This is a genomic window from Ohessyouella blattaphilus, from assembly GCF_024721265.1.
Classification (GTDB): Bacteria; Bacillota; Clostridia; order Lachnospirales; family Lachnospiraceae; genus Aequitasia; species Aequitasia blattaphilus_A.
The window spans coordinates 115,343-173,013 of record NZ_JAMXOC010000001.1 but is presented as its reverse complement, the minus strand read 5'-3'; the positions used below and the strand labels follow the sequence as shown (position 1 = coordinate 173,013).

The window sequence follows — 57,671 nt, the reverse complement described above, 5'->3', positions numbered from 1 at the left end:
GGTATGGCGGTCTTTACCATGATTATGGGAAATGCCTTTGCGGCGATTACGGTTATGACCGTTGGTATCGGGGCTCCATTTGTCTTGGCTTACGGCGCGGACCCGGTGGTTATTGGTATGCTAGCGTTAACCTGTGGTTACTGCGGTACCTTATGTACCCCGATGGCGGCAAACTTTAACATCGTTCCGGTAGCGATGTTGGATATGAAAGATAGAATGGGTGTTATTAAGAATCAAGTAGTGCTTGCCGGAATTTTCTTAGTCTTCCAAATCTGCTATATGATTATATTCAAGTAAAAGGTGAAGTATGAAGCAAAGTATGGAACGGATCAAAACAGGTGCAAACATCGTGATTAAGAGCTGGATGAGGCTAAAGCCCTGGGAGAATTTGCTGATTGTTACCAGTAATCAGTATATTAAAGAGGCCCAGTTACTGAAGCAATGCGCTGCGAAAAGAGGAGCCCGAGCAGACTTAATGATCGTGGAGCGCACGGGCAAACAAGTAGGTGTGTTCTTTGACGAGCAGGAAGATATCTTTCGCGGATATAAAGCGATTATCGGTGCGACGGACTACTCGATTGTGACAACAAAGGCAGCCAAGAAGGCAATTGAACGCGGTAGTAAGTTTTTGTCGTTGCCACTACTAACAGGCGACGGCCGTTCCCTGCTGGGGTATCGTTTTTTGCAGATGGATACGAAGAAAAGCAAGATGATGGCTCAGGTTATTATGAGTTATTTGGACGAGGGCTCGACGATTGACGTGCGCACTTCGGCGGGCACTAGTCTAAAGTTCTATACGAGAAATCGGTCCGCCGGTTTCTTTAACGGCGTGGTTAAAGATGGAGGTGGCTATTCTTCCGCCAGTATTGAAGCCTACGTCCCGATTGAGGAGACGATGACGAAGGGTACCATGGTTGTTGACGGCTCACTAGGCTATATCGGTGGGGTTAAGGAGGCGGTGCAAGTGGAGCTCGCCGCCGGACGCATTACTCAGATTGCCGACAATGAAGACGGACAGCGGTTGCAAGCCTATATCGAACAATACACCGATGAGGGAATGTACGTTGCTTCGGAGCTGGGAATAGGTCTTAATTCATATGCTAAGTGTCGCGGTAGCAGCTATATCGAAGACGAGTCAGCGTACGGAACGTTTCATATTGGCTTTGGCCGCAATCTAGCCCTAGGTGGTGTCCATCAGGCCAGTGGACATTTTGATATTGTGGGTCGTGACCCTGACATATACGTTGATAACCGGATGATTATGGAGCGAGGAAAGATTATCGTTCCCGAACCACAAGTATATTAGGAGGACGTAAGAAATGAAAATATTGATAACCGGATTTGACCCCTTTGGTGGCGCAGAGATAAACCCTGCTTTTGAAGCGGTGAAAAGATTACCAGATAGGCTTGGAGAAGCCCAGCTTATAAAGCTAGAGGTTCCCACTGTGTTTGAAAAGGATGGTGTGGTTTTAGAGCGAGCGATTGAGGCAGAAAAGCCAGATGTGGTTTTGTGTGTCGGGCAAGCAGGAGGACGTTCCGTTATTTCTGTCGAAAGAGTGGCGATAAATTTGATGGAAGCGCGCATTCCTGATAATGATGGGCAACAGCCGATGGATCAGAAGATTAAAGAGGATGGTGAAAATGCTTATTTTACGACATTACCAGTGAAAGCTATGGTTAAAAATGTGAAAGAGCATGGCATTCCCTCGAGTATTTCTTATACTGCAGGAACTTATGTATGTAATGATATTATGTATCGTTTACTTTATTTGATTGATCGTACTTATCCAAGTATTCGTGGCGGGTTCATTCACGTACCGTATTTACCAGAGCAGGTACGTGAGTTGCCAGATGGTACGCCGAGTATGTCTGCTGAATTAATAGCAGAAGGTTTACGGTGGGCTCTGGAGGCTATTATTAGCCAGAAGGATGAAGATATTAAAGAGGCGATGGGCACAATTATGTAAGAAGTGACAGTGAAAAACTTATACTTCGATAAAATTTTCACGTGAAAAACGAAAAAAATAAGGACAAAGACTCTACCTATTAATAATAGTAGAGTCTTTTTATGTTAAAAAACAAACAATACGCTAAATATTACGCATTAATCCGAATAGTATTGAAATAAATATCGTAAAATTGTATTATTCAGATATAAAATATAGTCATAGATGAAAACTATGACAAAAAGGAAATAGGAGGGTAATATGGCAGCAGTAGAGAAGTTTTTTGGAGCACTGAATGGCTTTCTGTGGGATTATATTTTAATCATCCTACTGGTAGGTACGGGGGTTTGGTTTACCTTAAATCTTAAGTTTATTCAAGTGCGCAAGTTTACAGAAGGTTTTAAAAGAACTTTTGGTAACATGTTTAAGAAACAGGGGGATGCGGGAAAAGACGGGATGAGTTCTTTTCAAGCGCTGGCAACCGCTATCGCCGCCCAGGTAGGAACGGGTAATATCGCTGGAGCCGCTACGGCAATCGCTGTAGGTGGAGCGGGAGCAATCTTTTGGATGTGGATATCCGCCTTCTTTGGAATGGCCACCATCTATGCGGAAGCAACGATGGCCCAAAAGTACAAGACTAAGGATGAAAATGGTCAAGTAACTGGAGGACCGGTGTATTATATTAAGGCGGCCTTTAAGGGGACCTTTGGTAAGATTTTGGCTGGTTGTTTTGCTGTGTTTATCATCTTTGCTCTTGGCTTTATGGGCAATGCTGTACAGTCTAACTCTATCGGGGCAGCGTTCCAACAAGCGTTTGGTATCAACCCTATTATCATCGGTGTGATTGTTGCCGTACTGGCATTTATTGTTTTTGCTGGTGGTATTAAAAGAATTGCTCAGGTAACTGAATTGCTTGTACCGATTATGGCGATTTTTTATATCTTAGGTACCTTAATCGTAATTATTATGAATATTGGTGAACTGCCAAGAGTACTTTCTGACATTGTTGTAGGAGGGTTTAATCCGCAAGCAGTCGCTGGTGGCGTAGCAGGAGCAACAATCAAGCTAGCCGTGCAAAAAGGTGTTGCTAGAGGTCTTTTCTCTAATGAAGCAGGTATGGGTTCTACACCTCATGCTCACGCAGTTGCTAAGGTAAAGCATCCTTCGGAGCAAGGTTATGTAGCAATGATGGGCGTCTTTATTGATACCTTTGTTATTCTTAACTTGACAGCATTTGTTATTTTGATTACGGGAGTACTTACTCCAGATGGTTCTTTAACGGGAACCGCTCTTTCACAAGCCGCTTTTTCCGCGACCTTCGGTAAGGCCGGCGAAATATTCCTCGCGGTTTGTCTGTTCTTCTTCGCTTTCTCTACCATTATTGGTTGGTATTTCTTCGGTGAAGCGAACGTAAAATACCTTTTCGGCGAAAAGGCTCTAAAGGTATATGCTGTACTCGTATGTGTATGCATTGTAATCGGTTCAGCTCTTAAGGTAGAGCTTGTTTGGACCATGGCGGACTGCTTTAACGGCCTGATGGTTATTCCTAACTTAATCGGTCTGTGGGCGTTAACAGGGGTGGTTAAGCAGATTGATAAAGAGTCCAATCAATTTGGTATTAAAACAAAATAAAGACTTTATGAAAAAGGGTGCATTTGCGCCCTTTTTCTTTTATACGCGGGATTCTGAAAAAAATGTGCTATACTACTTTAAGTAGAAAAAAATAAGGAGGCTTTCTTAAAGATGAAGAATGTAAATGCTTGGGAAAATTACAATGAAGCCGACATTGCCAAACTGCAGGCGCTAAACGATAAGTATAAGCATGCTCTCGATACTGGCAAGACGGAGAGAGAATGTGTAAAATACGCAGTGGCAATGGCGAAGGCAGCCGGCTATGAGGACTTGAGTGAAGCGATTAAGGCTGGGAAAAAGCTAAAGAGCGGCGACAAAGTCTATACCGTAATGATGGGCAAAAGCGTAGCCCTGTTTAATTTGGGAAAAGAGCCCTTATCCGCAGGAATGAATATACTTGGCGCTCATATTGATTCACCGCGTATCGATGTGAAGCAAAATCCTCTCTACGAAAGCGAGGAGATGGCTTATCTAGATACCCATTATTACGGGGGCATTAAGAAATACCAGTGGGTGACGATGCCCCTAGCAATTCACGGTGTAGTGGCGAAAAAGGATGGCACGGTGGTCGATATCGTAATCGGTGAAGAAGCCGATGATCCTGTCTTTGCGGTGACGGATTTGTTAATTCATTTAGCGGCCAAGCAGATGGAGAAAAAAGCCAGCGTGGTCATCGAAGGGGAAAAGCTGGATCTCTTAGTGGGCAGTATGCCACTTAGCAGCGAAGAGGAAGAGAAAAAAGAACAGGTAAAACACGGGATTTTAACCATTTTAAATGAGAAATACGGGATTGAAGAAGAAGACTTTGCCTCAGCAGAACTAGAGATTGTGCCGGCGGAGAAAGCGAGAGACTTAGGCTTTGATCGCAGTATGATTATGGCTTATGGTCAAGATGATAGAGTGTGCGCCTTTACCTCTCTCTTTGCGATGATGGCTGAGGAAGACTTAAGCCGCACCGGTTGTCTAATCTTAGTGGATAAAGAAGAAATCGGTAGTGTAGGCGCCACCGGAATGCAGTCCCGCTTCTTTGAAAACGCGGTCGCCGAGCTTCTAAGCTTAACGGAAGGGGAGTCGGAACTTTTAGTGCGTCGTACCTTAGCGAATTCAGCCATGCTTTCTTCTGATGTTAGTGCGGCTTATGATCCCCTCTTTGCGGATGCTTTTGAAAAGCGGAGTTCGGCGTTTTTAGGAAAAGGCTTGGTGTTTAATAAGTTTACTGGAGCTCGTGGTAAAAGTGGTTCTAATGATACCAACGCCGAGTTTATCGCTAAGCTGCGAAAGCTTTTCGATGAGGCACAAGTAGAGTATCAATTTGCAGAACTAGGTAAGGTGGACGTTGGCGGTGGCGGTACCATTGCTTACATTATGGCCAATCTCGGAATGAACGTTATTGACAGCGGGGTAGCGGTCCTGTGTATGCACGCCCCTTACGAGATTACCTCAAAGGCGGACGTCTATGAAGCTTATAAAGGGTACCGGGCTTTTTTACACTACGGAGAATAAACGGAGGAAAAACAGATGAAAGTATACGATAAAGTAAAAAAAGAAGAATTAGAAGTAACGGAAAAGGAACTGATTGAGCTCATGGCTCCTGGGGGACGCCAAGTAGATTTAATCTTAAAAGAGAAGAAAAGCGATGAAGACGGCTACCTAACTTGGGACGTGGAGCACTGGTCTAGTATTGACGGTAAACGCTTTATTCGCACCTACACTTTAGAGGGCCGGGTCTTAAGCGAATCCACAGGTCATAATATCTATGATTTGTACAATGATTTTAAGCCGGCCGAGGCTGCAAAAGTTGAGTTAAGTTAATCAGCTATTTTGCTTGACTAAAGTGGCTATTCTAGGTACAATATTATGTGCGACTTTAAAGAAAAAATAGTATTAGGAGGTCATACAGAAATGACGAAATGGGTTTATATGTTTTCTGAAGGCGATGCAACAATGAGAAACCTTCTTGGCGGTAAGGGATGTAACCTTGCTGAAATGACAAAACTTGGTTTACCAGTACCTCAAGGGTTCACGGTAACAACAGAAGCTTGTACACAATATTATGAAGATGGCAAGAAAATCAATGATGAGATTTTAGCTCAAATCATGGAATCTGTTACCAAGATGGAAGAAATCGCCGGCAAGAAATTTGGTGATAACGAAAATCCACTACTTGTATCTGTTCGTTCAGGTGCACGTGCTTCTATGCCAGGTATGATGGATACAATCCTTAACCTTGGTCTTAACGAAGAAGTAGTAAACGTAATTGCTGAAAAATCAGGAAATCCTCGTTGGGCATGGGATTGCTACAGAAGATTTATTCAAATGTACTCTGACGTAGTAATGGAAGTCGGTAAGAAGTACTTCGAAGAGCTCATCGATAAGATGAAAGAAGAAAAAGGGGTTACAGAAGATACTGACTTAACCGCGGATGATTTAAAAGAGTTATCTGCTCAATTTAAGGCAGAATATAAGAGTAAACTGGGAGAAGAATTCCCGGCTGATGCCAAAGAACAACTTCTTGGAGCTATCCAAGCGGTATTCCGTTCTTGGGATAACCCTCGTGCCAACGTATATCGTCGTGACAATGACATTCCTTATTCTTGGGGAACCGCTGTTAACGTACAGATGATGGCCTTCGGTAATATGGGTGATACTTCAGGAACCGGTGTTGCCTTTACCCGTGACCCAGCTACTGGCGAGAACAAATTGATGGGAGAATTCTTAATCAATGCTCAAGGTGAAGACGTTGTTGCCGGTGTTCGTACACCGCAACCAATTTCTGAGCTTGAAAAAATCATGCCAGAAGTATATAAAGAATTCGTAGACATTACAGAAAAATTAGAAAATCACTACCGTGATATGCAAGATATGGAGTTCACTATCGAAGATAAGAAGCTTTACATGCTGCAAACACGTAACGGTAAGAGAACAGCAAAAGCTGCTCTTAAAATCGCTTGTGATTTAGTAGATGAAGGAATGATTAAGGAAGAAAAAGCGGTAGAGATGATCGATCCTCGTAACTTAGACACCTTACTTCATCCTCAATTTGATCCTCAAGCAATCAAAGAAGCAAAAGAACTTGGCCGTGGCCTTGCTGCCTCACCAGGAGCTGCTTCAGGTAAAGTAGTATTTACTGCTGCTGATGCTAAGGAATGGGATGCTAAGGGCGAAAAGGTTGTCCTTGTTCGTCTTGAGACTTCACCAGAAGATATCGAAGGTATGAAGGCTGCTCAAGGTATCCTCACTGTTCGTGGTGGTATGACTTCTCACGCAGCTGTTGTTGCTAGAGGAATGGGTACTTGCTGTGTATCTGGTTTGTCTGAAATTAAGATGGACGAAGCCAATAAGAAATTCACGTTAGGTGATGTTGTCTTTGGCGAAGGCGATGCTATTTCTTTAGACGGTTCTACAGGAGCTGTATACGCTGGCGCAATTGCAACTATTCCTGCTGAGATTTCCGGAGACTTCGGTCGCATCATGGGCTGGGCAGATAGATTTAGAGTCTTAAAGGTGCGTACAAACGCAGATACTCCAGAAGATGCTAGACGTGCTCGCGAATTAGGAGCTGAAGGTATCGGTCTTTGCCGTACAGAGCATATGTTCTTCGAAGGCGACAGAATTGACGCTTTCCGTGAAATGATTTGTTCAGATACAGTCGAAGAAAGAGAAGCAGCTCTTGAGAAAATCTTACCTGTACAACAGGGAGATTTCGAGAAATTATACGAAGCGTTAGAAGGTAACCCAGTTACCATTCGTTTCCTCGATCCACCGCTACACGAGTTCGTACCAACAGAAGAAGCTGATATCAAGAAATTGGCAGACGCTCAAGGTAAGACAGTTGACCAAATCAAGGAAATCATCGAAGGATTACACGAGTTCAACCCAATGATGGGACACCGTGGATGCCGTCTAACGGTAACGTATCCTGAAATTGCGAAGATGCAAACACGAGCTATCATTCGTGCAGCTATCAACGTGAAGAAAAACACGAACTTAGACGTAAAACCAGAAATCATGATCCCACTTGTAGGGGAAGTAAAAGAATTTAAGTTTGTTAAAGATATCGTTATTGCTACAGCTGAAGAAGAAATTAATAAAGCGGAAGTGAAGCTTGATTATGAAGTAGGTACGATGATCGAGATTCCAAGAGCTTGTTTAACTGCTGATGCAATTGCTAAAGAAGCTGACTTCTTCTGCTTCGGTACCAATGACTTAACCCAAATGACTTATGGCTTCTCACGTGATGATGCTGGTAAGTTCTTAGATTCATACTATGACGCTAAGATCTTCGAGTATGACCCATTTGCTAAGCTAGATCAAGTTGGTGTTGGCTCACTGATGAAGATGGCTCTTGATAAAGGACGTCCGGTAAACGATGCTTTACACTTCGGTATTTGTGGAGAGCACGGTGGCGATCCATCTTCTGTAGAGTTCTGTCACGAAATCGGTCTTGACTACGTATCCGCATCTCCATTTAGAGTGCCGATCGCTAGACTTGCAGCCGCTCAAGCAGCTATTAAAGCAAGTAAATAATTACACACAAAACAGTAGGTTACCTTAGGGTTTACCTACTGTTTTTTTTCGCCATTATCCGACCGATTTCGCTAGTTCTATTGAATTTCTTTTTTAAAACCTTGAAAATAGAGATAGATATCGTGTGTGAATGAGTAAAGGGTGGTGGCAATTATGGATTCGTTAATAGTGAGTAAAGTATTTCTTATAGATGTTCAAGCGTTAATCTGTGTGATGTTTTGGGAGGGACTGGCGTCTTCCTTGATTATTTTCACATCCAAGGACCATGTGAAATTTTTTCGGGGTGAACAGTTGCTAGAAAAGGCCATAACCTTTCGCTTGATAAGATCACTTGGGTATTTTTTGCTTTTGTATCGAGGAATCTTTCCTGATCTGGTTTCGTCCACACTGGCAAATGTATTGCTACTTTTGGCCTTTTATCTGGATGCTCATGTGCTTTTGCAAACAATGAAGTTGAATTCCGAAAAGCTAAAGAGGTATGGAAGACTTGTTTTTGTTATGTTTTCCCTTTTGTATGTGGTAGCAGATCTTTTTTTTGCAAAAGCGAATATACGAGTTGTCATAGCTTCTTTGGGTATCCTGATGACATTTGCCCCAGTTGTCTTTCAATGTATGTTTGGCAAGAAAAGTAGGAATCTTTATCGTTCTTTTTTGTGGCCTTATTTGCTCCTGATAATTACCACAGTGCCAAGAGCCATTGTAGGTATCACAAATAAAGAATATACGTTGCTAGAAACGGACGTGCTGCAAAGTATGTTTTACGGTTTTCTTTTGCTAAAAGCGTTTTTTTGCACGTTGTTTCTTTTTGTCATATTCTTGTCAAAGTCAGCGAATGAAATCGAAGACTTAGCTCGTGATCCCCTTACAGGACTAAATAATCGGAAGTCTTTTAATGAACAAGCAACAGAAGTTTTCAAGAGGAGGCAACGAACACAAGGGTTGTTTGGTGTGTTTTTCCTAGATATTGATTTGTTTAAGAATATTAATGACCAGTGGGGTCATGATAAGGGAGATGAAATATTAGTTGCTGTTGCTGACGCCTTGCAGTGTAGTGTTGATGTTAAAGACATCTGTTGTCGGCACGGTGGCGACGAATTCATCATATGTACTACTATTGACAACGTTAAGATAGGCGAAAAAATTGGCAAACGACTTCAAGAGAAAATACATAATATAGACCTTGTCCCCGGTCATAGGATAACCAGCAGTATTGGCTTTGCCTATGGTGTACCTAAGGAAAGTGAATGTTTTGCCGACTACATAACAAAAGCAGATGAGGCCATGTACTTGTCCAAACGTAGCGGCAGGGATCGGCTTACAGTAATAAGGATGGAAGAGATTTTCTGAGATTAGAGTTTGCCAATAGGCGGTGTTGTCGTATATTATAAAAATAAAACACTTGGAAAGGATAGTTATGCTGAAGATTGCCATTTGTGACGACAACGCCGAGGATTCCCAAAATTTAAAAAAGAGACTAGAGTCAATATTGAATCTTGAAAATATTGACGCCAATCTGCTGGTTTTCTCCAGTGGTGAGCAACTCATTGCCTATATGCAAACAAGTGGCGTAATGCCTATTTGCTTTTTGGATATCTATATGAAGGAAGTGAGTGGCGTAGATGTGGCTCGTTGGATACGCCAACGCGACAACACCTGCACCATTGTGTTTACCACCACGAGCAGTGAGCATATGGCACAGGGGTGGGAGGTGGGAGCGAGTCACTATTTGCTTAAACCTTTTACAGAAAATGAGGTTAAAGAAGCCTTGACTCGTTGCTTGCGTTTAGTTGGATACCGCGGAAAATACATAGAGTTAATGGTTAATCGCCAGCCGCGAAAAATACTTCTCTCAGATATAACATATGTGGAATCCCAGAATAAGCATTGCCTTATCTATACCTCGCAAAATGAAGAATTGCGTGTCCTTATACGCTTGGGGAGTGTGGAGGAACTTTTGGATGATGCACGATTCATCCGTTGCCACCAAAGCTATATTGTTAATATGGATTTTGTGGAAAACGTCCAGGAAGGCGATTTCGTTCTACCAAATACGCTCGTTCCCATAAGACGAAAAAATCGTTGCGACATAATCCGCTATTACGAAGATTATTGTATCGAAGTGGTAAGGAGGAGGGTATAGTATGCTACAGGCTATTCAGTTTGGGATAATGAACGTGTTTATCAATACGCCGTGGTATTTCGTAGGTGGGATGGCATTTGAGGACAATCTGCGAATCAGAAAGCGGTCGTTTTATTTATGTATCGTTATTATAGCGTTACTGGATGGCGTGGGGAATTTCTGGCTGTTAGCTTTTGCAAGGGACTTTAATACGGCTCGAAGTGTTTTTAAAATCGCTTATTACAGCGTGATTGTTTTATTGTTTTTGCTGAGCTTCCGGGTGTTTGTTGGAAAGTTGTTGTATGTGTTTCTTATTATTCAGGCGCTGGCCACCACCATCAATTATGTGGCATATCTGCTGAATATGCTATTTTTACCTACGGGTACAGCGATTGGTTATGGTGATGTTATTACCTATCCCCTAACGATTATTGTCGGTATAGCGGTGACGCTTCCATTGCTGTGGCGCTTTTTCAAAAAAAGATTACGTCCCGCATTTGAGGAAATGTCTAATAAGAGCGTCCTTTTCTTGTGTGTCACCCCCATTCTTTTTTTTATCATTCAGATATTTATGAGTAATATTAATTTCCGATATGTCCTTTCTAATAAGGGTGCAGAGGCGGTATACAACAAAGTGTTTACGATTGTTGTATACCTTTTGGTGGTGGTCACAGGACTAATCACCTACTACATCAATATTCAGATGATGTTAGAAAGCGCCCATAGAGCGCGCTTAGAGGCAGAAAACCACGCCCAAGAACGGCAATTACGACTACAAGTTCAGAGCTATGAACAGCTTATGGAGAATATCGATCAAGGAAAGGCCGTTCGGCATGATGTGCGCCATCACCTATCGGTTATTAGAGGCCATGCACAAGCCTCGGACATAGAGGCAGTGTTAGCTTACTTGGAGGAGTACACGATGAGTTTACCTGGCGATAATGAGCCGCCCGTATGCGAAAACCACGTGGTGGATGTGTTGGTTCGTCATTATCTACGGAATGCTAGAGGGGCAGGTGCGAAAGTAGAAGTTAAACTAGTTGTTCCTCAAGATATAGGTATATCCAATACCGATCTGTGTATTGTTTTTGGAAATTTGTTTGAGAACGCCGCTCAAAGTGTTATTCGTCAAACGGAGGGAGAACGATTCGTTCAGGCTCGTTGCGAAACCACAAAGAGTAAATTGGTGCTAACCCTCGATAACTCCTGTCCGGCATACGAGGCGAAAGATGGCAGACAGGGGGTTGGACTTTCCTCTGTCGCAGCAGTTGCCAGGAAATATCATGGAACGGTTCGTTTTAACAAAGAAGGTACGGTGTATAAAAGCTCAGTTATCCTAAGCAAAGCCCTTTTTGGGTTTAATAAGTAGGTGCGATATGGTATATTAGAAATAGTTATTATTCTGAGCTGGAGGTTTTCAAAATGTGTGCAAAGTTGAAGCTTCATAGTAAGAAGTTTCGTGAAGTAAAGGCGCAATACGATAAGCAACAAAAAGAGTACACCATCTTTAAAGAGCTATTAGGAGCTAGTCCTGATGGCTTTTTAGTGATTGATAAAAAAGGGGAAGTGCTCCTAAAAAATACGGTTGTGCAGAAGTTAGTAAAAGCGGATGAGGCGTTGTTCGAGGAAGTGAAAGCCGGTTTGCGCGAGTTTGTTTTTAGCGAAGACGACCTGGATACCACTTACCGGGTTAGTCATTTTGAGATAGATTCAGAGACTATCCAAGCCGATGTCTATATTATGCGTGATGCCACTGAAGAACGAGAGAAGGAAAGGGAGCTGGAGCAGTTTGCCATTTTTGATATGTTGACCGGTGCTCTTACCCGCTATGCAGGAATGGATATTCTCTATAGCTGGATTGCCGGTGAGAAGAAGTTCACCCTTTGTTTTATCGATATGGATAACTTAAAGTATGTGAACGATACTTTTGGGCATGCCGAGGGGGACACCTACATTATCGATGTGGCAAATTTGCTGAAAATGATGGGTGACGGTATCGAAGTTACCCGCTTAGGCGGTGACGAATTTATGGTTCTAATACCGGAAAAATATGCGGGGAAAGAAGAGCAGATGTTGGCCGGTGTACAGGGGCAACTAGAGGTTCTGACAAAGGAGTTTGACAAGCAATACGAAAGTCGGATAAGTTATGGTTTTGTTGCCAGTGGCGAGAGCGAAGATCCCAGTCTTTTGCTATCCCTTGCGGATGAGCGGATGTATGAATGCAAGCGCAAAAACAAGAAAAGGTATAATTAAGAGGAAAAGAATGTGGATGAACAGAAACAAATTGCGAAATTAAAGAATCAGATAAGGGATTTACAGCGGAGAAATCAAGAAAACGAAGAACAGCTTTCCCGGGAAATTGAAAAGACGAAAAGACAGAGCCGGGCTCTACAGACGTATTATGAACTGCTCTCAAACTTGACGACGGATAACCCGGAAGCGCTTATCGTCCTGAGTGAGGAAGAGAGACAAACCCTTCTAGTGAATAAGGCAGGAGAGAAGCTTATGCGCCAGGAACGGGAGTTGCTTGAGTACTTAAAGATAGAGACAACGGAACTAACGATTACTAGTGAGGAAGGGGAGAGTTTTTATATTGTGAAAAACTTTCCCATTAAATGGAAGGATGAAGAGGCGACGGCTTTTGTGCTGATTGATATCAGTGATAATATGCGAAAGCAACAGGAGTTAGAGCAATACGCTATCTTTGATATGCTTACCGGCACCCTGAGCCGCTATGCGGGGATGGATGCTCTCCATGGTTGGTTGGCAGAAGGGCATGAATTTGTACTGTCCTTTGTAGATATAGACAATTTGAAGTATGTAAATGATAATTTCGGTCATGGCGAGGGGGATATTTATATTATCGATGTAGCGAACCTTCTACGGATGATGGGTGAAGATTTTGTGATTAGCCGGATTGGCGGTGATGAGTTTATGCTTCTTGCTAGGGACGTAAAGAGATCCCGTGTAGAAGAAATTTTAGCCGGCGTACGGGGACAAATGAGCACGATTACCGAGGAGTTCGAAAAAGGATACATCGGTAGCATAAGCTATGGGTGTGTCGGTAGTGAAGAGGCGGCAAATGCCAGTGAACTGCTGTCCATTGCCGACGAGCGGATGTACACCTTTAAGAAGACATATAAGAAGCTATTGATTGAAAGTAAGACAAAAGGAGAATAACTAATGAATAATTTTACATTTTATGCACCTACTTATTTTGCATTTGGTAAAGATTCTGAACAGAAGGTAGGTCAGTTAACGAAGCGTTTTGGTGGTTCTAAGGTATTGATTCACTACGGTGGCGGATCGGTGGTGCGCTCAGGACTTCTTGACCGGGTAAAGGCTGTTTATGACCAAGAGGGTATTGCTTACGTGGAGCTAGGCGGAGTTCAGCCCAATCCTCGCAGCGGTCTTGTGTACCAAGGCATTGAGCTGTGTAAGGAAGAAAATGTGGATTTTGTGCTGGCCCTTGGCGGCGGAAGTACTATTGATTCGGCCAAAGCGATAGCGGCCGGTGTTACATACGAAGGCGATTTCTGGGATTTTTACCGCGGTAAATTAGTCGATAATGCTTTGCCGGTGGGAACAATTTTAACGATTGCGGCAGCTGGTAGCGAGGGTTCGCCGGATTCGGTGATTACCTATGAAGAGGGGATGCATAAGCGAGGTGCAACTGGTGAAGGCTTGCGTCCGAAGTTCTCGATTCTTAATCCAGAGCTTACTTATTCCCTTCCAGCGTATCAAAGTGCTGCCGGAATTACTGACATTATGGCTCATTTATTTGAACGCTATATGACCAATACAAAAGACGTAGAAGTAACGGATCGAATGATTGAAGCCCTGTTACTGACGATGATTTCCGAAGGACCCAAGGTGATTGAGAATCCTCATGATTACGCCGCCAGAGCCAACATTATGTGGGCAGGGATGATGGCTCATAACAATTCCTGTGGCGTTGGTCGGACCCAGGACTGGACTAGCCATGATATTGAACACGAATTATCAGCCCTTTACGACGTGACTCATGGTGCCGGCTTAGCGGTGGTGATGCCAGCTGTGATGAAGTATAATATGAAGCATGACGTGGCTCGGTTTGCTCAAGTGGCTCATCGGGTGTGGGGTGTCCAGATGGACTTCTATCATCCAGAACGGACGGCGCTAGCGGGAATTGAAGCTTTTCAGATCTATCTAAAGGCGATTGGTATGCCAAGCAACTTCGAGGAAATCGGTGCTAAGGAAGAGGATATTGAAAAGCTGGCTAGGAACGCTTGCTTTGGCGACGCCCGCACTGGTACTCTAGGGGGCTTTGTGAAACTGAATGAGAAAGATGTGGAAAACATCTATCGGTTAATGATATAATCAAGGTAACCAGAGGTGAATGGGAGGGCTGATTATGAGGGAGAATGTGATTATTGCTATAGGACGTCAATTTGGTAGTGGTGGACATGAAATCGGAACGAAGCTAGCGGATCGCTTAGGAATCCCGTTTTTCGACAAGAAGCTAGTGAATATGGCGGCAGAACAGCTAGAGATTAGCAATATTACCGCGGCCACTCTCGATGAGAAAGCCCTAGATTATTTTCTGGCAACTTATAACGCTACGGAAGAGGGGCTAAGTGACGAAAGTGAGTTGCCTTTAAGCGAGCAGATGTATCTGGCCCAGTCTAACATTATCCTATCCCTAGCTAATAAAAGCTCCTGTGTGGTCGTGGGGCGTTGCGCGGATTATATCCTTAGGGAGAACGAGAACTGTATCAATGTTTTTGTTCACGCGGAAGACGAGGATAAGACGAAGCGGATTGCCGAAATCTTCCAGATCTCGGATAAGAAAGCCAGAGACAAAATAAAAAAGGTCGATGCCGAACGGAAATATTACTATGAATCCCATACGGGACGCGCGTGGGGGAGCATTGACAGCCATCAAATCCTGTTCAACTCTAGTTTGTTAGCAATAGAAGATATCATCGATATTTTGGCAACGATGTATGAGATGAAATGAGAAGAGGTGATGTCCATGAGTAAGAAGACTATTGTAACCATTGGCAGAGAGTTTGGTAGTGGCGGCCGAGAAATCGGGATGCGCTTATCTAAGCGCCTGGGAATTCCTCTCTACGACAAGAACTTGGTTAGTATGGCGGCAGAGAAGTTGGAAATAAGTGAGGATACCGCGAAGGAAGTGGATGAAAGCACGCTTAATAAGTTCCTAGCTACGTATTTGATTTCGCCGGCTGAGTATGTTTCTTATATGAATAACGAAGAGTTTATGCCACCTCTAAGCGATCAGATGTTTCAGGTACAGTCCCAGATTATCGAAGAGCTAGCCGATCGCGGTTCTTGTATTATCGTTGGTCGTTGTGCCGATTATGTGCTCCGGGACCGGGACGGGGTCATCAGCGTCTTTGTCCACGCCGAGAAAGCGGATAAAATCCGCCGGATTATGGAGGTGTACCACCTTTCAGAGAAAAAGGCGGCCGAGCGGATGAAGAAGATTGACAAACAAAGAGAGAATTACTACGATCGCTACACCGGTAATGAATGGGGTAGCATCGACTCTCATAAGCTTTTGCTAAACAGCAGTGTGCTGGGGATTGAAAAGGCTGTGGACGTCTTGTATGATTTATACATGGGGGAACAAAACAGGTAAGGATAAAAGGCAAGGTCTAGGAAAAAGATTTTCGTTTCTTAGACCTTTTTTAAAGAAAGGCGAGTATGGAAAAAGAGATTTCAGTTAGAAAAAAGGCGGTAATGGCGTTAAAGATTGCCATCGGTAGCTTTATCGCTATCTACATTGCCGAAATGTTTAGTTTGAATTATGCAGCTTCGGCGGGGATTGTCAGTCTGCTGACCATGATGTCGACCCGCTTAGATACTTTAAAATTGTCACTGCTTAGAATCGTGACTTTTGGTTTTAGCACAGCGGTAGCTGTGTTCTTATTCCCTAATGTGACCAGTGCTTGGTATGCATTTGGCATCTACATTTTCATAATTGTGTTTGTTAGTTGTATTGCCGGTCTTCAGAGTACGATTTCCGTAAATGCGGTTATCGGCACCCACTATCTTAGTGCAGAGTCTATTGACTTTGCTTTCGTAATGAATGAATTTTCCCTGGTGGTTATCGGGATTATCATCGCCATGATTATCAATCAATTTCATCCGAATGCTTCTCAAAAGAAAGAACTCATCAAAGGTATGCGCACCGTGGAAGCGGAGATCCAGCAGATCCTGGAGGAACTAACTAAATATTTACGGAACCATCCCTTTGGTCGTAATGTGTGGGACGATATTATCTCGCTAGAAGCCTTGCTTTCAGAGTATATTGAGGAGGCTTACGAATACCAAAATAATACGTATGCCAAACATACGAGCTATTACGTCCATTATTTTGAAATGCGGATGAAGCAGATGAACGTGCTACACAGCCTTCACTACGAGATGAAGAAGATTCGTCATTTGCCGGTGCAAGCGGAAATTATCGCCAAGTTTATCGATGATATCATTGTGCATGTGCACGAGATGACGGAGCCGAGGGCGCTTTTAGAAGAAGTAGTTCAGTTGATTGAAGAGTCGCGCCAAGGTGAGCCGCCAAAGACCATGGAGGAGTTTGAATCCCGGGCGATGCTTTACCATATCTTGATGGATTTGGAGGAGTTTTTGGTCTTTAAAAGACGCTTTATTGACTCGCTTGCAGATGAACATCACCGGGTTTACCGCAGTAAGAATGTGTAAAAAGTTTGATTTTTCATAGTACTGTGCTATAATTGTGCTGATTAAAAAATGCAGGAAATGAAGGGAACCTAATTTATGGGACAAGCAATTTTAAAAATGATAAACAATTTACTTGGAGAAAAAGGATATTATATCGCTGAGGAGACGATTCCCGGAATCGTGGTCATTGGTATTAGTATATTTGTGGGCTTATTGGTTTGTTTTTTTGGTTTGAAATTAAAGAGAATCTTATCCGTCTTTGCGGCCATTATCTTTGCGGCCCTGACAGTTGCGGTGGTCTTTCTCTTGCTGGATGTAACGGCACCAATCCTTGGTGGGGTGGCTTTGGTATCGCTAATTCTTTACATTGTCCTAGCGATTAAGCTTCCAAGATTTGGCATCTTTATGATGATTTTCTTATACGCCTTTAGTGTAGTGATCGTTCTTTTACAGGCTCAGGATACGACCATGCTGTTAATCTGTGTCGGCGTTGCCTTTGTGGTGGCTCTTATCACCGCGATTGTAAAAGATCCGCTTATTATGATTATTACCGGACTAGGCGGGGCCTTGGCCGTTGGTCAAAACGTCGGCATGCTGTTAGGACAGACAGGAAATTTACTCCTTGTCTACGGCGTGTCTGCTGGTCTTGCGATTATCGGGATTATCGTTCAGTTTATGTCCCACTCAAAGCAGCTGGTAAAGCGGGAAAAAGAAGTGGTAGAAAGCGTTAAAAAAGATTCGTTAGAATCGGAAATGGAAGAAGCTAGACAGATTCTTCTCGATGATGACGAGGACGATGAAAACTAATCTGTCCGTTTTATAGGACGCCATTCTTTGTATCTTAGAGAAAAGATTACAAAGGATGGTGTTTTTATATGAAAAAAATTATGGCGATGGTTGGTAGTGGCATCTTATCGGTTATCCAGTTATTTCTGATGTTGTTTCACGCAGTTGGCTTACTTTCAGGTACGGGTCAAGGAGCACTTATGCTGTGGCTAATTCTAGAAGCACTCGTATTACTTATTCTCGGTCTTGGACATGGAACGAAAAAAGGTCATAACCGCGTAAGAAAAAAATAAGGAAAATAGCCTTGAAATGACGTCTCCCTATGCTATACTAAAACTAGCGGGATAAGAAAAGGAGGCGTGTACATGAAGTTAGATATGCATTGCCATGTGAAAGAGGGATCCATCGATTCGAAGGTAGGTCTTGACGAGTATATTACTAAGTTAAAGGCGGCTGGCTTTCAAGGCATGTTGATTACTGACCATGATACGTACAATGGTTACCGTTATTGGAAGAGTTCTATGAAGGGCAAAGCCCATCAGGATTTTGTGGTGTTAAAGGGGATCGAATACGATACCTGCGACGCCGGTCACATCATCTGCATTTTACCAGAGGGTGTGCGTATGCGACTAATGGAGATTAAAGGTTTGCCAGTGTCGGTGTTGATTAATTTCGTTCATCGTCACGGTGGTATTTTAGGACCGGCTCATCCTTGTGGTGAGAAATATATGAGTTTTACGAACACAAAGAAGTATCGGAGACATCCCGAGATTACCCAGAAATTTGACTTTATCGAAACCTTTAATGCTTGTGAATCAGCCAAGTCTAATGCAGCGGCATTAGAGCTAGCAAAGACCTACAATAAGCCAGGCTTTGGCGGTAGTGACGCCCATAAGCTAGAGTGCGTTTCAATGGCTCATACAACCCTAGCAAGACCGGTGAAGAGTGAGACAGAGCTTATCTCCCTAGTTAAGAAAGGGGAAGTGTTAGCGGCTTCTGGCGATTACTACACCGCTACGACTAAGGAGAAGATTGGTAAGATTAACAACGTCTTGGTTTATTCCTTCTGGTTTTATAATAAGCTTGGAGCTTTAATCAAAAGGCACAAACGTAAGCTAAAAGGGGCAGTTGAGAATCCCGTAGATCCAATTGATCCTTTAGACGTAGGGTATTTACACGAAATCAAAAGATATAAAGCTGAGGCCTAGAGGCCTCAGCTTTTTTATGGTATAGTAGATGGGTGTTAAAAAACGAGGAGAACGATTCATGACAATTTATCATTACCTATGCTATGCTCTAATCTACAGTTTTCTCGGATGGTGTACAGAAGTAGCTTATGCGGCCATTAAAGAGAAGCGTTTCGTTAATAGAGGGTTTCTCAACGGTCCTATCTGCCCGATTTACGGGGTGGGAGTGGTATTGGCGATTATTCTGTGTCAGCCCTTTACCGAGACGACCCTACTCTTATTCTTTGTGTCCATGACGGTAGTCACTTTAAGTGAATTGGTTGCGGGATTCTTAATGGATAAGCTGTTCCACCACAAGTGGTGGGATTACTCGAATACTCCTTTTAATATTGGCGGTTACGTGTGTCTACCCTTTTCGCTTATTTGGGGCGTGGTGTGTGTCTTCATATTAAAAGTGTTTCAGCCTCTAGTGGAGCGATTTGTAAACTTTGTGCCCCGTACCCTAGGAATGATTCTGGTTATTCTCTTTTTATTGACCTTAGTAGTAGATACCACGGTTACTACCGTGGCAACGATGAATTTAAACAAGCAACTAGAAAGTATGCAGAGGATCGCCAGCGAGTTGCACCAACTTTCCGATAAGATTGGTATCAATATTTACAGTGCCATGGATAGCACCAATCTAGCAGAAATTTACGAAAAGGTAACAGATGACCAACAGGAGCGTATTAAAGAGTTAGCGGCAAAGTACAAAGATTTACTGAAGGGAAATATTATCAGAGATCGTCTTTTGCGAGCCTTCCCGAAGATGGAGTCCCGTAGAGACCACGAAATGTTAGAAACCCTAAAAGAAAGAGTACGTAAAATCAAAACAAATAGTAAAAAAAAGTAGGGGCTTCCTTGTGAAGTTCTTATTTTTTTTGTTCTTTTTACGTTCGATTGACTTCTGGCTATCTGTAAGCTATGATTTGAGTAACTATTTATAGTTCTTACCAACTCTGCAGGAAATTCTTCCTAACGATTCCACACTTTACAACGAATTTAATAAGGAGAAAATGTATGAAGAACGAGCTTTTTAAGAAGGCCGGGTTATTTTTTTGCGGCCTAATTTTGACATTTCTATTTGTGTTATCTAAGGAACAGTTTGTAAAAGCAGAGGAGGTTACTCTAGAGGTGGGAGCGGCCGTCGACTATATGGGGTATGGTACGAATTACTTTTATATCGACGGTGAGCTGGCGTACTGTCTAGAGTCAGCGAAAGGTACCCCGGCAAATGGCACGTATGAGGGCCATTATTTGGATACAAACCACTTGCTAGCGAAAGCTTCCTATTACCTACTAGGGGGACCGGGGTACGAGCAGTACCTTAAGGATACGCTACCAAAAGGGTGGGAAGAGGAATCTTTAGCCTACTGTTTATCCCACTGTATTTTGTCCTATATCTACGAAGGAGAATCAAATGCCACCGGTGCTCTCATTGGTCTTGATAGTGAAATGAGCAAGGTGGTCGTCGATTACGTGGCTTACATTAAAAGTCTTCCGGCGATTCCTCGTTCAGCGATTGCCTTTGATCGCCAGGACTTGAATTTTTACTTTAGTAGGGAGGAGGGCTGTCAGCGAACAGAAGTAGTAACGGTCTTAGGAGATGAAGGCAATAGCGTAACGCTACCGGTGCCCGAAGAGCTATTTCTCGTCTTTGAAGGCAAGAGCGAGCGTTATACCGGCGAGGTAAAAATCATGCCAGGTGAAAAGTTTTACCTAGGCGGTGACGTGGCTTATAATAATGGGGGAACCTTTCGCATTGACAATCTGACCAGCGACCTTAAAAGAGAGTGGGGCTTATTTGTCGTCGTGACCGGTGCAGGAACCCAGGATCTTGGTCGTGGTCACTTACTAGAGGTGAACTCGGCGCCAGTTAGTATAGGTGGGACCTTTCTTCCACAGCCTGAGCTCCTCGTCAAAAAGTCGGCGGACCGCTCTGAGAAAACGTACCGGGTCGGAGATGTTATCACCTATACCGTTGAAGTGACTCAGCAGATAGAAAAAGCGGTGGCCAAAAATGTGGTAATCGAAGATAAAATCTTGACGCCAGGCGTCAAACTTCAAAAAAATTCTATCGTTCTCCTAGATGAGAACTTCCAAGTAATTCCTCAGGTAAGTATTTCTGTTACCGACAATTCCTATAAAATAATTCCTGATAAAGATCTTTTCCTGCAAGATGTGACCACTGGCGAAAAATACTATGTGGAATACCAAGTGGTGGTAATTAGTGATGATTTGGTGGGAAAAGAAGTGAAAAACCAGGTGGTCGTTACCTCCGAAAACACCGAAGAGGTAGAAACCGAAGAGGTGGTTGTCATTGAAAAGCCGAAGGAGATAACGCCAAGCGACCCACCGAGCGTTACGACCACCGTTACTAATACCAATCAAAACACCAACCAAAATACCGCCAAGAGCGTCGTAGCCGGGCGCAGCTCGTCACCAAAGGTTAGCGTAAAGACGGGAGATAAGACGCCCTTGATACTTCTTATTCAAGTTCTGCTAGGCAGTTGCGTGGCAATCTTTGTTTGTGGTAGAATAGCACGTAAGAGTAAAAAAGGATAGGAGGCACAGTTTTAATGGGAATGACGATGACACAGAAGATTTTGGCCGCTCATGCCGGTCTTGATTCGGTAAGTGCTGGACAGTTGATTATGGCCAAGCTTGACGTAGTGATGGCTAACGATATTACGGGACCGATGGCATTACCGGTATTTAGACAGATGAGCGATACCGTATACGATAAAGAGAAGGTGGTCTTAGTACCCGATCACTTTACCCCTAATAAGGATATTATGTCGGCAGAGAACTCCAAGTCGATTCGCGAGTTTGCGAAAGCGCAAGGGCTAACGAATTACTTTGAGATTGGCCAGATGGGTATTGAGCATGCGCTTTTACCGGAAAAGGGGCTAGTCGTAGCAGGTGAATGTATCATCGGCGCGGATTCTCATACTTGTACCTATGGAGCCCTAGGCGCCTTTTCAACAGGCGTGGGGACTACGGATATTGCGACAGGAATGGCGACTGGCGAGTTATGGTTTAAGGTACCGGGAGCGCTTAAGTTTCATTTGGTAGGCAAACCAAGCCAGTACGTTAGCGGTAAGGATATCATTATCCACATTATCGGACTAATCGGTGTGGATGGCGCTTTATATAAATCTATGGAATTTGTGGGCGAGGGTATTCGCAGCTTAAGTATGGATGATCGCTTTACCATTGCTAATATGGCGATTGAAGCAGGAGCCAAGAACGGGATTTTCCCAGTAGATGATTTGGCCGAGAGCTATATAAAAGAGCATTCCGAGAAAAGCTATAAAGTTTATGAGGCCGATGAGGATGCCCAGTACGATGAGGAATACACGATCGACTTGTCGAAGATTAGACCGACGGTAGCGTTTCCCCATTTGCCGGGAAATGCCAAGACCATCGACCAGATAGAGGAAATGGAACCGATTAAGATTGACCAAGTGGTGATTGGTTCTTGTACCAATGGACGGATGGAGGATTTGCGCCGGGCGGCGGCCATTCTAAAAGGTCAAAAAGTCCACGAAGACGTGCGGGTTATCGTCATTCCTGCCACTCAGAAAATATACAAGCAATGTATCGCTGAAGGTTTAGTGGATATCTTTATCGATGCTGGTTGCTCATTTAATACTCCTAGCTGTGGACCTTGTATGGGTGGCCATATGGGCGTTCTGGCGGCTGGCGAGAAATGCGTCTCGACGACAAACAGAAACTTTGTAGGGCGGATGGGACACGTAGATTCACTGATTTACCTAGCTTCCCCAGAAGTAGCAGCAGCTAGCGCTATTGCCGGAATAATTGCGGGACCAGAGAAGAGAGGTGAAAGATAATGGAAGCAAAAGGACACGTTTTTAAATATGGAGATAATGTGGATACGGATGTTATCATCCCGGCTCGTTATCTTAACTCCTTTGACGGAAAAGAATTAGCAACTCACGCGATGGTGGATATCGACCCGACATTTGCGAAGAAAGTGCAAAAGGGCGATTTGATCGTTGCTGGCAAGAACTTTGGCTGTGGCTCGTCGAGAGAGCATGCCCCCCTTTGTCTAAAGGAAGCAGGCGTAAGCTGTGTGATTGCCGAGACCTTTGCCCGGATTTTCTATCGAAATTCCATTAATATCGGTTTGCCGATTATCGAATCTGCGGAAGCATCTAAGGGCATTGATGCCGGAGACGAGGTAGAGATCGATTTTGATAAGGGTCTCATAAAGAATTTAACAAAGAATGAAGAATATAAAGGTCAGCCGTTCCCAGAATTCATGCAAAAGCTGATTGCGGCCGGTGGGTTAGTTAATTATATTAACGAGAACAAAAAGTAGGAAGGAAGAGATATGCAATATACAAGCACAAGAGATAAAAATGTATCCGTTACTCCCTCAGAGGCCATTCTGACGGGATTAGCTCCAGATGGTGGTTTGTTTGTGCCGGAGACGATTCCCAGCTTGGAAAAAAGTTTAGATGAGCTTAAGGATTTAAGCTACCAAGAGGTGGCTTATGAAGTGCTAAAGCTTTACTTAACAGATTATACTGAGGCAGAGCTTAAGGACTGTATCAATAAGGCTTACGATGAGAAGTTTGATACGGAGCTGATTGCTCCTTTAGTGAAGGCCGATAGCACCTACTTCCTCGAACTTTTTCACGGGGCGACCATCGCTTTTAAAGACATGGCTCTATCCATTCTGCCCCACTTGCTGACAACGGCGGCGAAGAAGAACCAGGCGGATAAAGAAATCGTTATCTTAGCAGCGACTTCCGGTGATACGGGCAAAGCCGCAATGGCTGGTTTTGCTGATGTGGCGGGGACGAGAATTATCGTCTTTTACCCCAAAGACGGTGTTAGCAAGGTGCAAGAGATGCAGATGCTGACACAAAAGGGGGACAACGTGGACGTGGTGGCTATTACTGGGAATTTTGACCATGCTCAAAGCGGCGTGAAAGAAATGTTTGAAAACCAGGAGCTAGCAGCCGAAATGGCAGCAGCCGGCTATCAATTCTCGTCGGCGAATTCGATTAATATCGGGCGATTAGTGCCGCAGATTGCCTATTACGTGTACGCTTATGCGAAGCTTTTAAAGGAAGAGGAGATTACTCTTGGCGAACCTCTAGACGTGGTCGTGCCGACGGGAAATTTTGGCAATATCCTGGCAGCTTACTTAGCAAAAGAAATGGGAGTGCCTATTGGCAAACTGATCTGCGCTTCCAATGAAAATAAAGTGCTTTACGATTTCTTTACCTCAGGAACCTATGATCGCAATCGGGACTTTATTCTGACCAGCTCGCCTTCTATGGATATTCTTATCTCTAGTAACCTAGAGCGCCTGCTTTATTTCGTAAGCGGCAACAGCGCCCAGGCGACGAAGGGATTTATGGAAGAGCTAAAGCAGCAGGGTAGTTACAGCGTGACCCCAGAGATGCAAGCGAAAATGGCCGATTTTATCGGCGGTTATGCAACCGAAGCCCAGACGGCAGAGGAGATCAAAGCCGTATACGAAAATACCGGTTACGTGATGGATACTCACACCGCGGTAGCAGCCTACGTAGGCGATGAGTATCGCCGGAGGCACCCAGAGGCGAATAAGCAGCTGGTTATTTCGACAGCCAGTCCCTTTAAATTTGTAAAGAGCGTAATGAGCGCGATTGATAACAAGTTTGCTGATGTGGATGAATTTGCCTTGTTAGAGAAACTAGTACAAGTTTCACAGACGGAAATGCCTCAAGCGATTAAGGAAATCATTGATGCGAAGACCCTTCACGACATCGTCTGCGCTCCGGAAAAAATGGAAGCGACGGTGAAGGAAATACTGAGCGTCTAGTTACTGAAAGGGACAATTATGGAATATTTATCTTATATTACCTTGTTTTTTGGGTTTTATTGTATGTATATTTTTTATAAGCTCCAAATTAAACGCGACTTAAGCGCCAACGGAATGCTGCCAAGAGAAGTAGATCCGGGGAAGTGCAAAGATAAGGACGGGTATATTAAAGGAGTGGCTGTACCGATTCTGATTTTAGGCGTGGTGACGGCTTTGTACTCACTGGTGGATATCCTTAGAAGTCGTCTAGAGATTCCTTTTTTAACGCCACTGATGTGGGCATTGATGGCGGCTGATTTGGCGGTATTAGTCTGGGTGGTATTTGTTTTGCGAAAGAACAATCAAAAGTATTTTTAAGGGAATATTCATACTAATCCCTTGAAAAGGATAAGTTGATAGGTTATAATTAAGCTGAACCTGAAATGAGCGACAACTTCTGCTATTTAGAACCTACAATACTTTAAACGGGAGTCTCATTATCTCTGTAATATGTCAAGCCACCGAATAGCAGTGGAAGACAAAAAAGCAGATGCGGATACCCACCTAGCATGCGCTAGGAGTCTAAATGTAGAAACCGCCATTTTGGGGGATCAAAAGAAAACTAAGATAACATACAAAAAGGTCTAGGCAGTCGCTTACGTGACTGCCTAGCTTTATGAGTAAGTACTATTAGGAGACTTAAATGAGTAGACTGAAAAAAGTGAGGGATGCCCTCTTTACATATCTAACTAACGTGATGCAGCATCACGTCGGTGCCTATGCGGCTCAATCAGCCTATTTCTTTATGTTAGCTCTGATTCCGATGTTGCTTTTGTTGACGACTATGATTCAGCTTACCGGGTTACCAGCCACCGTGGTGATTGAAGAGATTATCACCGTCTTTCCGAAGACGGTGACAGGACTAGTAACTTCGATTATCAATCAGGTATATCGTCATTCATCGACGATAATTCCGGTTACGATTCTCGTAGCCTTGTGGTCCGCGGGAAAAGGCGTTATGGCGTTAACCGGTGGTCTTAACTTGGTTTACTCCAAGGAGGAGACGCGTAATTATTTTTTCGTCAGAATACGGGCGACAATTTATACGGTTCTCTTTATTTTGGTGATTCTCATTATGCTGATATTAAGCGTCTTTGGTAATACGCTTCGCAACTTTATCGTCTTGCATGCCCCTTTTATGGAGAAAGCTATCAATCAGATTTTGGAGCTGCGTACCACTTTGACACCGGCTGTTACCTTTTTATTCTCGCTGTTGATTTTTAAGTTTTTACCAAACAGGAAGGCGAAGCTACGGCACGATATGCCGGGAGCAGTGTTCACATCCCTTGGCTGGTTTTTAATATCCTACTTTTATTCTGTATACTTAAGCATCTTCAAAGGGTTTGCCAATATGTATGGAACCTTGACAACGATTATCTTGTTAATGCTGTGGATGTATTTCTGTATGTACTGCGTCCTCCTAGGAGCCGAGCTAAATGTACTAATCTTCCCCGACGCAGAAGCGAAGTATCAGGAACGGAAGGCCCAGAAGGAAATCCTTAAAGAAGAAAACAAGCTTGACAAATGAATGCCTTGTGTTAGAATTACTGTTAAAGCGATGACCGTGCAAAGTAGGACTACATAATCCCGTTAAGAGAGAGAGAATCATTGGCTGAAAGTTTTCTCCGGTTAAGGTGTAACGTCTGAATTTCCCACGCGAGTTGTATTTCTGAACGATTAGTAGGAAATGCCGAGTAGTGCCCGTTAAGCATAACTAAGTGTCTACAGCAACTGGCTGTAGGAATTAGGGTGGTACCGCGATTATTTCGTCCCTTTATCATTATGATAAAGGGACTTTTTTAATGCAAATAAGAAAGGAAGAGAAGTATGCAGAACAAAGTAAACAAGATTAAAGAAGAAGCCTTGTCTTTAATCGACAAAGCGAAAGAACTAAAAGCTCTCGATGAAGTTAGAGTACAGTTTCTCGGTAAGAAGGGAGAATTAACCCAGGTGCTCAAAGGCATGAAAGATGTGACTCCTGAGGATCGTCCAAAAGTTGGTCAGTGGGTCAACGAAGCGCGAGAAACCATTGAAGGTGCTTTGGAATCTATTAAAAAGTCTATGGAAAACGAACTGCGTCAAGAGCAGATGAAAGCAGAGGTTATCGATGTTACCTTGCCAGCGAAAAAGAATATGGTCGGTCATCGTCACCCCAACACCATCGCTCTTGAAGAAGTAGAGCGTATCTTTATCGGCATGGGTTATGAGGTGGTTGAAGGACCAGAGGTAGAGTACGACTTATATAATTTTGAGAAGCTTAATATTCCTGCCGATCATCCGGCTAAGGATGAGCAAGATACTTTCTTCATCAGTAAGGATATCGTCTTACGGACTCAGACTTCACCGGTGCAGGCACGGGTTATGGAAGAGGGGCAGCTGCCGATTCGCATGATCGCTCCCGGTCGGGTGTTCCGTTCTGATGAGGTAGATGCCACTCATTCTCCTTCTTTTCACCAGATCGAAGGTTTGGTAATCGATAAAAACGTGTCTTTTGCGGACCTAAAAGGAACGTTAGAAGTATTCGCTAAAGAATTATTTGGACCGGAAACGAAGACGAAGTTCCGTCCTCATCACTTCCCCTTCACAGAACCTAGTGCGGAAGTAGATGTTAGCTGTTTTAAATGCGGTGGCAAGGGCTGTCGTTTCTGTAAAGGCTCGGGCTGGATTGAGATTCTCGGTTGCGGAATGGTTCATCCTCACGTGCTGGAGATGTGCGGCATCGATCCTGAGGAATACACCGGCTTTGCCTTTGGCGTAGGCCTTGAGAGAATCGCGCTTTTGAAATATGAGATTGATGATATGCGGTTACTTTACGAAAATGACATTCGCTTTTTAAAACAGTTCTAGAAGGAAGGAGAAAGAAGAAGTATGAATACATCATTATCATGGATTAAAGCCTACGTTCCTGATTTGGACGTTACGGCTCAGGAATATACAGATGCAATGACTTTATCAGGCACGAAAGTAGAAGGTTACGAAGTCTTAGATGCCGATTTAGATAAAATCGTAATTGCCCAGATTAAAGAAATTGAAAAGCACCCAGATGCGGATAAGCTGGTGGTGTGCCAAGTGGACATCGGGAGCGAGGTGATTCAGATTGTCACCGGTGCGAAGAATGTAAAAGTTGGTGATAAGGTACCGGTAGTCTTAGTAGGCGGCCGGGTAGCCGGTGGTCACGAACCTGGTCAAAGAGTAGAAGGCGGCCTGAAGATTAGCAAAGGCAAGCTTAGGGGCGTGGAAAGCTTTGGCATGATGTGCTCTATTGAAGAGCTAGGCGGCACCACAGAGATGTATCCGGAAGCTCCGACCGACGGTATCTATATTTTCCCTGAGGACGTAAAGATTGGTGAAAGTGCGATTGCTTACTTTGGTCTTGACGACGCGGTGTTTGAATTTGAAGTTACCTCAAATAGAGTGGACTGCTACAGTATTATTGGGCTCGCGCGGGAGACGGCAGCAACCTTTAGATTACCCTTTGTACCGCCAGCAGTGACGGCTACGGGAAATAATGAAGACGTGAACGATTATGTCAAGGTTACGGTTAAGGATGAAGAGCTTTGCCCTAGGTATTGTGCCCGAGTAGTTAAGGATATCAAAATCGCGCCCTCACCAGAGTGGCTAAGAAGACGCCTGATTTCTGTGGGAATTCGGCCGATTAATAACTTGGTGGATATCACCAATTATATTATGGAAGAGTATGGCCAACCGATGCACGCCTTTGATTTAGACCACGTTGCCGGTAAAGAGATTATCGTCAAACGGGCAGCTGCTGGCGAAAAGTTTGTGACTTTAGATGGTCAAGAACGTACTCTTGATGATTCGGTGTTAATGATTTGCGACGGGGAAAAATCCGTTGGTATTGCCGGTATTATGGGTGGGGAAAACTCCATGATTACCGACGAAGTGAAAACCGTGCTGTTTGAAGCGGCTTGCTTTGACGGCACCAATATTCGTAAGTCCAGTAAGAAGATCGGCCTTCGTACCGATGCCTCCACAAAGTTTGAAAAGGGTCTCGATCCTAATAATGCGAAAGCCGCCATCGATAGAGCGTGTCAGTTAGTAGAGGAACTAGGGGTTGGTACGGTGATTGGCGGTATGGTCGATGCCTATAAGAACCCTTGGAAAGAAAAGCGAGTGCCTTTTGACCAAGCAAAGATTAATAGCATTTTGGGAACGGATATCTCGGCAACCGAAATGATCAAAATCTTTGAAAGCGTTGATCTTACCTACGATGAGGACACAAAGGAAGTGGTGGTACCGACGTGGCGCCAAGACGTGGAACGCTTAGCGGACTTGGCTGAAGAAGTGGCGAGATTCTACGGTTATGATAAGATTCCCACGACTCTGCCAAAGGGAGAAGCTACTACCGGTAAATTACCATTTAAACTGCGCGTGGAAGAGGTAGCCAAAGACGTCTCGGAGTTTAGTGGCTTTTCTCAAGGAATGTGCTACTCATTTGAAAGTCCGAAGGTCTTCGATAAGCTAATGGTCCCTGCAGGTGATAGCCTGCGCCAAGTGGTAGAAATTACCAATCCTTTAGGAGAAGACTACTCGGTGATGCGTACCATTTCCCTTAATGGAATCCTGACTTCGCTGGCGACAAATTACAATAAGCGCAATAAAGATGTACGGCTGTATGAACTAGGAAACATCTACCTGCCTAGCGCCAATCCAGATAAAGAACTACCGGAAGAACGGATGCAGCTCACCTTAGGGATGTATGGGGCAGGCGACTTCTTTGACATGAAGGGGGTTATCGAAGAGCTTCTTGAGAAAGTGGGCATGAAAGGGAAAGAAGAGTACGATCCAGCCGCTGGCAAGCCCTTTTTACACCCAGGAAGACAAGCAAACGTGGTCTACGATGGGGTGGTGATTGGCTACTTAGGAGAAGTTCATCCTCAGGTGCTAGATAACTATAACATCGGCGAAAAGGCCTACGTGGCCGTACTGGATATGCCAGAGATTGTTAGCAGGGCGACCTTTGATCGAAAATACGAAGGTATTGCCAAGTTCCCGGCGATGACTAGGGATATCAGTATGGTTGTTCCTAGAGATATTCTCGTTGGTGAAATAGAGAAGATTATCGCGAAAAAAGGCGGACAGTACCTAGAATCTTATCGGCTGTTTGACTTGTATGAAGGGGCGCAGATTAAAGACGGCTTTAAGTCAGTAGCGTATTCCGTAGTCTTTAGAGCAAAAGATAAGACCCTAGAGGAAAAAGAAGTGACAGCGGCAATGACCCAAATTTTAACCGCTTTAGAAGAACGCGGCATTGAACTGAGAAAGTAGAGGTGGTAGCAGGTGAAGAAAAAACAGGTATTAGGACTCGTGGTCGCGGCCATTATCTTTGTCTTAGTAGGAATTAGTAGCGTCTTTACTAATAAAGTCTCTGAGAGTATGTTTGAAAAGACGGCTAGCACCTTGCTAACCGGGGGCGCAGAGTTTTCGGCTCCCCTCTCGGATTATATTGCGGTGGTGCGGGTGGAAGGCACCATTGCCCAGCAGACCGAAAGTAGCGTCTGGATGCCGACTAGCGGTTATCAGCACACCACTACCATGGAGTATCTAGATAACTTGATGGCAGATTCGCGAAATGTAGGTATTCTATTATATGTGGACTCACCAGGCGGGGCGGTCTATGAGTCGGCAGAGCTTTACGATAAGCTTCTCGAATATAAGGAAGCAACCAAGCGTCCTATCTGGGGCTACATGGGGCACATGGCCGCTAGTGGCGGTTATATGGCCTCAGTGGCCACGGATAAAATCTATGCCAACCAGAATACCACGACAGGCTCTATTGGCGTGATTATGGCCGGCGTAGAGACGGTTGGCCTTTATGAAAAACTAGGCATGCGCTACGTGTCCATCACCAGTGGTAAAAATAAGGATGGCTCTCGTCTAAGCGATGAGCAAATCGCTATTTACCAAACCCAGATAGATGAGTGCTTCCAGGATTTTGTTAGCAAAGTGGCGACAGGTAGAAGCATGTCTGAAGAAGAGGTATTAAAGCTAGCGGATGGTCGGACGTATACGGCTAAGCAAGCGGCAGATAACGGGTTGATTGACGAGATTGCTGCGTACGAGGACGTGAAGGCCTTAATGAGCGATGAGTTAGGTACGGATACGTACTATGAGCCGACCAGTAACTTATCTGGTCTAGCCAGTCTTCTAAGTGAGGTGAAAAGCCTGGTTCCCAAATCAGAGGCTCAGGTGCTCTTAGAAGAAGCGAAAGCGCTAGAAAGCGGGGTGCCGATGTACTATGCCGAGTAACTTACCAAAGGGAAATGAGTATACACCGGCCGGCTTTTTTGTTAGATTGTTTGCCTATTTTATCGACCATTTAATTGTCGGCTTTGGACTTCTCTTCGTGCGGATGTTTTACGCTGGGATCGCTGCCTTAATCGCAGATACGCCGATTAGCGGCAATGTGTTATTTAACTTTACCCTAAAGGACATCGTCCTTTACCTTTTTGGCGCCTTGTATTTTGTCTTAATGACTTATTATACCGGCACCACTCTGGGGAAAAAGCTGATGAACCTCCAAGTGATTTCCGCTGAAAAAGGGAAAAAGCCCTCCTTTATGGATATTCTCTTTCGGGAGACCATCGGTCGCTTTTTATCTTCGGTTATCCTTTACATCGGTTACTTTATGATCGGTGTGGATAAAGAGAAGAAAGGGCTTCACGACACCCTTTCTGATACCCGGGTGGTTTATGCCAGAAAAGTAAAGGTGATTCCCGTGTATCCCCAGTACGCAGCCGCACCACCGGTACCACCGGCACCACCGGTACCACCGGCGCCGCCGGTAGCACCGATGCCACCGACCAATAATAATGAAATAAAGAAGGAATTATAGTGAAACGAGAAGATTTTAATTTTGAATTACCAGAAAGGTTAATTGCTCAGGATCCTTTAGAGGATAGGAGTAGCTCCCGGTTATTAGTGCTCGCAAAAGAGACGGGGGCGATTAGCCACGAAAAGTTTACCGATTTGCCAGGGCATTTATGCCCTGGTGATTGTTTGGTTATCAACGATACGAAGGTTTTGCCAGCCCGGCTGATTGGTGAGCGCGAAGGAACGGGGGCCCGGGTAGAGGTTTTGCTACTTAAACGTCACCAAGATGATGTCTGGGAAACGTTAGTAAAGCCAGGGAAGAAAGCCAGACCAGGAACGAAGATTCACTTTGGCGGGGATAAGCTAGTGGGCGAAGTATTAGACGTGGTGGAAGAAGGGAACCGCTTGATTAAATTCATTTATCAGGGGATCTTTGAGGAAGTCTTAGATGAGCTAGGACAAATGCCCTTGCCGCCTTATATCACCCATACGCTTCAGGATAAGAACCGTTATCAAACCGTCTATGCTGCTCATAGCGGTAGCGCCGCCGCACCTACGGCTGGTCTTCACTTTACGAAAGAGCTTTTGCAGGAAATTGAAGAGAAAGGCATCCAGATTGCTAGGGTAACCTTACATGTGGGACTAGGGACCTTTCGGCCCGTTAAAGTAGAAGAGATTACGGAGCATCATATGCATTCGGAGTTTTATCAGATTGAAGAGCAAGAAGCCCGGAAGATTAACGAAACCAAGGCTAGTGGTGGCCGCGTAATCTGCGTAGGTACCACCGCTTGCCGAACGGTTGAGTCCGCCGCCCAAGACGGGAAAGTGGTTCCCGGCTCGGGCCAGACAGAGATATTTATTTATCCTGGTTACCAGTTTAAAATTCTCGATGCTCTAATTACAAACTTTCATTTGCCAGAGTCGACTCTCATTATGCTAGTGTCTGCTTTAGCAGGAAGAGAGCAGGTATTAAAGGCGTATGAAGAGGCGGTAGCTAAGGAGTACCGATTCTTCTCCTTTGGCGATGCCATGCTTATTGTTTGAAATACGTAAAGAACTCGGGGAAGGATACATCCACACAGTGTCCGTCTTTAATAGTGGTCTCGCCCTTAGCGATGAGACCGGCGATGCTAAAGGCCATGGCAATCCGGTGGTCAAACTTAGGATCGATTACGGCGCCTGTTAGACCGGCCTCTTTGCCGGTGATAATCATGCCGTCTTCGGTAGGGGTAACGAAAGCTCCCATATTTTTCAAGTTATCGCAAACGGTGTCGATGCGGTTCGTTTCTTTTACCTTTAGTTCCGCAGCATCTTTAATAACGGTCTCGCCTTCGGCGTAGGCAGCAAGAACAGCAAGAATGGGAATCTCATCGATAAGGCTAGGAATTAATTTGCCCCCGATGGTGGTTCCCTTTAGTTTGCTATGGCGCACTAGGATATCAGCTTTTGCTTCTCCGCCAGAGGTAAGGGCATTAAGGAGAGTTAGATCTCCGCCCATTTTTAACACTGCTTGCAGAAAACCGGCTCTGGTATCGTTGATACCGACGTTTTTAATCAGCAATTCGCTGCCGGGAATCAGGAGCGCAGCCGCGATAAAATAGGCAGCTGAGGAGATGTCACCGGGAACGTCAATCTCGCTAGCGTACAGTTCGTCGGCGGGCGTTACCGAAATAGTGGTACCGTCATAGGTGTCCTCGGTAGAGACGTTGCCGCCAAAGGCTTTTAGCATAATTTCTGTATGGTTTCTCGAGAGGACCTTTTCGGTTACCGAGGTGGGGGCGTCGGCGTAGAGCCCAGCCAGTAAAACGGCGGATTTTACTTGCGCCGAGGATACCTTTGAAAGGTAGTCGATGCCGTGAAGCTTGGCAGCATTGATTTCCAAAGGGGCACAGCCGTTTTTCTTGATACTGACAATATCCCCGCCCATCTGTGAAAGGGGATTGATAATCCGGTTCATGGGACGCTTGTTAAGAGAAGCGTCTCCTGAGAGGATGCTCTTAAAATTTTGACCGCAGAGAATGCCGGATAAGAGGCGGGTGGTAGTGCCGCTATTACCGACTTCGAGAATACCAACAGGTTGCTTTAAGCCTCTTAAGCCACCCCCGGTTACCGTGATAATGTCATTTCTTTCTTCAATCGTTACGCCCATCTGCCGAAAGCAGTCGATGGTGGCGATGCAGTCCGCGCCCTTTAAAAAGTTAGTGATGCTCGTGGTGCCCTTGGCAATCGCGCCTAACATAATAGAGCGGTGAGAGATCGATTTGTCACCGGGAACCACCATTTCGCCGAGAAGTGGTTTTGTTTGTTTTTCGATGTTAACGTTCATAAACTTCATACCCCATTTCTATTAATACTTGATAAGCTGCCGTCCGAGAATCATGATCGTAGAATTCTATTCGCAGAACCCCTTCTTCGAATTCTCGGTTGTGAACAATTCCGATGTTCTTTAAGTTGATACGTTGGCTGGCAAGAGCGGTAGCGATAGAGGCAATACCGCCAGCTTCATCGGATAGATCGCAGTAGATAACGTAATGTTTTGCCAGCGCTCCTTTTTTATCGTCAATCAGATCGCTGCGATAAGTCTTCGCCTCTTCAAAAAATTGAAAGAGTGCGGGGCCGTCAGCTTCGCGGACAAGGTCCTTTATCTTTTCTAATTCTTCAATATAGCGAGTCATCACCTTAAGGATGTTTTCCTGATTAAGAAGGCAAATTTGCTCCCACATAGCTGGGGAAGAGGAAGCGATTCTCGTAATATCTTTAAAGCCGCCAGCGGCCATTTCTTTCATTAGTTGTTCTTTCGTATCGGTGTCTTCTACTAGATGTACCAAAGAAGCGGCCACCACGTGGGGAAGGTGACTTATGGTTCCCGTGATAAAATCGTGTTCACTAGCTTCCATAACCTTAGGTAGTGCCCGAATTCGCGTAAGCAGAGTTAAGTAGCGCTCTAACTTATCCGCAGGCGTCTGGGCTGTAGGAGTGAGAATGTAATAGGCATTTTCAAAAAGGTGCTCTTTGGCGCTTTCAAACCCGCTTTTTTCAGAGCCCGTCATGGGGTGCCCGCCGATAAAGGAGCCGCCGATTCCCAGAGTGGTTGCCAACTCCACAATCGGTCCTTTGACACTGCCCACATCGGTGATTAGCGTCTTCTCCTCCAGATAGGGAATGAGCGCTTTTAAGTAGTCGTTATTGACGCTAACGGGAGCGCAGAGAAAAATAAAATCACAGCCTTTAAAGGACTCGTCAATGGTCTCTTTCGCCTCGTCGATAACACCGTCAGTTAGCGCTTTTTTTAGGTCGTTTTCATTGGTGTCATAGGCGATAATCTTTGTATTTTGGTAATTTTTCTTGATGCCTTTTGCCAGAGAACCACCGATTAGTCCTAAGCCGACAAAGGCAAACTTTTGTATTTTCTTATCCATAAAGACAGTATACCACATCATATATTAGAGAAATTATATATTTTTATTGTAAAATATCTGATAATTTAGTACAATATTAACATAAAATCTTATAAAGGAGGATTAACACTATGAATGTATACAGAACGGATGAGATTAGGAACGTAGTGTTACTGGGACATGGCGGCAGCGGAAAGACGAGCCTGATCGAGGCGATGGCCTACGTATCAGGCGCAACCAGCAGAATGGGCAAGGTTACCGATGGCAATGCAATCAGTGATTTTGACAAAGAAGAGCAAAAACGTGGTTTTTCCATTACGGCTTCTCTTGTTCCCATCGAGTGGGAGAAGGCGAAGATCAATGTTTTAGATACACCGGGGTATTTTGACTTTATCGGCGAGGTAGAAGAGGCAGTGAGTGCCGCTGATGCTGCAGTCATTGTGGTGTCGGGTAAAGCAGGCGTAGAAGTAGGGACGGAGAAAGCCTGGGAACTCTGCGATAAGTACAAGCTACCGCGGATGATTTATGTAACGGAAATGGATGTGGATGATGCCAGTTTTCGGGAAGTAGTGGAGACGTTGACGGAGAAGTACGGTAAGGTAATCGCGCCTCATTTCCAACCAATTAGAGAGAATGAAAAGTTAATCGGATATGTGAATGTTATCAAAAATGCTGCCAGAAGGTATACGGGAGTTGGCCAGCGCGAAGAGATGGAGATTCCTGAATACAGCAAAGAGAATCTGGAAAAGTACCGTGAGAAATTACTAGAAGCGGTAGCAGAGACCTCTGAGGATTTTATGGAACGGTATTTTGCCGGCGAAGAATTTTCCGTTGAGGAGATTCGGGCAGCGATGAGAACGGAAGTAATGGACGGGACGATTGTACCAGTATCGATGGGTTCTAATACCCAGGCTCAAGGGGTTGCTAATTTGCTCTCGGATATTGTACGGTTCTTCCCTAGTCCTGCCAATAGAAAATGCGCTGGTATTAACACGAATACCAACGAAATCTTTGAAGCGAATTACGATTTTTCCAAGGCGAAATCAGCCTATGTCTTTAAGACCATGGTGGATCCTTTTATTGGACGTTACTCTTTTATAAAGGTGTGTTCGGGAGTGCTTAAAGGAGACGATGTGCTCTATAACACCGAGACGGAGGCAGAAGAGAAGCTAGGTAAGATTTACGTGATGAACGGTAATAAACCGGAAGAAGTAAGCGAGATGTTCGCCGGTGATATCGGGGCTATTGCGAAGCTAACCAATACCAAGACAGGCGATACCTTAGCAGCTAAGGGAACCCCGATTATGTACGCTCGTACCGAGTACTCAAAGCCGTATACTTATATGCGCTACTCGGTTACGAAAAAGGGCGATGAAGACAAGGTATCTCAGGCACTGCAACGTTTGATGGCAGAAGATGTTACCTTAAAGAGTGTGAATGATGCCGAGAACCGGCAGACCTTGCTTTACGGTATCGGTGACCAGCACCTAGAGGTTGCCGTTAGTAAGCTCTTAGATCGCTATAAGTGTGAGATTCAGCTAGAGACCCCGAAGGTAGCCTTTAGAGAGACGATTAAGGGCAATTCGGATGTAGATACAAAGTACAAAAAGCAATCCGGTGGTCACGGCCAGTACGGTCACGTGAAGATGAAGTTTGAGCCTTCCGGCGATATGGACACACCTTTTGTCTTTGAAGAGGTAGTGGTTGGTGGGGCAGTACCAAAGAACTACTTCCCAGCGGTGGAAAAGGGCTTAGCGGATTCCGTTGTCAAAGGTCCTTTGGCAGGTTACCCTGTAGTAGGCGTGAAAGCCACCCTTTACGATGGGTCTTACCACCCTGTGGATTCTTCGGAAATGGCCTTTAAGACAGCCACAGTTCAGGCCTTTAAGAAAGGCTTCTTAGAAGCAGGACCAGTGCTCTTAGAACCGATCGTATCCCTTAAGGTTACGGTTCCCGATGATTTTACCGGGGATGTTATGGGAGATTTAAATAAACGCAGAGGCCGGGTGCTAGGAATGAATCCCGAGCGTAAAGGCTTTACCGTGATTGAAGCAGATATCCCGATGACAGAGCTATTTGGCTATGGTACCGTGCTACGTTCCATGACCGGTGGCCGAGGAGACTACGCCTACGAATTTTCTCGTTATGAGCAAGCACCTCACGATGTCCAAGAGGCCGAAATTGCCAAGCGTGCAGAGAAAAGTGAATAAGGAATAAAAGAAAGAGAAGGGGCACCCCAAAAAGGTGTCCCTTCTCTTTGTGGGGGCGCAGGAATTTGCCAAGCGCAAATCCCATTTTTGTGGTATAATTCTTTTATTGTTTCCTAATACAAAACTATACATTGAGGTGGATGATGAACATAGTAATTATCGGTGACGGAAAAGTAGGTCACAAGCTGGCGGTCAGTCTTTCCCAGACTGACGAAAACGACGTCGTGCTTATCGATAGTAATGAAAATAAAATTAAGAATACGATTAATCAATTAGACATTATCTGTATTACGGGTAATGGTGCCGATATCGAAGTGCAAAAAGAAGCCGGAGTGCCAGAAGCGGATCTAGTTATCGCTTGCGCTTCCACAGATGAGCTAAACATGATTAGTTGTCTTCTCGCTAAGCGCCTAGGGGCAGGACAGACCATAGCCAGAGTCCGTAATCCTGTGTATTTTCAGGAGTTAGAAGTGCTGAAGGATGACCTGCTACTAAGCATGGCCGTTAATCCTGAGCTAGCCCTATCCGATGAAATTGCGAGAATTCTCGTTTTCCCCGATGCCAGTAAGGTAGAGACCTTTGTTAAGGGCCGGGTGGAGTTAGTGGAGTTTGCGGTTAAGGATGAAAGCCGGATAATCGGAATGAGTCTAGCCTCAATTTATAAGAAGTACCAAGTGCAGATTCTTGTCTGTGCCATTGAGAGAAAGCATGAAGTTCATATTCCTTCTGGGGATTTTGTGGTGGAAAAAGGCGACGTGCTCCATATTGCCGCTTCTCACAAAGCCTTAGAGAGCTTTTTTAGCGCTATCGGCAAGCGGGTTAAGAAGGTGAAGAACGTGATGATCTGCGGCGGTAGCCACGTGGCGTATTACCTGTCAAAGAAGATTTTGGCGCTGGGCATGGAGGTCAAGATTATTGAAAAGTCCAGAGAGCGCGCCGAGCATTTATGTGAGCTCTTGCCAGAAGTTACCGTGATTAACGGGGATGCGGGCAAGCCAGATCTCCTTAAAGAAGAAGGCATTGAGGTGACGGATGCCATCGTTTGCCTAACCGGCATGGATGAAGAGAATATTATTATGGCACTTTATGCCAATACCTTAGGCGTGCGCAAAATTATCGCTAAGGTAAACGAGGATTCTCGGGCGGAGATGGTGGAAGGCTTAGGCATACATAGCACTGTCTCGGCGAAGGGAGCGACAGCCGATGCCATTGTCAGCTACGTTCGGGCTATGAATAATTCCGCCGGTAGTGCCAATGTGGAGACGGTCTACCAGCTAATCGGCGGGGAAATCGAAGCGGCAGAGCTGATTATTAAAGAGGAAACGAACTATACCAATATTCCGCTTAAAGATTTGCGTACGAAAAGTAATAGCCTAATCGCTTGTATCGCTCGCAATCATAAGATTATCATTCCCAATGGAAATGATCACATTGAAGTAGGCGATAGTGTAGTGGTCATCACCGACGAGCAGGGGATTGATGATTTTGATGACATTTTACTGTAGGAGTTTTTCATGAATGGGAGAATGGTAATACATTTAATTGCAAAAATGCTAGGAGCTGAGGCCGCGCTGTTACTGGTGCCGGCCTTAGTTTCGTTAATTTATGGTGAGACCCAGGTAGCGCTGTGGTTTGTCTTTACCTCGGTGCTAACCTTTTTAATATTTGCCCTTTTTGGGATTAAAGCACCGAAAAAGCGAAAGATATACGCTAAGGAAGGCATGGTAATCGTCTGTATCGTCTGGATTATGTGGTCTTTATTTGGGGCGCTTCCAGCTTTTCTTTCAGGGGCGATTCCTAATTATCTCAATGCTTTTTTTGAGACGATTTCCGGCTTTACCACCACCGGTTCGACGATTATTGAGAATATGTCAGAGATTCCCAAAGGTATTATGTTTTGGCGAAGTATGACCCACTGGATTGGGGGCATGGGGGTGCTGATGTTCGTGATGCTGATCAATACGTTAGATAAGTCTAGCACCATGCATCTGATGAGGGCGGAGGTTCCTGGACCAGAAATCGAGAAGCTAGTACCAAAAGCCAGACAAACGGCCCAGATTCTCTACGGCATCTACTTAGGTTTAAGCCTAATTCTCTGCGTGCTCCTAATGCTTTGCGGCATGGATTTTTACGATAGCTTGATTCATACATTTAGTACCGCTGGTACCGGTGGCTTTTCCAATTACAGTGCTAGTATCGGTTACTTTAATAGTCCCCAGATAGAGTGGGTGCTGATGATCTTTATGGCTCTTTTTGGCGTCAACTTTAATCTGTTTTTCCTCTTGCTTTTAAAGCAGTATAAGCCAGTCTTTAAGAATGAGGAGCTGCGGACGTATTTTGGCATTATTGGGGTGGCGACAGTACTGGTAACCATCAATATTTTAAGAGTTTATCCTAAGCCAGGGATGGCGATTAGACAAGCGGCCTTTCAGGTTGTTTCGATTATTACCACCACCGGCTTTGCCACGGTGGACTATAACGCCTGGCCCGTCTTTAGTCACTATATTCTTTTGGCGCTGATGTTTATCGGGGCCTGTGCTTCTTCTACCGGTGGCGGTGTGAAGATACCGCGGATTCTGATTATGTTTAAAAGCTTAAAGAAGCAGCTGAAAGAGATGGTTCACCCTCAGTCAGTTAATATTATCAAGGTCAACGGCAAGAAGATGAGCAGCACCACGGTAAACGGCGTTCACACGTATTTTATGGCCTACCTTCTGGTGATGATAACCTCCCTGATATTGGTGGCTCTTGATAACTACGACTTTGGGACGACCTTTAGTGCGGTCCTGACGACTTTAAACAATACGGGACCGGGAATCGGTCACATTAAGCCGGATGGCACGTTTGCCGATTTTTCGTCGCTATCGAAGGTGGTTCTTTGTATCGATATGCTAGTGGGTCGTTTGGAAATATTTCCCTTTTTAATGCTGTTTACCGCTTCAGCCTGGGGAAGGAAGTTTTAGGATACTTAAAGACAGAAACAGAAAGGGGTTAACATGAAGAAAAAAATCAAAGGTTTTCTGATTATCGGTGTTTTGCTTTTTATCGCAATATACTACTACATCGCTATTCCGGCCATTAACATTCACTCTCAGGAGGTGTGGTATTTTGGTCTGGTGGTAATTTTAATCATCGGCGTCTTCTACGCCATTAAGAGAAAGCTGAGTCTTTCAGAAGTGCGCACCGATAAGGTGCTAAAAGGCTTTGGTCTTGTAATCGGGGCGCTGGTAGTCGTCTTTTTAGTTGGCAGTTTGTTATCATCGCCGATTTTTAACGCGAAGAAGTATCAGCAGTTAATGAAGGTAGATGAGGATGTGAATTTTACCGATGACATTCAGGAAGTCAGCTTTGATAAAATTCCCCTCTTAGATAAAGATAGCGCCGAAATCCTTGGAGATCGCAAGATGGGCAGCATGGTGGATATGGTGTCCCAGTTTGAAGCCGATAGTATCTACAGCCAAATTAACTATCAGGGGACTCCGGTACGGGTCACACCCCTTCGTTATGCCAGTCTAATTAAGTGGTTTACCAATCGGGGGGAGGGCATACCGGCCTACATTAAAATCAATATGGCCAATCAGAAAGCAGAGATCGTTAAGCTGGAAGAGGGGATTAAGTACACTACAAGTGAACATTTCAACCGAAATATCTATCGTCATTTACGATTCACGAATCCGACCTACATCTACGGAGAGCTTAGCTTTGAAATCGATGAAGAGGGCACCCCTTATTGGATTGCTCCCGTAAAAGATTTTAAAATTGGTCTCTTCGGTGGTGAAACTGTAGGGAAGGTAGTGCTTTGTAACGCGATTACCGGTGAATGCGAGACGGTAAAGGTGGGCGACGTGCCCACCTGGGTTGACCGAGTATTCTCAGCAGACCTTTTAATTAAGCTCTTTGATTATCACGGAACGTTAAAGCGTGGGTTCTTTAACAGTGTGTTGTCCCAAAAGGATTGTCTGGAGACCACCGATGGCTACAATTACCTAGCCCTTGACGATGACGTGTGGATGTATACCGGCGTAACTTCTGTTAACGGCGACCAGTCCAATGTCGGCTTTGCTCTTTGTAATCAGCGAACGATGGAGACCAAGTACTATGAGATTGAAGGGGCGACAGAAAGTGCGGCGATGGGCAGTGCCGAAGGCCAGGTTCAGCATCTAAAGTATCAGGCCACCTTTCCGCTGCTTTTAAATATCAGCGGAGAGCCGACGTATTTTATCGCTCTTAAGGACGATGCGGGGCTCGTGAAAAAATACGCCATGGTTAACGTCCAGAAGTACCAAATCGTTGCTACCGGCGATAGTGTTAGCCAGTGTGAAGAAGAGTACTTAACGCTCCTTCTCTCAAGCGGCATCAAAGAGGTGGCTAAAGATGAGCGGGTAGTAGAAGAAGTGACGGGAACCGTGACAACGGTAGCTCAAGCGGTCTTAGACGGTAGCTCTCATTATTATCTCGTTCTCGATGATGGCGACGAGATTTACGATGTCTCGGTGGTTGACTTTATTGAGGTAGTTAAGATCAAAGAAGGGGATAACGTTACCTTAGAGTACAAGAAGGGTGAAGAAGCGCATCTTGTTATGTCCCTTGAGTATAATTAAAAAATGGACCGCCACTTATTTGAGTGGCGGTCCGTTCTTATGCTAGAAACTTATTACTGTACAGTCAGAAAAATCTATATCCTTTATCTCTTCTGGTGTAGCCGAAATACTTACGTGAAAATCGATGTTATTGTCTTTAGACATTTTCTTAATGTACCCAACAAGTGTAGGTATCGTTGTAAAGTCGATTTCTTCAAGCTTCATAATCTCGTCTACGAATACTTGATGAACATCGGTGTTGGCACTATAGATGCCTTGCAAAAATCCAAAATACCGATCCAAATTATGGACGTCGGGGTAATCATCCATACAAATCGTACGGATATTCAGGTTGATTTCCTTTGTGTTCTTGTGTGACTTCTTGATGAAAACCACGCTTCCGTGCTCTGTCTTCTCCTTTTCATTCGCCATTCTTACTAGTTCCGGTGTCTTGCCTGAGCCCTTTGGGCCGATTAAAAAACTGACCATGGGAATCACTCCTTTTTTTATGAATTTTGTTCCGTTATTCTATTAAAATTATTATACCGCAAAACTATTGCCTATACAACTTAAAAAAGGAAAAGAAATTAACTGTTAAAACTTGACTGATACCACTGGTATGCTATTATAAAGAGTAACGTTTTTAAGCGAGGAGGAAGGTCAATGAGTACACCTTATAATCATAAGGCAATAGAACAGAAGTGGCGTAAAAACTGGGCAGCGAATCCAGTTAATAAAAAAATAGATGAGAAGGGTAATGAGAAGCAGAAATACTACTGTCTCGACATGTTCCCTTACCCTTCAGCTAACGGTCTTCACGTGGGACACTGGCGGGGCTATGTTATCTCAGATGTGTGGAGCCGCTACAAATTACTGAATGGATATTATATTATCCACCCGATGGGCTGGGATGCCTTTGGCTTGCCGGCGGAAAACTACGCGATTAAAATCGGCGTACATCCTGCCAAGTCTACGGCGGAGAATATTGTAAATATTAAGAAGCAGATTGACGAGATTTCGGCTCTTTACGACTGGGACATGGAAGTAAATACTACGGATCCGGATTTCTATAAATGGACCCAGTGGATTTTTGTGAAAATGTTTAAAGAAGGCTTAGCCTACGAAAAGGAATTTCCGATTAACTGGTGTCCTTCTTGTAAGACAGGACTAGCTAACGAAGAAGTGGTAAACGGCGCCTGCGAACGCTGTGGCACTACCGTTACCAAGAAGAACTTGCGTCAGTGGATGCTGAAGATTACTCAGTACGCAGATCGCTTATTAGATGATCTTGATAAGCTTGACTGGCCAGAAAAAGTAAAGAAAATGCAGGCAGACTGGATTGGCAAATCCTACGGTGCCGAGGTGGATTTCCCGGTAGAAGGAAGCGAGGAATCGATTCGCGTCTATACAACGAGACCGGATACCCTTTACGGTGCCACGTTTATGGTCCTAGCACCAGAACACGAGCTTGCAGCTAAGCTAGCCACACCTGAACAAAAAGAAGCTGTAGATAAATACATTTTGGAAGCTTCGATGAAGTCCAACGTGGATCGCTTACAGGATAAGGAAAAGACCGGGGTCTTCACCGGAAGCTACGCAATCAATCCACTTAGTAAAGAGAAAACGCCGATTTGGATTTCCGACTACGTCCTTGCCGATTACGGCACCGGAGCCATTATGTGTGTGCCAGCTCATGATCAGCGAGATTTTGAGTTTGCGACAAAGTTTGGTATTCCGATTGTTCAGGTCATTGCCAAAGACGGTGTGGCCATTGAAAATATGACAGAAGCCTATACAGAAGCGGCGGGAACGATGATTAATTCTGAACAGTGGAATGGTCTAGAGTCTTCGGCACTAAAGGTAGATGCTGCTAAAGAGGTTGAAGAAAAAGGCTTCGGTAAGGCGACCGTTAACTTTAAGCTTAGAGACTGGGTATTCTCTCGTCAAAGATATTGGGGTGAGCCAATTCCCATTGTTCACTGTCCGGACTGCGGAGCTGTGCCTGTTCCAGAAGAAGAATTGCCTCTACTTTTACCAGAGGTAGAATCCTACGAACCGACCGGTACTGGCGAGTCACCACTAGCTGGTATTGACGAGTGGGTTAACACCACTTGCCCGTGTTGTGGTAAGCCGGCTAAGCGCGAGACGAATACGATGCCTCAGTGGGCGGGTTCTTCTTGGTACTTTTTACGCTATATCGACAACAAGAATAACGAAGAGCTAGTCAGCAAAGAAAAGGCGGCTAAATACTTACCGGTAGATATGTATATTGGTGGAGTCGAACACGCGGTACTTCATCTTCTGTATTCCCGGTTTTATACAAAGTTCTTATATGACCAAGGGGTAGTTCCTTTCGAAGAGCCTTTTGAAAAGCTCTTTAACCAAGGAATGATCACGGGCAAGAACGGCGTCAAGATGAGTAAGTCGAAAGGAAACGTGGTTTCCCCAGATGACTTAGTTAACGATTACGGTTGTGATTCTCTGCGGATGTACGAATTGTTTGTAGGACCGCCGGAACTAGATGCTGAGTGGGATGACCGCGGTATCGACGGGGTTAATCGCTATTTGAAGCGGGTCTGGAATTTAGTTCAGGAGAATAAAGATAAAGACGTAGCTGCGACAGGGAGCATGATTAAAGAGCGCAATAAGCTAATCTACGATATTACCACTAGACTGGATACCTTTAGTCTTAACACGGTTATTTCGGGCTTTATGGAGCACAATAATAATCTGATCGAGCTAGCAAAGAAAGAAGGCGGTATCGATAAAGAGACGCTAGGAACGATGGCGATTCTTCTATCACCTTTTGCTCCCCACATCGCCGAAGAAGTATGGCAGGAGCTTGGCAATGAGGGTAGCGTATTTGCCAATACCTGGCCAAAGTACGACTTAGAAGCGATGAAAGACGATGAAATCGAAGTGCCGGTGCAGGTAAACGGAAAGACGAAAGCCGTAATAACGATAGCGGCAGAAGCCACGGCAGAAGAAGCGCTCGCAGTTGCTAAAGAAGCGATTGCTGGCAAACTTAGCGGAAATATCGTGAAAGAAATTTACGTGCCAAAGCGAATTGTAAATATTGTAATGAAGTAGTGGGGACACACTTTTTTCCAGTTGGGGACGGGGTTTTTTTGAAAAAAACCCCGTCCCCAACTGTTGGAGGTAGATTATGGGGTTTTCTTTAGATACAACGGTTCCAGTTTTGACCGTGTTTTTGCAGGGGTTATTAAGTTTTTTCTCCCCTTGCGTTTTGCCGCTTCTCCCCCTTTATATGGGATATTTAGCGGGAGGAACGGAGCAGTTTAAACGCAAGAAAGTAATGATTAATACGTGTTTCTTTGTCCTAGGGATTAGCTTTACCTTTTTTATTCTGGGGTTGGGAGTATCCGTCTTAGGTTCGTTTTTTACTGATAATCAGACGATTTTTGCCCGGGTGGGTGGTATTGTTGTAGTGCTTTTTGGTCTATATCAATTGGGATTTCTCGGAAGTTCTAGGTTTCTCTCTCAGGAACGGCGTTTGCCTTTTAGCCTAGATAAGTTAGCGATGTCACCGCTGGTGGCCTTACTATTTGGCTTTACTTTTAGCTTTGCTTGGACGCCGTGTGTGGGACCGGCTCTTACTAGTGTGCTAATAATGAGCGCTTCGGCCAGTACGAGAGCGGCAGGATTAGCGCTTATCGGTGTCTATACTCTGGGCTTTGTAATTCCTTTTCTGGTGGTTGGGGTGTTTACCACCCAGGTACTCCAATTTTTCAAGGAACGACGAAATCTACTTAAGTATACGGTGAAAATTGGCGGGGTGCTGTTAGTAGTGATGGGGTTACTAATGTTTACGGGGAAGATGAATGCCATTACCGGTTATTTATCTGGGGGAAGTGTAACCGAAAATAGTCAAGAAGAACCAAAGACAGAGGATAAATCAGAGGAGTCTAGTAGCGAGGGCGTCCAGGCAGTAGACTTTACCTTACTTGACCAATACGACCAGGAGCATTCTTTAGCGGATTATGAGGGTAAAGTAATCTTTCTGAATTTTTGGGCTACTTGGTGTCCACCTTGTAAGCAGGAGATGCCGGATATTCAGGCAAAGTATGAATATTATCAGACTCACCCTGAAGAAAATGTGGTGATTCTCGGCGTGGCTGCCCCAGGAGTAGGCGGGGAAGAGTCTCTGGTAGGCGTAAAGAGCTTTTTAGAGGAAAACGGGTATACCTATCCGGTGCTAATGGACGACGGCAGTCTCTTTAGCGCCTATCGTATTCAGTCGTATCCGACTACTTATATGATTAATAAAGAGGGCAAGATATTTGGCTACGTTCAGGGAATGCTGTCGGCAGACATGATCGACCAGATTATTACCCAAACTAGGGAAGGGAGACGGAAATGATTTTTTTTCATCTAGCAGACTTACATATTGGTAAAAGTCTGCATCATTATAATTTGCTTGAGGATCAGCGCTACGTACTCGCCCAAGTGGTCCGGGAAATTCGTAGAGTTCGTCCGGCAGCCCTCCTTTTAGCCGGGGATATTTACGACAAAAGCGTTCCATCCGCAGAGGCGGTAAGGGTCTTTAGTGAGTTTTTGGATGATTGTCTGGAAGCCTATAGTGAGCTTAAAATCCTGGTAATTAGCGGCAATCACGATTCTGGCGATCGTTTAGACTTTGCCGCGGAAATTCTCGCGCGACAACATCTCTATATCGCCGGCAATACGCTAAAAAAAGTAGTGATTGAAGATGAATACGGCCCGGTAAATTTCTACTTATCGCCCTTCTTTAAGCCAGCTTATCTACGGAAGCAAATGGGGAAGCCCGAGCTTTCGTCTTACAACGAGGCCATGAAACTGCTTCTTGAACAGGTAGCGATAAATGATCAGGAACGAAACGTGTTATTGGCTCATCAGTTTTTTGTAAATGGCAAGCACCTACCGGAGATGAGTGACTCGGAGATTATCACCGTTGGTGGTCTTGACCAGATAGATATCGCTCCTTTAAGAAGATTTGCCTATGTGGCGTTAGGGCATCTCCATAAGCCTCAAAGAGTGGGCGAAGAATACATCCGTTATAGCGGTAGTCCTTTAAAGTACTCGGTAAGTGAAGCAGACCACCAAAAGTCACTGAGTGTAATTACCTTGGCGGAACCGGGTGAAAAGGCGCAGATAGAAGAAGTGGCGCTATCGGCTTGGCGCGAGGTGATGAAAAAGCGAGGAACCCTATCCGAACTTTTGACCACGGCCACGCCGTCAGAGCGCCAAGCGTATATTAGCCTGACTATGACCGATGAGAAAGAAATGATAAACCCAAAAGGCCAGCTAGAAAGCGTATATGAGCGTATTCTTGAGCTGCGTCTAGATAATATTAACGTCCGAGCGCGGATAAAAGAGTTAGATGAGGCCACGACCGTGGCCACGCCGTTAGAAGTCTTCGGGGAATTCTACCAGGAGATGTCAGGGCGAGAATTAAGTCTAGAAGAAGAGCAGATTATGACGGATATTATTAATCAGGCCGGAGAGGAGGACGTATGCGACCACTAACCCTTGAATTGTCGGCTTTTGGTTCTTATATTTTGCCGACCTCCATCGATTTTTCCGACTTGGATCAAGGAATCTTTTTAATTACCGGTGATACTGGAGCAGGGAAAACCACGATCTTTGACGCCATCACCTTCGCCTTATATGGAGAAAGCAGTGGGGAAAATCGGGAAGGCAAAATGATGCGCAGCGCCGGGTGTGAGGAAGGGGCGCCTACCTATGTATCCTTCACCTTCTCTTATCGCGGGAAAGTCTATCACATAAAGCGCAATCCTGACTATCCCCGGTTATCCAGTCGACGTGATAAGGACGGGAATGTAAAATACACCACCGAGGCCGCCAGTGTGACGCTAACTATGCCAGATGGTCAGGTGTTCCCCGGGAAAATCCGGGAGGTGAATGAAAAGATTGTCAGCATTATCGGTCTTGATGCCAGTCAGTTTCGCCAGATAGCGATGATTGCTCAGGGAGATTTCCTAAAGCTCCTACACGCTTCAAGTAAAGAGCGGCAAGAGATTTTTGGTGAAATCTTTGAGACTGGCATTTATCGTCAAGTCCAGGAAATTCTAAAAGAGAAAGCGGGAGCATTAGCTAACCAGCTAAAGGAAGAACAAGACCGGATTGCGAGAGAATTAGACCGGGTAGAATGTGAGCCCCAGTCGCCACTAGCCCCTGAACTCTTGCGTTTAAAAGGCCAAAGTATGCCCCTCAAAGAAGAGGTGCTAAACCTCTTAAAGGACTTGCTAGAAAAGGGGAAAGAGGAGCAGTTAGCCCAGCAGAAAAGAGTGGTTATCCAAGATGAAAAAGCCCTAAAACTCGCTGGAGAAATCGGCGCTGGCGAAGCTACTAACAAGCTTTTAAAGGAATATGAGCAGGCTCTTCTTGAACATGAGAATTTGAAAAAAACGGCACCGGAAATGGCGCTTCTAGAAACCCAGTTAGAGCGAACGAAGATGGCCAAAGCCTTGGTAGTTTTGGAAAACGAGAAACTACGGGCCGAAAAGCACGCTCAGGAAACCGCAGAGGAGCTTGAGAAGGTACAGCAAGGACTAAAAGAGCTACGTTTTAAGGAAATAGAAAAGGAAGCAAAAGCACATGAGAGTGCTATCCTTTATGAGACAAGAGAGCCCGAGCTTTCGGCACTTTTAAGCGAATTAGAAAAAAAGTTTGAAAAATTAATACAGCTAAAAAAAGCGAGAGCAGAGCACCAAACAAAAAAACAGGGATTAGAAACGGCGCTAAAGAAAGAGCGCTTGGCAGATATGGAGTTTCAACAGGTGAATGCCGCTTATGAAGGGGGATACCGGTTATTTATTGAAGCCCAGGCTGGCTTTCTCGCTCAGAGATTAGCTCCAGGTGAGCCTTGTCCGGTCTGCGGCTCAAGCCAGCATCCTAAGCCGGCGACTCCAGTAGCGGCGGCTCCTGATGAACAGGAACTAGAAGTATTAAAACAAAAGAGGGACCAGGCCGAGGAGATGCGAAGTCAGTGCGCCAAAGCTTTGGCGGCGGCTCGCAATAGCGAAGCGGAAGGAAGAGTCCTTCTTAAAGAACTTGAAGAAGGGGTAAGCGAGTCCCAGGAGCAGCTGGAAGAGAAGAAAAAGCAGCTGATGCTAGAGCGAAAGAACCTAAAAAGAACCCAAGAGGAGAGTACTAGCGAACTGACGAAGCTTCGCCTAGAGTTAGAAAAGCTAGGGGGTGCGTGTACCAGCTTGGAAGCCCAGCAAAAGCAAGCGAGGAGCGAAGGGGGAGAGCGCGCCCAGAGCTTCGCTCAGGAGTTTTCTCGCAGTAGCTTTAGCAGTGAAGAAGAGTATGTTAAGCAGAAAAGCTCGATTCCCCAGTATGAGAAAGATAAGAAGGTTTACGAAGAGTATCAGCGCCAGGCCCAAGAAGTAAGCGTTCGCCTTAAGACCATAAGAGCTCAAGTAGAGGGCAAGAGTTACCAAGATTTATCTAGGCGCCAAGAGGAGTTCGCGTCTTTACAGAGTGAGCTTAAGGAGCTTCGCGAACATCTTACCTTGTGTCAAAATAGCGTTAGGAACAATGAGCGAATTCTCGAACAACTCGTAAAAATATATACGCGAATAGGCAAACGCCAAGAGGAGTTTTCCACGATGGAAACCCTGAATAAAATTGCTAGCGGTAGCGTTAGTGGCAGTCGCAAGCTGGACTTTGAAACCTACGTTCAGCGTTTGTATTTTCGAGAGGTTTTAAATGCCGCCAATAAGCGACTTCTGAAGATGACAGGAGAAGAGTTTATGCTCCAGACAAGGGATTTAGGTGAGCTAGCCCTAAAGGGACGGACAGGCCTTGAGCTAGACGTCTACGACCTCCCAAGCAGTGCTGTGCGGGACGTAAAGACCCTTTCTGGCGGGGAGTCATTTATGGCTTCGCTAGCGATGGCCCTAGGGATGGCGGACGTAGTGACGCGCCGGGCCGGTGGCATTACCCTAGATACCCTGTTTGTGGACGAAGGCTTTGGGACTTTAGATGATGAGACGAGAGATCAAGCCATTAAGGTTCTCCAGACCCAGGTGGGGCAGGGTAAGATTATCGGAATTATCTCTCACGTAGGGGAACTAAAGCAGCAGATCGATACGAAATTAGAGATTACAAAGGACGAGAAAGGAAGTAGAGCAACATGGCAGAAAATGTAGTATACGACTATCTAATTGTGGGAGCAGGCCTTTTTGGCGCAGTATTCGCTCGCCAGGCACTAGATCAAGGGAAAAAGGTACTGGTTATCGATCGCCGGGACCATATCGCTGGCAATGCTTATACAAGAGAGGCGGAAGGGATTCATATTCACGAATACGGTGCTCATATTTTCCATACTTCGGATTCGGAGGTTTGGAATTATGTAAATCGCTTTGCTCAGTTTAACAATTACATCAACTCACCCCTTGCAAGATATCAAGGGGAACAGTATAATTTGCCCTTTAACATGAACACCTTCTACCAAATGTGGGGTGTGAAAACGCCGACTGAAGCTCGGGAAAAAATTGCCAAGCAGGTGGCAGAGGCTGGTATTGCAGATCCAAAGAATTTAGAAGAGCAAGGTATCTCGCTAATTGGTAGAGACATATACGAAAAGCTAGTAAAGGGCTATACGGAAAAGCAATGGGGGAAAAAAGCTACGGAGCTTCCAGCTTTTATTATTAAGCGTCTTCCTGTTCGCTACATACATGACAATAATTATTTCAACGATCGCTATCAAGGCATTCCCTTGGGAGGTTACACAAAGCTGGTGGAAAATCTCCTTCAAGGAGCCGAGATTCGTCTAGGGACCAACTTCTTTGATAACCAGGAAGAATACTTTGCTCAGGCCGAGAAAGTGATTTACACAGGGTTAATCGATGAGTACTTTGACTTTCAGCTTGGCAAATTAGAATACCGTGGTCTGCGCTTTGAAACTGAAAGGCTAGCAGAAGATAACCATCAAGGGAACGCAGTGGTTAATTATACGGAGTACCAGGTGCCTTATACACGAATGATCGAGCATAAGCACTTTATGAAGGGAGAAGCAGTACCGGAGGATGTTACCTTTGTTACGAAAGAATACCCTTTGGCGGCGCAGGAGAGCGAAGAGCCTTATTATCCGGTGAATGATGAGAAAAATAATGCCTTATATAAGCGTTACCAGGAATTGGCAAACCAACAGGAGAAAGTTATTTTTGGCGGTCGCTTAGGGATGTATCAGTATTTTGATATGGATAAAGTTATTCGGGCAGCCTTAGACGTGGCTACAAAAGAGTTATCATGAATAAAATAGAATTTGCGTTCCGCAAATTCTTGCGCCTTTGGCGTGTACTATTACATAAAAAAAACAGGACAGCCGCAGCTGTCCTGTTTTTTTAGAATACTATTTTTTGTTTTTCAGAGCGGCTTCGACGAAACCTTGGAATAGCGGGTGAGGACGGTTTGGTCTTGATTTAAGTTCAGGATGAGCCTGAGTTGCCAAGAACCAAGGGTGATCCTTTAATTCGATCATCTCTACAATGCGACCATCCGGTGAGAAGCCGGAAAGTAACATTCCTTTTTCTTCTAATTCTTCCCGGTAATCATTATTCACTTCGTAGCGATGGCGATGGCGTTCGCTGATTTCTTTCTGGCCATAAAGTCCGTAAGCCTTCGAACTTTCATCTAAGATACATGGATAAGCCCCTAATCTTAAAGTGCCACCGATATTTTCAATGCCAATTTGTTCTGGCATGATATGAATCATCGGATGAGTAGTATCTGGCTTTAATTCAGCCGAATGAGCATCGTGGTAACCAATTACATTGCGAGCAAACTCGACGATGGCAAGTTGCATGCCTAAGCAAAGACCTAAGTAAGGAACTTTGTTTTCCCGGGCATAGGTGATGGCGTGAATTTTACCATCAATACCCCGGTCGCCAAAGCCGCCAGGAACTAAGATACCGTTGACATCTCCTAGAAGTTCGTCCACATTATCGGCAGTCACTTCCTCAGAGTCAATCCATTTGATATTTACGGTAGAGCGGGTAAAGATACCCCCGTGCTTGAGCGCTTCTACCACACTGATATAAGCGTCGTGAAGCTGAATATACTTCCCAACGAGAGCAATCGTTACTTCCGTCGTGGGGTGCTTTAAGTATTCTACCATCTCTTTCCACTCCTTTAGATCAGGAGTCGGGTTATCTAGCTTTAAGCACTCGCAGATAACGCCAGCGAGATTCTCTTCCTCCATGGCGAGAGGTGCTTCGTACAGATACTCTACATCCAGGTTCTGCAGAACGTGAGAAGTAGGTACGTTACAGAAAAGAGAAATCTTGTCTCGCAGCTCTCTATCTACCGGATACTCGGAACGACATACAATCACATCTGGTTGGAGACCCAGTTCTTGCAGGTCCTTAACGCTAGCCTGGGTCGGCTTCGTCTTCATTTCCTGAGAAGCTCGGAGATAAGGGATTAAGGTTACGTGGATTAAAGCCACGTTCTCCCGGCCCTTCTCGTGCTGAAATTGTCTAATAGACTCAAGGAAAGGTTGGCTTTCCATGTCGCCCACCGTACCACCGACTTCGATAATGGCAATCTCCGTATCCTTTGTAGCAGGATTACGGTAAAAACGGTCCTTAATCTCGTTGGTGATATGGGGAATTACCTGAACGGTACCCCCACCAAAGTCTCCACGGCGTTCTTTTTGGAGAACGGACCAATAAATTTTTCCAGTGGTCACATTGGAATTCTTACTTAAATTCTCATCGATAAAACGTTCATAATGGCCCAAGTCAAGGTCGGTTTCCGCGCCATCGTTGGTCACGAACACTTCGCCGTGTTGCACCGGGTTCATTGTGCCCGGATCGATATTGATATAAGGGTCAAATTTTTGCATGGTCACCGTATACCCCCGGGCCTTTAATAATCGGCCTAAAGAAGCCGCGGTAATGCCCTTTCCTAATCCTGAAACCACTCCCCCTGTTACAAACACATATTTTACTGACATACGAGCCTCCTTTTAATTAAATAAATACCTACAAATTATACCGTAAAGCGGCAAAAAAAGACAGTACTATTTCGATACTTTTCCCGAGTTTTTGACTTCACAGTCTTTTCATAATGTTTTAATTGATTTTGAACCGCCTAAAACCTATAATTAGAGGGACGAATAGGAGGAGTATATGGACAATCAGAACAATCCCAATAATAAAAACAACAAAGGTGATCAAAATCCCCAAGGACCAAACCGTAATAATATGATGTTTATCCTGTCGGTAATGGCAATCACCTCGATTATTATGCTCGTGCTGTATTCCTTTAGAGGAAATGTGTCGGCAGAGCAGATAACGTATGATGAGTTTCTTAGTAAGGTAGAAAAAGGCGAGGTGGCAGAAGTCGTCTTTGAAAGTGACAAGATTATAATTAAAGGTGTTAAAGACAAGGATAAGGGGACCCAACCTGAGTTTTACACAGGTAGAATCTATGACGAAGATTTAATACCTATGCTTAAAAAAGCCAAGCCGAAGATTAAGATTGATGGTGAGATTCCTGATACCTCCTCGGCCATGGTATTAAACTTATTGATGACTGCTATTCCCATGGCTATCTTAATCGGCATAACCATTTGGTTCGTCCGCAAGATGTCAAAAGGCGGCGGCATGATGGGCGTTGGCAAAAGCAATGCCAAGATGTATGTGGAGAAGACCACCGGCGTCACCTTTAAAGATGTGGCTGGTCAGGATGAAGCGAAGGAAAGCCTCCAGGAAGTGGTGGATTTCTTACATAACCCCAGTAAGTACACAAAAGTTGGAGCCAAGCTACCAAAGGGAGCCCTGTTAGTGGGACCACCCGGTACCGGTAAGACCTTGCTAGCCAAAGCGGTAGCCGGTGAAGCAGAAGTGCCTTTCTTTTCTCTATCAGGTTCGGCCTTCGTAGAAATGTACGTGGGTGTAGGTGCTTCTAGGGTCCGCGACTTATTTAAGCAAGCTCAGCAGATGGCGCCATGTATTATCTTTATCGATGAAATCGACGCTATCGGTAAAAGCCGTGACAATCAGTACGGCGGCAACGATGAGCGAGAGCAAACCTTGAACCAACTTTTAGCAGAGATGGATGGCTTTGAAAGCAATAAGGGACTGGTTCTTCTAGCGGCGACGAATAGACCAGAGATTCTCGACCCAGCGCTTTTAAGACCGGGACGCTTTGATCGCCGGATTATCGTAGAAAAGCCAGACCTGAAAGGCCGAGTAGATGTGCTTAAGGTTCATTCAAAGGATGTAAAGATGGATGAAACCGTGGACTTAGACGCTATCGCTTTAGCGACTAGCGGTGCGGTAGGTTCAGACCTTGCCAACATGATTAACGAGGCAGCGATTAACGCCGTTAAGCATGGCCGCGGAGCTGTTTCTCAAGACGATTTATTTGAAGCGGTAGAAGTGGTCTTAGTAGGTAAAGAGAAGAAGGACCGGGTTATGAGCCAGGAGGAGCGAAAGATCGTCTCTTACCACGAGGTAGGACACGCTCTTGTAAGTGCGCTACAAAAAGATTCGGAACCGGTACAGAAGATAACCATTGTTCCTAGGACCATGGGAGCTCTTGGCTACGTTATGCATACGCCAGAAGAGGAGAAGTTCCTAAACACCAAGAAGGAGCTAGAAGCCATGCTAGTAGGGATGTTAGCCGGTCGGGCAGCTGAGGAGATTGTCTTTGATACGGTGACCACTGGAGCCTCTAACGATATCGAACGGGCGACTGGTATTGCCAGGGCGATGATTACCCAGTACGGTATGAGTGAGAAGTTCGGTCTGATTGGTCTAGAATCTGTCCAGAACCGTTACTTAGACGGACGGGCGGTACGTAACTGCGCAGAAGAGACCGCTGGGGAAATCGATAAAGAGATTATGGCCAAGCTAAAGGATGCCTACGAAGAAGCGAAGCGTCTGCTGACGGGACACCGGAAGACTATGGATGAGATTGCCGACTTCTTGATTGAGAAAGAGACAATCACCGGAAAAGAGTTTATGGAAATTTTCTACAAAGCCGAGGGTATCGATCCGGATGAGAAGCAAAAAGAAAAAGAACGTATAACCGAGAAAGAAAAAGTTGATGAAGAACCCATCGTTTGATATACCAGAAGAGTTAAAAAAGCTACCGGCCAAGCCGGGCGTATATCTGATGCATGATGAAAGTGATGAAATCATCTATGTAGGTAAGGCCTTGAGTCTTAGAAACCGCGTACGTCAGTATTTTCAGAGTAGTCGGAACAAGGGTGCCAAGATAGAGCAAATGGTTACCCATATCCGTCGCTTTGAATACATCGTTACCGATTCTGAGGTCGAGGCCTTAGTTTTGGAGTGCAATTTAATTAAGGAACACCACCCGAAGTACAACACCATGTTGATGGACGATAAAGGGTATCCCTTTATTAAAGTCACGGTACAAGAGCCCTTCCCCAGGATTATGCTGGCGCGGAAGCTGGCCAAGGATAAGGCCAAATACTTTGGCCCTTACACCAGTGCTGGCGCGGTCAAAGATACCATAGAACTGATGCGTAAGCTCTACTTTATTAGGGACTGCAACCGTAAGTTACCTAGGGATATCGGCAAGGAAAGGCCGTGCCTTTACTACCATATCCACCAGTGTAAAGGTCCTTGCCAAGGCTATATTTCCGAGAGTGAGTACCGGGAGTACGTTGACCAGGTTCTCAGTTTCTTAGGCGGTAAGTACGACGATGTTCAGGAGAAGCTTAAAGCCAAGATGGAAAATGCTGCCCAGGAGTTGAACTATGAATTAGCGGGAGAGTACCGGGACTTACTAGCTAGCGTCAGCAAAATTGCCCAGCGCCAGAAGATTACCGATACGAAAGGTAGCGACCGGGATATCCTAGGAATTGCTAGGGACGCCGGTGATGCTGTAGTCCAGGTATTCTTTATCAGAGGCGGGCGCTTAATCGGTCGGGACCACTTTTACTTAAAGAATGGGGCCGGTGATAGCGAAGGGCAGCTCCTATCTAGCTTTATTAAGCAGTTTTACGGCGGAACGCCCTTTATTCCTGGCGAGGTGATGCTGCCAACAGCGGTTGCTGATCAGGAAGTGATTGAAGAGTGGCTTAGCTCTAGACGGGAAGCCAGGGTGCACCTAATCGTGCCGCAAAAGGGACAGAAAGAGCGGTTAGTCGAACTGGCTACGAAGAATGCTAGCTTGATTTTGAACACCGATAAAGAACGTTTGCAGCGAGAAGCCGGGCGGACGATTGGAGCGACGAAGGAGATTGCAGGGCTTCTAGGCATTCCTCACTGCGACCGTATCGAGGCGTATGATATCTCCAATATTAGCGGTTTTGATAGCGTGGGCTCCATGGTGGTCTATGAAAAGGGGCGACCGAAGCGCAACGATTACCGGAAGTTTAAGATAAAAGGCGTAGAAGGGGCCGATGATTATAAGAGTCTGGCCGAGGTTTTAGGTCGGCGTTTTCGTCACGGCTTAAAGGAGCAAGAAGAAGGCAGAGGCGCCCCCCAGACAGGGAAGTTCGATACCTTCCCAGATCTGATTATGATGGACGGGGGAAAGGGACAAGTAGGTATAGCTCTGTCGGTGTTAGCTGAACTGGATTTGCAGATTCCAGTTTGCGGGATGGTGAAAGACGATAAGCACCGGACGCGAGGTCTGTACTATAACAATGTGGAGATTCCTATTCCTAAAAACAGCGAAGGTTTTCGCTTGATTACCAGAATTCAGGACGAGGCTCACCGCTTTGCCATTACCTTTCACCGGGATTTGCGCAGCAAGGGACAGGTGCACTCAATTCTCGATGATATTAAAGGCGTCGGTCCTGCTAGGCGCAAGGAATTGATGCGCAGCTTTCAAAGTATCGATCAGTTAAAAGCGGCCTCGGTGGCTGAGTTGACGAAACTTCCGGGAATGAATGAAAAAGTCGCCCAGGAAGTCTATGATTTTTTTCACGAATAAAGTATAATGATGAACGTAAGTGATCTTAATTAGAAGGAGGCACCACATTTTATGGATAGAGTAGTAAAGTTAAAGAAAATCATCGACAAGATGAAACTTAAAAATTTAACGCCAGAGGTAGATATTGCTAATATCTCCGTCGGCGTTCCTGACATTAACCGCCCGGCGCTACAGTTAACCGGTTTCTTCGAGCATTTTGATTCCGAACGAGTTCAGATTATCGGTCACGTAGAGGAGACTTATCTGGGGGGGCTACCGGTAGAAAAGCGAGAAGAAATGTACGATAAGCTCTTTTCCTATCAGATTCCGGCGATTGTGTTTACGAGAAATCAGGAGCCGGAAAAACGCATTTTAGAAAAGGCTGAGGCCGCCGGCATTCCTGTTTTACAGACAGAAATGCCCACTTCAGAATTTACAGCAGAGATTATCCGTTGGCTAAACGTACAGCTAGCACCAAGGATTTCGATTCACGGTGTGCTGGTGGATGTCTATGGCGTAGGTGTCTTGATTATGGGCGAGAGCGGTATCGGTAAAAGCGAAGCGGCCCTTGAGTTAATCAAAAGAGGGCACCGCCTGGTAAGCGATGATGTGGTAGAGATCCGTAAGGTAAGCGATGAAACTTTAGTGGGTACGGCACCAGAGATTACCCGCCATTTCATCGAGCTACGAGGAATCGGCATCGTCGATGTTAAGACGTTATACGGCGTTCAAAGCGTGCGCGAGACCCAGAATATCGATCTGGTTATTACGTTAGAGGACTGGGATAAAGACAAAGATTACGACCGTCTAGGCCTAGAGGAGCAGCATACCGAATTTTTAGGTAATAAGGTAGTATGTCACAATCTACCGATTCGTCCAGGACGTAACCTTTCCATTATCGT

Annotated in this window: 47 protein-coding genes, 1 other RNA gene and 1 other annotated feature (2 of these 49 running past the window's edge); of the genes, 44 read left to right on the top strand and 4 right to left on the bottom strand. The window is 45.0% G+C overall.

What is annotated here, in order from left to right:
* The 32 genes from NHH16_RS00690 to queA all read left to right on the top strand — a co-directional run.
* On the top strand, nt 1–297 hold the final stretch of the coding sequence (locus NHH16_RS00690; RefSeq protein WP_262067674.1) for a DUF979 domain-containing protein. Its footprint begins 648 nt before the window's first position; the window shows 297 of its 945 coding nt (coding positions 649–945); the start codon falls outside the window, past its left edge; the stop codon is at nt 295–297.
* 10 nt (nt 298–307) lie between these two features.
* Nucleotides 308–1,306 carry a 2,5-dihydroxypyridine 5,6-dioxygenase NicX family protein gene (locus NHH16_RS00685; protein WP_262067673.1) on the top strand — a complete coding sequence of 333 codons (999 nt, stop codon included), beginning with the start codon at nt 308–310 and terminating at the stop codon, nt 1,304–1,306.
* A 13-nt stretch (nt 1,307–1,319) separates the two neighbouring features.
* Entirely contained in the window at nt 1,320–1,967 is a 648-nt protein-coding gene (gene pcp / locus NHH16_RS00680; protein WP_262067672.1) for a pyroglutamyl-peptidase I, read from the top strand.
* A gap of 240 nt (nt 1,968–2,207) precedes the next feature.
* Nucleotides 2,208–3,578 carry an alanine/glycine:cation symporter family protein gene (locus NHH16_RS00675; RefSeq protein ID WP_262067671.1) on the top strand — a complete coding sequence of 457 codons (1,371 nt, stop codon included), beginning with the start codon at nt 2,208–2,210 and terminating at the stop codon, nt 3,576–3,578.
* Nucleotides 3,579–3,689: 111 nt separating this feature from the next.
* Nucleotides 3,690–5,081, top strand: coding sequence for an aminopeptidase (locus tag NHH16_RS00670; RefSeq protein WP_262067670.1), 1,392 nt, complete (start codon nt 3,690–3,692; stop codon nt 5,079–5,081).
* A 15-nt stretch (nt 5,082–5,096) separates the two neighbouring features.
* Nucleotides 5,097–5,390, top strand: coding sequence for a hypothetical protein (locus NHH16_RS00665; protein ID WP_262067669.1), 294 nt, complete (start codon nt 5,097–5,099; stop codon nt 5,388–5,390).
* A gap of 90 nt (nt 5,391–5,480) precedes the next feature.
* A complete protein-coding gene (gene ppdK / locus NHH16_RS00660) occupies nt 5,481–8,105 on the top strand; it encodes a pyruvate, phosphate dikinase (protein ID WP_262067668.1) in 2,625 nt (874 codons plus the stop codon).
* Nucleotides 8,106–8,258: 153 nt separating this feature from the next.
* Nucleotides 8,259–9,452, top strand: a complete 1,194-nt coding sequence (locus NHH16_RS00655) for a GGDEF domain-containing protein (RefSeq protein ID WP_262067945.1) — start codon at nt 8,259–8,261, stop codon at nt 9,450–9,452.
* Nucleotides 9,453–9,519: 67 nt separating this feature from the next.
* The gene (locus NHH16_RS00650) at nt 9,520–10,245 is read left to right on the top strand and encodes a LytR/AlgR family response regulator transcription factor (RefSeq protein WP_262067667.1); all 726 of its coding nucleotides are present in this window, start codon (nt 9,520–9,522) and stop codon (nt 10,243–10,245) included.
* Between the two features lies 1 nt (nt 10,246).
* Entirely contained in the window at nt 10,247–11,593 is a 1,347-nt protein-coding gene (locus tag NHH16_RS00645) for a sensor histidine kinase (protein ID WP_262067666.1), read from the top strand.
* 53 nt (nt 11,594–11,646) lie between these two features.
* Nucleotides 11,647–12,477 carry a GGDEF domain-containing protein gene (locus NHH16_RS00640; protein WP_262067665.1) on the top strand — a complete coding sequence of 277 codons (831 nt, stop codon included), beginning with the start codon at nt 11,647–11,649 and terminating at the stop codon, nt 12,475–12,477.
* Between the two features lie 12 nt (nt 12,478–12,489).
* Nucleotides 12,490–13,404 (top strand): GGDEF domain-containing protein, encoded by a 915-nt coding sequence (locus NHH16_RS15600; protein WP_262067664.1) that lies wholly within the window; start codon nt 12,490–12,492, stop codon nt 13,402–13,404.
* Between the two features lie 3 nt (nt 13,405–13,407).
* The gene (locus NHH16_RS00630; RefSeq protein ID WP_262067663.1) at nt 13,408–14,583 is read left to right on the top strand and encodes an iron-containing alcohol dehydrogenase; all 1,176 of its coding nucleotides are present in this window, start codon (nt 13,408–13,410) and stop codon (nt 14,581–14,583) included.
* 34 nt (nt 14,584–14,617) lie between these two features.
* The gene (locus NHH16_RS00625) at nt 14,618–15,223 is read left to right on the top strand and encodes a cytidylate kinase-like family protein (RefSeq protein WP_262067662.1); all 606 of its coding nucleotides are present in this window, start codon (nt 14,618–14,620) and stop codon (nt 15,221–15,223) included.
* Nucleotides 15,224–15,238: 15 nt separating this feature from the next.
* Nucleotides 15,239–15,868 carry a cytidylate kinase-like family protein gene (locus NHH16_RS00620; RefSeq protein WP_262067661.1) on the top strand — a complete coding sequence of 210 codons (630 nt, stop codon included), beginning with the start codon at nt 15,239–15,241 and terminating at the stop codon, nt 15,866–15,868.
* A gap of 65 nt (nt 15,869–15,933) precedes the next feature.
* A complete protein-coding gene (locus NHH16_RS00615; RefSeq protein WP_262067660.1) occupies nt 15,934–16,950 on the top strand; it encodes an aromatic acid exporter family protein in 1,017 nt (338 codons plus the stop codon).
* Nucleotides 16,951–17,025: 75 nt separating this feature from the next.
* Complete coding sequence (locus tag NHH16_RS00610; RefSeq protein ID WP_262067659.1) at nt 17,026–17,736, top strand: hypothetical protein; 711 nt, start codon at nt 17,026–17,028, stop codon at nt 17,734–17,736.
* 68 nt (nt 17,737–17,804) lie between these two features.
* Nucleotides 17,805–18,008 (top strand): hypothetical protein, encoded by a 204-nt coding sequence (locus tag NHH16_RS00605; protein WP_262067658.1) that lies wholly within the window; start codon nt 17,805–17,807, stop codon nt 18,006–18,008.
* A 72-nt stretch (nt 18,009–18,080) separates the two neighbouring features.
* Entirely contained in the window at nt 18,081–18,923 is an 843-nt protein-coding gene (locus tag NHH16_RS00600; protein ID WP_262067657.1) for a PHP-associated domain-containing protein, read from the top strand.
* 58 nt (nt 18,924–18,981) lie between these two features.
* Complete coding sequence (locus tag NHH16_RS00595; RefSeq protein ID WP_262067656.1) at nt 18,982–19,794, top strand: putative ABC transporter permease; 813 nt, start codon at nt 18,982–18,984, stop codon at nt 19,792–19,794.
* Nucleotides 19,795–19,961: 167 nt separating this feature from the next.
* Entirely contained in the window at nt 19,962–21,506 is a 1,545-nt protein-coding gene (locus NHH16_RS00590) for an isopeptide-forming domain-containing fimbrial protein (protein ID WP_262067655.1), read from the top strand.
* Between the two features lie 14 nt (nt 21,507–21,520).
* Entirely contained in the window at nt 21,521–22,795 is a 1,275-nt protein-coding gene (leuC, locus tag NHH16_RS00585; protein ID WP_262067654.1) for a 3-isopropylmalate dehydratase large subunit, read from the top strand.
* A complete protein-coding gene (gene leuD, locus NHH16_RS00580; RefSeq protein WP_262067653.1) occupies nt 22,795–23,286 on the top strand; it encodes a 3-isopropylmalate dehydratase small subunit in 492 nt (163 codons plus the stop codon). Before leuC ends, leuD begins: the two co-directional genes overlap by 1 nt.
* A gap of 12 nt (nt 23,287–23,298) precedes the next feature.
* Nucleotides 23,299–24,780, top strand: coding sequence for a threonine synthase (gene thrC / locus NHH16_RS00575; protein WP_262067652.1), 1,482 nt, complete (start codon nt 23,299–23,301; stop codon nt 24,778–24,780).
* A gap of 18 nt (nt 24,781–24,798) precedes the next feature.
* Nucleotides 24,799–25,137, top strand: coding sequence for a hypothetical protein (locus NHH16_RS00570; protein WP_262067651.1), 339 nt, complete (start codon nt 24,799–24,801; stop codon nt 25,135–25,137).
* 54 nt (nt 25,138–25,191) lie between these two features.
* A non-coding RNA gene (gene ssrS / locus NHH16_RS00565) (6S RNA) lies at nt 25,192–25,373 on the top strand.
* A gap of 89 nt (nt 25,374–25,462) precedes the next feature.
* Nucleotides 25,463–26,347 (top strand): YihY/virulence factor BrkB family protein, encoded by an 885-nt coding sequence (locus tag NHH16_RS00560; RefSeq protein WP_262067650.1) that lies wholly within the window; start codon nt 25,463–25,465, stop codon nt 26,345–26,347.
* Nucleotides 26,348–26,368: 21 nt separating this feature from the next.
* Nucleotides 26,369–26,596: a binding site (T-box leader), on the top strand.
* A gap of 50 nt (nt 26,597–26,646) precedes the next feature.
* Nucleotides 26,647–27,666, top strand: coding sequence for a phenylalanine--tRNA ligase subunit alpha (pheS, locus tag NHH16_RS00555; RefSeq protein WP_262067649.1), 1,020 nt, complete (start codon nt 26,647–26,649; stop codon nt 27,664–27,666).
* Nucleotides 27,667–27,687: 21 nt separating this feature from the next.
* The gene (pheT, locus tag NHH16_RS00550; RefSeq protein ID WP_262067648.1) at nt 27,688–30,108 is read left to right on the top strand and encodes a phenylalanine--tRNA ligase subunit beta; all 2,421 of its coding nucleotides are present in this window, start codon (nt 27,688–27,690) and stop codon (nt 30,106–30,108) included.
* Nucleotides 30,109–30,120: 12 nt separating this feature from the next.
* Nucleotides 30,121–31,089, top strand: coding sequence for a signal peptide peptidase SppA (sppA, locus tag NHH16_RS00545; RefSeq protein ID WP_262067647.1), 969 nt, complete (start codon nt 30,121–30,123; stop codon nt 31,087–31,089).
* Complete coding sequence (locus NHH16_RS00540) at nt 31,079–31,675, top strand: RDD family protein (protein ID WP_262067646.1); 597 nt, start codon at nt 31,079–31,081, stop codon at nt 31,673–31,675. The genes sppA and NHH16_RS00540 overlap by 11 nt, the downstream gene beginning before the upstream one ends.
* A complete protein-coding gene (gene queA / locus NHH16_RS00535; RefSeq protein ID WP_262067645.1) occupies nt 31,675–32,697 on the top strand; it encodes a tRNA preQ1(34) S-adenosylmethionine ribosyltransferase-isomerase QueA in 1,023 nt (340 codons plus the stop codon). Before NHH16_RS00540 ends, queA begins: the two co-directional genes overlap by 1 nt.
* Here the strand turns inward: queA and aroA are convergent.
* Together aroA and NHH16_RS00525 are read right to left on the bottom strand one after the other, a co-directional pair.
* Nucleotides 32,687–33,979 (bottom strand): 3-phosphoshikimate 1-carboxyvinyltransferase, encoded by a 1,293-nt coding sequence (gene aroA / locus NHH16_RS00530; RefSeq protein ID WP_262067644.1) that lies wholly within the window; start codon nt 33,977–33,979, stop codon nt 32,687–32,689. The two genes, queA and aroA, sit on opposite strands and share 11 nt — an antisense overlap.
* Nucleotides 33,969–35,072 carry a prephenate dehydrogenase gene (locus NHH16_RS00525; protein ID WP_262067643.1) on the bottom strand — a complete coding sequence of 368 codons (1,104 nt, stop codon included), beginning with the start codon at nt 35,070–35,072 and terminating at the stop codon, nt 33,969–33,971. Before NHH16_RS00525 ends, aroA begins: the two co-directional genes overlap by 11 nt.
* Before the next feature lie 110 nt (nt 35,073–35,182).
* Here NHH16_RS00525 and NHH16_RS00520 point away from each other — a divergent pair, with 110 nt between their 5' ends.
* The 4 genes from NHH16_RS00520 (at nt 35,183) to NHH16_RS00505 (ending at nt 41,862) form a co-directional block, all read left to right on the top strand.
* Nucleotides 35,183–37,261 (top strand): elongation factor G, encoded by a 2,079-nt coding sequence (locus tag NHH16_RS00520; RefSeq protein WP_262067642.1) that lies wholly within the window; start codon nt 35,183–35,185, stop codon nt 37,259–37,261.
* Nucleotides 37,262–37,404: 143 nt separating this feature from the next.
* A complete protein-coding gene (gene trkA, locus NHH16_RS00515) occupies nt 37,405–38,766 on the top strand; it encodes a Trk system potassium transporter TrkA (protein WP_262067944.1) in 1,362 nt (453 codons plus the stop codon).
* Between the two features lie 9 nt (nt 38,767–38,775).
* The gene (locus tag NHH16_RS00510) at nt 38,776–40,224 is read left to right on the top strand and encodes a TrkH family potassium uptake protein (protein ID WP_262067641.1); all 1,449 of its coding nucleotides are present in this window, start codon (nt 38,776–38,778) and stop codon (nt 40,222–40,224) included.
* Between the two features lie 33 nt (nt 40,225–40,257).
* The gene (locus NHH16_RS00505) at nt 40,258–41,862 is read left to right on the top strand and encodes a CvpA family protein (RefSeq protein ID WP_262067640.1); all 1,605 of its coding nucleotides are present in this window, start codon (nt 40,258–40,260) and stop codon (nt 41,860–41,862) included.
* A 42-nt stretch (nt 41,863–41,904) separates the two neighbouring features.
* Here NHH16_RS00505 and NHH16_RS00500 read toward each other — a convergent pair whose 3' ends face one another.
* Complete coding sequence (locus NHH16_RS00500; RefSeq protein WP_262067639.1) at nt 41,905–42,330, bottom strand: ATP-binding protein; 426 nt, start codon at nt 42,328–42,330, stop codon at nt 41,905–41,907.
* Nucleotides 42,331–42,504: 174 nt separating this feature from the next.
* On the opposite strand from NHH16_RS00500, the gene leuS reads away from it, so the two are divergent.
* The 5 genes from leuS to glf all read left to right on the top strand — a co-directional run bounded on the left by leuS (nt 42,505) and on the right by glf (nt 51,124).
* A complete protein-coding gene (leuS, locus tag NHH16_RS00495) occupies nt 42,505–44,931 on the top strand; it encodes a leucine--tRNA ligase (RefSeq protein WP_262067638.1) in 2,427 nt (808 codons plus the stop codon).
* Nucleotides 44,932–45,007: 76 nt separating this feature from the next.
* Nucleotides 45,008–46,222: a cytochrome c biogenesis protein/redoxin gene (locus NHH16_RS00490; RefSeq protein ID WP_262067637.1), complete on the top strand. Its 1,215-nt coding sequence runs from the start codon at nt 45,008–45,010 to the stop codon at nt 46,220–46,222.
* Entirely contained in the window at nt 46,219–47,367 is a 1,149-nt protein-coding gene (locus tag NHH16_RS00485; protein ID WP_262067636.1) for an exonuclease SbcCD subunit D, read from the top strand. Before NHH16_RS00490 ends, NHH16_RS00485 begins: the two co-directional genes overlap by 4 nt.
* Nucleotides 47,355–50,018: an AAA family ATPase gene (locus NHH16_RS00480; RefSeq protein ID WP_262067635.1), complete on the top strand. Its 2,664-nt coding sequence runs from the start codon at nt 47,355–47,357 to the stop codon at nt 50,016–50,018. The genes NHH16_RS00485 and NHH16_RS00480 overlap by 13 nt, the downstream gene beginning before the upstream one ends.
* On the top strand, nt 50,003–51,124 hold the full coding sequence (gene glf, locus NHH16_RS00475; RefSeq protein WP_262067634.1) for a UDP-galactopyranose mutase: 1,122 nt from the start codon (nt 50,003–50,005) through the stop codon (nt 51,122–51,124). The genes NHH16_RS00480 and glf overlap by 16 nt, the downstream gene beginning before the upstream one ends.
* A 99-nt stretch (nt 51,125–51,223) precedes the next feature.
* On the opposite strand, the gene NHH16_RS00470 is transcribed toward glf, so the two are convergent.
* Nucleotides 51,224–52,828, bottom strand: a complete 1,605-nt coding sequence (locus NHH16_RS00470; RefSeq protein ID WP_262067633.1) for a CTP synthase — start codon at nt 52,826–52,828, stop codon at nt 51,224–51,226.
* Between the two features lie 175 nt (nt 52,829–53,003).
* Between NHH16_RS00470 and ftsH the strand changes: the two genes are divergently transcribed.
* The 3 genes in view from ftsH to hprK are tightly spaced (at most 51 nt apart) and all read left to right on the top strand, a layout consistent with a single transcriptional unit that may run on beyond the window.
* A complete protein-coding gene (gene ftsH / locus NHH16_RS00465) occupies nt 53,004–54,947 on the top strand; it encodes an ATP-dependent zinc metalloprotease FtsH (protein ID WP_262067632.1) in 1,944 nt (647 codons plus the stop codon).
* Nucleotides 54,928–56,790, top strand: coding sequence for an excinuclease ABC subunit UvrC (uvrC, locus tag NHH16_RS00460; RefSeq protein ID WP_262067631.1), 1,863 nt, complete (start codon nt 54,928–54,930; stop codon nt 56,788–56,790). The genes ftsH and uvrC overlap by 20 nt, the downstream gene beginning before the upstream one ends.
* Before the next feature lie 51 nt (nt 56,791–56,841).
* Nucleotides 56,842–57,671: the 5' portion of an HPr(Ser) kinase/phosphatase gene (hprK, locus tag NHH16_RS00455; RefSeq protein WP_262067630.1), read on the top strand. Its footprint extends 100 nt past the window's final position; the window shows 830 of its 930 coding nt (coding positions 1–830); its start codon is at nt 56,842–56,844; the stop codon falls past the right edge of the window.

Excerpts from the sequence above, each read along its gene's own strand:
- NHH16_RS00685 (WP_262067673.1), top strand. The coding sequence starts at position 308 with ATGAAGCAAAGTATGGAACGGATCAAAACAGGTGCAAACATCGTGATT.
- pcp (WP_262067672.1), top strand. The coding sequence starts at position 1,320 with ATGAAAATATTGATAACCGGATTTGACCCCTTTGGTGGCGCAGAGATA.
- NHH16_RS00675 (WP_262067671.1), top strand. The coding sequence starts at position 2,208 with ATGGCAGCAGTAGAGAAGTTTTTTGGAGCACTGAATGGCTTTCTGTGG.
- NHH16_RS00670 (WP_262067670.1), top strand. The coding sequence starts at position 3,690 with ATGAAGAATGTAAATGCTTGGGAAAATTACAATGAAGCCGACATTGCC.
- NHH16_RS00665 (WP_262067669.1), top strand. The coding sequence starts at position 5,097 with ATGAAAGTATACGATAAAGTAAAAAAAGAAGAATTAGAAGTAACGGAA.
- ppdK (WP_262067668.1), top strand. The coding sequence starts at position 5,481 with ATGACGAAATGGGTTTATATGTTTTCTGAAGGCGATGCAACAATGAGA.
- NHH16_RS00655 (WP_262067945.1), top strand. The coding sequence starts at position 8,259 with ATGGATTCGTTAATAGTGAGTAAAGTATTTCTTATAGATGTTCAAGCG.
- NHH16_RS00650 (WP_262067667.1), top strand. The coding sequence starts at position 9,520 with ATGCTGAAGATTGCCATTTGTGACGACAACGCCGAGGATTCCCAAAAT.
- NHH16_RS00645 (WP_262067666.1), top strand. The coding sequence starts at position 10,247 with ATGCTACAGGCTATTCAGTTTGGGATAATGAACGTGTTTATCAATACG.
- NHH16_RS00640 (WP_262067665.1), top strand. The coding sequence starts at position 11,647 with ATGTGTGCAAAGTTGAAGCTTCATAGTAAGAAGTTTCGTGAAGTAAAG.
- NHH16_RS00630 (WP_262067663.1), top strand. The coding sequence starts at position 13,408 with ATGAATAATTTTACATTTTATGCACCTACTTATTTTGCATTTGGTAAA.
- NHH16_RS00625 (WP_262067662.1), top strand. The coding sequence starts at position 14,618 with ATGAGGGAGAATGTGATTATTGCTATAGGACGTCAATTTGGTAGTGGT.
- NHH16_RS00620 (WP_262067661.1), top strand. The coding sequence starts at position 15,239 with ATGAGTAAGAAGACTATTGTAACCATTGGCAGAGAGTTTGGTAGTGGC.
- NHH16_RS00615 (WP_262067660.1), top strand. The coding sequence starts at position 15,934 with ATGGAAAAAGAGATTTCAGTTAGAAAAAAGGCGGTAATGGCGTTAAAG.
- NHH16_RS00610 (WP_262067659.1), top strand. The coding sequence starts at position 17,026 with ATGGGACAAGCAATTTTAAAAATGATAAACAATTTACTTGGAGAAAAA.
- NHH16_RS00605 (WP_262067658.1), top strand. The coding sequence starts at position 17,805 with ATGAAAAAAATTATGGCGATGGTTGGTAGTGGCATCTTATCGGTTATC.
- NHH16_RS00600 (WP_262067657.1), top strand. The coding sequence starts at position 18,081 with ATGAAGTTAGATATGCATTGCCATGTGAAAGAGGGATCCATCGATTCG.
- NHH16_RS00595 (WP_262067656.1), top strand. The coding sequence starts at position 18,982 with ATGACAATTTATCATTACCTATGCTATGCTCTAATCTACAGTTTTCTC.
- NHH16_RS00590 (WP_262067655.1), top strand. The coding sequence starts at position 19,962 with ATGAAGAACGAGCTTTTTAAGAAGGCCGGGTTATTTTTTTGCGGCCTA.
- leuC (WP_262067654.1), top strand. The coding sequence starts at position 21,521 with ATGGGAATGACGATGACACAGAAGATTTTGGCCGCTCATGCCGGTCTT.
- leuD (WP_262067653.1), top strand. The coding sequence starts at position 22,795 with ATGGAAGCAAAAGGACACGTTTTTAAATATGGAGATAATGTGGATACG.
- thrC (WP_262067652.1), top strand. The coding sequence starts at position 23,299 with ATGCAATATACAAGCACAAGAGATAAAAATGTATCCGTTACTCCCTCA.
- NHH16_RS00570 (WP_262067651.1), top strand. The coding sequence starts at position 24,799 with ATGGAATATTTATCTTATATTACCTTGTTTTTTGGGTTTTATTGTATG.
- NHH16_RS00560 (WP_262067650.1), top strand. The coding sequence starts at position 25,463 with ATGAGTAGACTGAAAAAAGTGAGGGATGCCCTCTTTACATATCTAACT.
- pheS (WP_262067649.1), top strand. The coding sequence starts at position 26,647 with ATGCAGAACAAAGTAAACAAGATTAAAGAAGAAGCCTTGTCTTTAATC.
- pheT (WP_262067648.1), top strand. The coding sequence starts at position 27,688 with ATGAATACATCATTATCATGGATTAAAGCCTACGTTCCTGATTTGGAC.
- NHH16_RS00540 (WP_262067646.1), top strand. The coding sequence starts at position 31,079 with ATGCCGAGTAACTTACCAAAGGGAAATGAGTATACACCGGCCGGCTTT.
- aroA (WP_262067644.1), bottom strand. The coding sequence starts at position 33,979 with ATGAACGTTAACATCGAAAAACAAACAAAACCACTTCTCGGCGAAATG.
- NHH16_RS00525 (WP_262067643.1), bottom strand. The coding sequence starts at position 35,072 with ATGGATAAGAAAATACAAAAGTTTGCCTTTGTCGGCTTAGGACTAATC.
- NHH16_RS00520 (WP_262067642.1), top strand. The coding sequence starts at position 35,183 with ATGAATGTATACAGAACGGATGAGATTAGGAACGTAGTGTTACTGGGA.
- trkA (WP_262067944.1), top strand. The coding sequence starts at position 37,405 with ATGAACATAGTAATTATCGGTGACGGAAAAGTAGGTCACAAGCTGGCG.
- NHH16_RS00510 (WP_262067641.1), top strand. The coding sequence starts at position 38,776 with ATGAATGGGAGAATGGTAATACATTTAATTGCAAAAATGCTAGGAGCT.
- NHH16_RS00505 (WP_262067640.1), top strand. The coding sequence starts at position 40,258 with ATGAAGAAAAAAATCAAAGGTTTTCTGATTATCGGTGTTTTGCTTTTT.
- NHH16_RS00500 (WP_262067639.1), bottom strand. The coding sequence starts at position 42,330 with ATGGTCAGTTTTTTAATCGGCCCAAAGGGCTCAGGCAAGACACCGGAA.
- leuS (WP_262067638.1), top strand. The coding sequence starts at position 42,505 with ATGAGTACACCTTATAATCATAAGGCAATAGAACAGAAGTGGCGTAAA.
- NHH16_RS00490 (WP_262067637.1), top strand. The coding sequence starts at position 45,008 with ATGGGGTTTTCTTTAGATACAACGGTTCCAGTTTTGACCGTGTTTTTG.
- NHH16_RS00485 (WP_262067636.1), top strand. The coding sequence starts at position 46,219 with ATGATTTTTTTTCATCTAGCAGACTTACATATTGGTAAAAGTCTGCAT.
- NHH16_RS00480 (WP_262067635.1), top strand. The coding sequence starts at position 47,355 with ATGCGACCACTAACCCTTGAATTGTCGGCTTTTGGTTCTTATATTTTG.
- glf (WP_262067634.1), top strand. The coding sequence starts at position 50,003 with ATGGCAGAAAATGTAGTATACGACTATCTAATTGTGGGAGCAGGCCTT.
- NHH16_RS00470 (WP_262067633.1), bottom strand. The coding sequence starts at position 52,828 with ATGTCAGTAAAATATGTGTTTGTAACAGGGGGAGTGGTTTCAGGATTA.
- ftsH (WP_262067632.1), top strand. The coding sequence starts at position 53,004 with ATGGACAATCAGAACAATCCCAATAATAAAAACAACAAAGGTGATCAA.
- uvrC (WP_262067631.1), top strand. The coding sequence starts at position 54,928 with ATGAAGAACCCATCGTTTGATATACCAGAAGAGTTAAAAAAGCTACCG.